This is a genomic window from Streptomyces sp. NPDC001617, from assembly GCF_053596855.1.
On the sequence record NZ_JBSFHA010000070.1, the window covers coordinates 1 to 55,886 of the forward strand.

Annotated in this window: 50 protein-coding genes and 3 pseudogenes; 18 read left to right on the plus strand and 35 right to left on the minus strand. The window is 70.2% G+C overall.

The genetic code is table 11. The annotated features are described in order from the left end of the window. Both ACWC09_RS37990 and ACWC09_RS37995 read left to right on the plus strand, forming a co-directional pair. Positions 1–693, plus strand: a 693-nt coding sequence (locus tag ACWC09_RS37990) for a hypothetical protein (protein WP_450855599.1), incomplete at its 5' end; no start/stop codon positions are given. A gap of 160 nt (positions 694–853) precedes the next feature. Continuing rightward, the gene (locus tag ACWC09_RS37995) at positions 854–1,564 is read left to right on the plus strand and encodes a L,D-transpeptidase family protein (protein ID WP_450855600.1); all 711 of its coding nucleotides are present in this window, start codon (positions 854–856) and stop codon (positions 1,562–1,564) included. Here ACWC09_RS37995 and ACWC09_RS38000 read toward each other — a convergent pair. Both ACWC09_RS38000 and ACWC09_RS38005 read right to left on the minus strand, forming a co-directional pair. After that, the gene (locus tag ACWC09_RS38000) at positions 1,551–3,008 is read right to left on the minus strand and encodes a sensor histidine kinase (RefSeq protein WP_450855601.1); all 1,458 of its coding nucleotides are present in this window, start codon (positions 3,006–3,008) and stop codon (positions 1,551–1,553) included. The genes ACWC09_RS37995 and ACWC09_RS38000 overlap by 14 nt on opposite strands. Next, positions 3,005–3,745 (minus strand): response regulator transcription factor, encoded by a 741-nt coding sequence (locus ACWC09_RS38005; protein WP_450855602.1) that lies wholly within the window; start codon positions 3,743–3,745, stop codon positions 3,005–3,007. The genes ACWC09_RS38000 and ACWC09_RS38005 overlap by 4 nt, the downstream gene beginning before the upstream one ends. Positions 3,746–3,894: 149 nt before the next feature. On the opposite strand from ACWC09_RS38005, the gene ACWC09_RS38010 reads away from it, so the two are divergent. From ACWC09_RS38010 to ACWC09_RS38030, 5 genes are all read left to right on the plus strand, one after another. Continuing rightward, positions 3,895–5,247 (plus strand): ferredoxin reductase family protein, encoded by a 1,353-nt coding sequence (locus ACWC09_RS38010; protein WP_450855603.1) that lies wholly within the window; start codon positions 3,895–3,897, stop codon positions 5,245–5,247. Between the two features lie 13 nt (positions 5,248–5,260). Further along, a complete protein-coding gene (locus ACWC09_RS38015; RefSeq protein WP_450855645.1) occupies positions 5,261–5,734 on the plus strand; it encodes an FMN-binding protein in 474 nt (157 codons plus the stop codon). A gap of 75 nt (positions 5,735–5,809) precedes the next feature. After that, a complete protein-coding gene (locus ACWC09_RS38020; RefSeq protein WP_450855604.1) occupies positions 5,810–7,192 on the plus strand; it encodes a ferredoxin reductase family protein in 1,383 nt (460 codons plus the stop codon). Between the two features lie 29 nt (positions 7,193–7,221). After that, positions 7,222–8,022 (plus strand): FMN-binding protein, encoded by an 801-nt coding sequence (locus ACWC09_RS38025; RefSeq protein ID WP_450855605.1) that lies wholly within the window; start codon positions 7,222–7,224, stop codon positions 8,020–8,022. 58 nt (positions 8,023–8,080) lie between these two features. Further along, the gene (locus ACWC09_RS38030; RefSeq protein WP_450855646.1) at positions 8,081–8,818 is read left to right on the plus strand and encodes an FAD:protein FMN transferase; all 738 of its coding nucleotides are present in this window, start codon (positions 8,081–8,083) and stop codon (positions 8,816–8,818) included. 7 nt (positions 8,819–8,825) lie between these two features. Here the strand turns inward: ACWC09_RS38030 and ACWC09_RS38035 are convergent, their stop codons facing one another. From ACWC09_RS38035 to solA, 13 genes are all read right to left on the minus strand, one after another. Beyond that, the gene (locus tag ACWC09_RS38035) at positions 8,826–9,365 is read right to left on the minus strand and encodes an arginine repressor (protein ID WP_450855606.1); all 540 of its coding nucleotides are present in this window, start codon (positions 9,363–9,365) and stop codon (positions 8,826–8,828) included. A gap of 20 nt (positions 9,366–9,385) precedes the next feature. After that, positions 9,386–10,573: an acetylornithine transaminase gene (locus ACWC09_RS38040; RefSeq protein ID WP_450855607.1), complete on the minus strand. Its 1,188-nt coding sequence runs from the start codon at positions 10,571–10,573 to the stop codon at positions 9,386–9,388. Further along, complete coding sequence (gene argB / locus ACWC09_RS38045; protein WP_450855608.1) at positions 10,570–11,478, minus strand: acetylglutamate kinase; 909 nt, start codon at positions 11,476–11,478, stop codon at positions 10,570–10,572. The genes ACWC09_RS38040 and argB overlap by 4 nt, the downstream gene beginning before the upstream one ends. Beyond that, the gene (gene argJ, locus ACWC09_RS38050) at positions 11,475–12,626 is read right to left on the minus strand and encodes a bifunctional glutamate N-acetyltransferase/amino-acid acetyltransferase ArgJ (RefSeq protein ID WP_450855609.1); all 1,152 of its coding nucleotides are present in this window, start codon (positions 12,624–12,626) and stop codon (positions 11,475–11,477) included. Before argJ ends, argB begins: the two co-directional genes overlap by 4 nt. After that, a complete protein-coding gene (gene argC / locus ACWC09_RS38055) occupies positions 12,623–13,663 on the minus strand; it encodes an N-acetyl-gamma-glutamyl-phosphate reductase (RefSeq protein ID WP_450855610.1) in 1,041 nt (346 codons plus the stop codon). Before argC ends, argJ begins: the two co-directional genes overlap by 4 nt. A 440-nt stretch (positions 13,664–14,103) precedes the next feature. Next, positions 14,104–15,087, minus strand: coding sequence for a D-2-hydroxyacid dehydrogenase (locus tag ACWC09_RS38060; RefSeq protein WP_450855611.1), 984 nt, complete (start codon positions 15,085–15,087; stop codon positions 14,104–14,106). A 1-nt stretch (position 15,088) separates the two neighbouring features. Continuing rightward, positions 15,089–16,540, minus strand: a complete 1,452-nt coding sequence (locus ACWC09_RS38065) for an NAD-dependent succinate-semialdehyde dehydrogenase (protein ID WP_450855612.1) — start codon at positions 16,538–16,540, stop codon at positions 15,089–15,091. A 41-nt stretch (positions 16,541–16,581) separates the two neighbouring features. Then, on the minus strand, positions 16,582–17,862 hold the full coding sequence (locus tag ACWC09_RS38070) for an NAD(P)/FAD-dependent oxidoreductase (protein ID WP_450855613.1): 1,281 nt from the start codon (positions 17,860–17,862) through the stop codon (positions 16,582–16,584). Positions 17,863–18,131: 269 nt separating this feature from the next. Further along, positions 18,132–18,899 (minus strand): amino acid ABC transporter ATP-binding protein, encoded by a 768-nt coding sequence (locus ACWC09_RS38075; RefSeq protein WP_450855614.1) that lies wholly within the window; start codon positions 18,897–18,899, stop codon positions 18,132–18,134. Beyond that, positions 18,896–19,852 (minus strand): amino acid ABC transporter permease, encoded by a 957-nt coding sequence (locus tag ACWC09_RS38080; protein WP_450855615.1) that lies wholly within the window; start codon positions 19,850–19,852, stop codon positions 18,896–18,898. Before ACWC09_RS38080 ends, ACWC09_RS38075 begins: the two co-directional genes overlap by 4 nt. A 7-nt stretch (positions 19,853–19,859) precedes the next feature. Then, positions 19,860–20,879, minus strand: a complete 1,020-nt coding sequence (locus tag ACWC09_RS38085; RefSeq protein ID WP_450855616.1) for an ABC transporter substrate-binding protein — start codon at positions 20,877–20,879, stop codon at positions 19,860–19,862. Between the two features lie 100 nt (positions 20,880–20,979). Continuing rightward, entirely contained in the window at positions 20,980–21,660 is a 681-nt protein-coding gene (locus ACWC09_RS38090; RefSeq protein WP_450855617.1) for a haloacid dehalogenase type II, read from the minus strand. 118 nt (positions 21,661–21,778) lie between these two features. Next, positions 21,779–22,915, minus strand: a complete 1,137-nt coding sequence (gene solA / locus ACWC09_RS38095; RefSeq protein ID WP_450855618.1) for an N-methyl-L-tryptophan oxidase — start codon at positions 22,913–22,915, stop codon at positions 21,779–21,781. Between the two features lie 278 nt (positions 22,916–23,193). Between solA and ACWC09_RS38100 the strand changes: the two genes are divergently transcribed. Beyond that, positions 23,194–24,795, plus strand: a complete 1,602-nt coding sequence (locus ACWC09_RS38100; protein WP_450855619.1) for a PucR family transcriptional regulator — start codon at positions 23,194–23,196, stop codon at positions 24,793–24,795. Positions 24,796–25,076: 281 nt separating this feature from the next. Here ACWC09_RS38100 and ACWC09_RS38105 read toward each other — a convergent pair whose 3' ends face one another. Beyond that, the gene (locus tag ACWC09_RS38105) at positions 25,077–26,135 is read right to left on the minus strand and encodes a tartrate dehydrogenase (protein ID WP_450855620.1); all 1,059 of its coding nucleotides are present in this window, start codon (positions 26,133–26,135) and stop codon (positions 25,077–25,079) included. Between the two features lie 112 nt (positions 26,136–26,247). Further along, positions 26,248–27,132 carry a LysR family transcriptional regulator gene (locus tag ACWC09_RS38110; protein ID WP_450855621.1) on the minus strand — a complete coding sequence of 295 codons (885 nt, stop codon included), beginning with the start codon at positions 27,130–27,132 and terminating at the stop codon, positions 26,248–26,250. A gap of 190 nt (positions 27,133–27,322) precedes the next feature. Here ACWC09_RS38110 and ACWC09_RS38115 point away from each other — a divergent pair. After that, positions 27,323–28,111 (plus strand): annotated as a pseudogene (locus tag ACWC09_RS38115) (PucR family transcriptional regulator ligand-binding domain-containing protein); the annotation flags it as partial. Between the two features lie 37 nt (positions 28,112–28,148). Next, the gene (locus ACWC09_RS38120; protein ID WP_450855622.1) at positions 28,149–28,889 is read left to right on the plus strand and encodes a VOC family protein; all 741 of its coding nucleotides are present in this window, start codon (positions 28,149–28,151) and stop codon (positions 28,887–28,889) included. Positions 28,890–28,981: 92 nt separating this feature from the next. On the opposite strand, the gene ACWC09_RS38125 is transcribed toward ACWC09_RS38120, so the two are convergent. The 4 genes from ACWC09_RS38125 to ACWC09_RS38140 all read right to left on the minus strand — a co-directional run bounded on the left by ACWC09_RS38125 (position 28,982) and on the right by ACWC09_RS38140 (position 33,727). Continuing rightward, positions 28,982–29,419: a glutaredoxin domain-containing protein gene (locus ACWC09_RS38125; RefSeq protein WP_450855623.1), complete on the minus strand. Its 438-nt coding sequence runs from the start codon at positions 29,417–29,419 to the stop codon at positions 28,982–28,984. 298 nt (positions 29,420–29,717) lie between these two features. Then, positions 29,718–30,113 carry a GtrA family protein gene (locus ACWC09_RS38130; RefSeq protein ID WP_450855624.1) on the minus strand — a complete coding sequence of 132 codons (396 nt, stop codon included), beginning with the start codon at positions 30,111–30,113 and terminating at the stop codon, positions 29,718–29,720. Positions 30,114–30,142: 29 nt separating this feature from the next. Continuing rightward, positions 30,143–31,093, minus strand: a complete 951-nt coding sequence (locus ACWC09_RS38135; protein ID WP_450855625.1) for a glycosyltransferase family 2 protein — start codon at positions 31,091–31,093, stop codon at positions 30,143–30,145. A gap of 21 nt (positions 31,094–31,114) precedes the next feature. Next, positions 31,115–33,727, minus strand: coding sequence for a YfhO family protein (locus ACWC09_RS38140; RefSeq protein WP_450855626.1), 2,613 nt, complete (start codon positions 33,725–33,727; stop codon positions 31,115–31,117). 245 nt (positions 33,728–33,972) lie between these two features. Between ACWC09_RS38140 and ACWC09_RS38145 the strand changes: the two are divergent. Beyond that, positions 33,973–34,077, plus strand: a pseudogene (locus ACWC09_RS38145) (carboxymuconolactone decarboxylase family protein); the annotation flags it as partial. Here the strand turns inward: ACWC09_RS38145 and ACWC09_RS38150 are convergent. Further along, a complete protein-coding gene (locus tag ACWC09_RS38150) occupies positions 34,064–36,550 on the minus strand; it encodes an alpha-L-arabinofuranosidase C-terminal domain-containing protein (protein WP_450855627.1) in 2,487 nt (828 codons plus the stop codon). The pseudogene ACWC09_RS38145 and the gene ACWC09_RS38150 sit on opposite strands and share 14 nt — an antisense overlap. Before the next feature lie 137 nt (positions 36,551–36,687). On the opposite strand from ACWC09_RS38150, the gene ACWC09_RS38155 reads away from it, so the two are divergent. Continuing rightward, positions 36,688–36,942 carry a hypothetical protein gene (locus ACWC09_RS38155; protein ID WP_450855628.1) on the plus strand — a complete coding sequence of 85 codons (255 nt, stop codon included), beginning with the start codon at positions 36,688–36,690 and terminating at the stop codon, positions 36,940–36,942. Between the two features lie 2 nt (positions 36,943–36,944). Further along, a complete protein-coding gene (locus tag ACWC09_RS38160; protein WP_450855629.1) occupies positions 36,945–37,388 on the plus strand; it encodes a DUF6314 family protein in 444 nt (147 codons plus the stop codon). Here ACWC09_RS38160 and ACWC09_RS38165 read toward each other — a convergent pair. The 3 genes from ACWC09_RS38165 to ACWC09_RS38175 all read right to left on the minus strand — a co-directional run bounded on the left by ACWC09_RS38165 (position 37,370) and on the right by ACWC09_RS38175 (position 40,961). Next, positions 37,370–37,963 (minus strand): histidine phosphatase family protein, encoded by a 594-nt coding sequence (locus ACWC09_RS38165; protein ID WP_450855630.1) that lies wholly within the window; start codon positions 37,961–37,963, stop codon positions 37,370–37,372. The genes ACWC09_RS38160 and ACWC09_RS38165 overlap by 19 nt on opposite strands. Before the next feature lie 118 nt (positions 37,964–38,081). Continuing rightward, positions 38,082–38,525: a GNAT family N-acetyltransferase gene (locus ACWC09_RS38170; RefSeq protein WP_450855631.1), complete on the minus strand. Its 444-nt coding sequence runs from the start codon at positions 38,523–38,525 to the stop codon at positions 38,082–38,084. Between the two features lie 1,002 nt (positions 38,526–39,527). Then, positions 39,528–40,961, minus strand: a complete 1,434-nt coding sequence (locus ACWC09_RS38175) for an aminotransferase-like domain-containing protein (protein WP_450855632.1) — start codon at positions 40,959–40,961, stop codon at positions 39,528–39,530. Between ACWC09_RS38175 and ACWC09_RS38180 the strand changes: the two genes are divergently transcribed. Continuing rightward, on the plus strand, positions 40,960–41,895 hold the full coding sequence (locus ACWC09_RS38180) for a DMT family transporter (protein ID WP_450855633.1): 936 nt from the start codon (positions 40,960–40,962) through the stop codon (positions 41,893–41,895). The two genes, ACWC09_RS38175 and ACWC09_RS38180, sit on opposite strands and share 2 nt — an antisense overlap. Before the next feature lie 91 nt (positions 41,896–41,986). After that, positions 41,987–42,181 carry a DUF1918 domain-containing protein gene (locus ACWC09_RS38185; protein ID WP_450855634.1) on the plus strand — a complete coding sequence of 65 codons (195 nt, stop codon included), beginning with the start codon at positions 41,987–41,989 and terminating at the stop codon, positions 42,179–42,181. 1 nt (position 42,182) lies between these two features. Here the strand turns inward: ACWC09_RS38185 and ACWC09_RS38190 are convergent, their stop codons facing one another. Then, positions 42,183–43,445, minus strand: a complete 1,263-nt coding sequence (locus ACWC09_RS38190) for a glycoside hydrolase family 10 protein (protein ID WP_450855635.1) — start codon at positions 43,443–43,445, stop codon at positions 42,183–42,185. A 184-nt stretch (positions 43,446–43,629) separates the two neighbouring features. Between ACWC09_RS38190 and ACWC09_RS38195 the strand changes: the two genes are divergently transcribed. Together ACWC09_RS38195 and ACWC09_RS38200 are read left to right on the plus strand one after the other, a co-directional pair. Then, entirely contained in the window at positions 43,630–44,505 is an 876-nt protein-coding gene (locus ACWC09_RS38195) for a 3-hydroxybutyryl-CoA dehydrogenase (RefSeq protein WP_450855636.1), read from the plus strand. 209 nt (positions 44,506–44,714) lie between these two features. Beyond that, entirely contained in the window at positions 44,715–44,972 is a 258-nt protein-coding gene (locus ACWC09_RS38200; protein WP_450855637.1) for a hypothetical protein, read from the plus strand. 34 nt (positions 44,973–45,006) lie between these two features. Here ACWC09_RS38200 and ACWC09_RS38205 read toward each other — a convergent pair whose 3' ends face one another. From ACWC09_RS38205 to infC, 9 genes and pseudogenes are all read right to left on the minus strand, one after another. Beyond that, positions 45,007–45,549 (minus strand): NUDIX domain-containing protein, encoded by a 543-nt coding sequence (locus ACWC09_RS38205; RefSeq protein WP_450855638.1) that lies wholly within the window; start codon positions 45,547–45,549, stop codon positions 45,007–45,009. A 74-nt stretch (positions 45,550–45,623) separates the two neighbouring features. After that, on the minus strand, positions 45,624–46,964 hold the full coding sequence (locus ACWC09_RS38210) for a transcriptional regulator (protein WP_450855639.1): 1,341 nt from the start codon (positions 46,962–46,964) through the stop codon (positions 45,624–45,626). A 717-nt stretch (positions 46,965–47,681) separates the two neighbouring features. Then, complete coding sequence (pheT, locus tag ACWC09_RS38215; RefSeq protein ID WP_450855640.1) at positions 47,682–50,192, minus strand: phenylalanine--tRNA ligase subunit beta; 2,511 nt, start codon at positions 50,190–50,192, stop codon at positions 47,682–47,684. Then, positions 50,192–51,313, minus strand: a complete 1,122-nt coding sequence (gene pheS / locus ACWC09_RS38220; RefSeq protein WP_450855641.1) for a phenylalanine--tRNA ligase subunit alpha — start codon at positions 51,311–51,313, stop codon at positions 50,192–50,194. Before pheS ends, pheT begins: the two co-directional genes overlap by 1 nt. 137 nt (positions 51,314–51,450) lie before the next feature. Then, complete coding sequence (locus ACWC09_RS38225; protein WP_450855642.1) at positions 51,451–52,587, minus strand: ATP-binding protein; 1,137 nt, start codon at positions 52,585–52,587, stop codon at positions 51,451–51,453. A gap of 55 nt (positions 52,588–52,642) precedes the next feature. Next, positions 52,643–53,485 (minus strand): TrmH family RNA methyltransferase, encoded by an 843-nt coding sequence (locus ACWC09_RS38230; RefSeq protein WP_450855643.1) that lies wholly within the window; start codon positions 53,483–53,485, stop codon positions 52,643–52,645. A 93-nt stretch (positions 53,486–53,578) separates the two neighbouring features. Beyond that, positions 53,579–53,962, minus strand: a complete 384-nt coding sequence (gene rplT / locus ACWC09_RS38235) for a 50S ribosomal protein L20 (protein WP_004933571.1) — start codon at positions 53,960–53,962, stop codon at positions 53,579–53,581. Between the two features lie 101 nt (positions 53,963–54,063). Next, positions 54,064–54,258: a 50S ribosomal protein L35 gene (gene rpmI / locus ACWC09_RS38240; protein WP_004933563.1), complete on the minus strand. Its 195-nt coding sequence runs from the start codon at positions 54,256–54,258 to the stop codon at positions 54,064–54,066. 110 nt (positions 54,259–54,368) lie between these two features. Beyond that, positions 54,369–55,056: pseudogene (gene infC, locus ACWC09_RS38245) on the minus strand (translation initiation factor IF-3). 339 nt (positions 55,057–55,395) lie between these two features. Between infC and ACWC09_RS38250 the strand changes: the two are divergent. Then, positions 55,396–55,770 carry a DUF1844 domain-containing protein gene (locus ACWC09_RS38250; protein WP_450855644.1) on the plus strand — a complete coding sequence of 125 codons (375 nt, stop codon included), beginning with the start codon at positions 55,396–55,398 and terminating at the stop codon, positions 55,768–55,770. Positions 55,771–55,886: the final 116 nt, after the last annotated feature.

Below are 55,886 nucleotides of genomic sequence, written 5' to 3' on the forward strand. Positions count from 1 at the left end.
ACGACCTGCTGTCCGGCATCCCCTCGCTGGACGACCCCTCGGTGTCGGTGCACCCGGAACCTGACGCTCCTGCAGACCCAGATCGACGAGGCCAACAAGCGCCTGGTCGACACGGTGGGCCAGGGCGGACCGAACTTCGTGAACAACGCCATCCTGGGCCCCCTCAAGGACAAGCGCGTGGCCACGATCAACCGCATCGCCACCGCGATCGGCCGTACGGCGGCCAAGCCGACGGGGCTGGACGCGCTGGCGCCGTGCACGCTCAACGCGGCGGGTGCGGGCTCGGGCAACGCGGGTACGGGCAACACGGGCAACGCCAATTCCGGTGCGGCCGCGACGCCCAGCGCGAGCGCCTCCGCCTCCACCGCGGCGAGCGGGGCGTCCGGCACCGCCGCCGCCGTCGGCACGATCACCTGCCCGGACGTCGCCTCCAGGCTCCCCGCGATCCCCGCCTCCGCGCAGGCCGAGGTCACCCGGAACCTGACGCTCCTGCAGACCCAGATCGACGAGGCCAACAAGCGGCTGCAGACCACGGTCGGCCAGGGCGGACCGAACTTCGTGCAGAACGCGATCCTCGGCCCGCTGGCCGACAAGCGGAAGTCGACCATCGACCGGATCGCCATCGCGATCGGCCGCACCTCGACCAAGCCGACCGGCCTCGACTCCCTGGCCGCCTGCACGCTCACCAAGTGACGTGACAGGCGCTGTGGCCGCCCCGATGATGCGCCGGCCGGGGCGGCCACGGGTCGCCGGCAGCTGAAGCCGCCCCACCGTCGGAGCGGCCGTGGTGCTCGACGAACTGGATGGGCTACCCGGGCTGCCGTTGCCGCTTCCGCCGTCTACGGTCTGAGCCATGCGATCACTTCTGGGCGCCGGTGCGTTGGTGTGTGCTTCCGTGCTTGTACTGGGTGCGGCGTCCGCCGCGCCTGCCGCGAGTCCCCCGCTTCCCGCCCGGATGGCCGACACGGGCGGGGGTACGCAGTTGATCACCGCCGTGGCCTCCAAGGCGAGTGCGACGACCGGGACGGTCACCTGGTGGAGCCTGCGCAACGGGCAGTGGGTGAAGGCCGGTTCGGCGGCGGCGCGGTTCGGGGCGAAGGGACTTGTCGACGGAGCCTCCCGCAAGCAGAACACCTATACGACTCCTACGGGGCTGTACGACCTGCCCTTCGCGTTCGGCATCAAGGCCGCGCCGAGCGGGACGTCGTACAAGTACCGGCCCGTGCACCGGAGTTCGTGGTGGTGCGAGGACAACGGCTCGAAGTCCTACAACCGTTGGACCGAGCCACGGCCGGCCGACTGCCGGGCGTCCGAGTCCGAACACCTGGCCTCGTACGCGACGCAGTACGCGTACGCGGTGGTGATCGGGTTCAACTACCACCGGCGGGTGCGGCAGCGGGGTGCCGGGATCTTCCTGCACGTCAACGGGCGTGGGGCGACGGCCGGTTGTGTGTCGGTGCCCCAATCCGCCATGCAGGCGATCCTCAGGTGGGCGTCTCCCGGGAAGAAGCCGCACATCGCCATCGGCACGACGAGCGGAAGCACCACCATCATCCGGTACTGAGCCTGACGGTGAACGTGGTCGATCCCGGTCGGCTTTCGAGTTCCACCGCTCCCCCGTGTGCCTCCGCCACCGCCGCCACGATCGACAGGCCCAGGCCCGCGCCGCCGCCCACCGAACCGGGACGACGGCGGTGTTCGGCTCTGGTGAAGCGTTCGAAGACGCCCGGCTGGATGTCCTCCGGGATGCCCGGACCGTTGTCGTGGACCTTGAGGATGGCCCAGGTGCCCTCCGTCTCCAGGGACACCGTGACCTTTGTGCCGGCAGGTGTGTGCAGCCGGGCGTTGGCCAGCAGGTTGGCCAGGAGCTGGTGGAGGCGGTGGGCGTCGCCGGGGACGGTGAGGGGTTCCTCCGGGAGGTCCAGGGTCCAGCGGTGGTCGGGGCCCGCGGCGCGGGCGTCGGTGACGGCGTCCAGGACCAGCATCGTGAGGTCCACGGGTTCGCGTTCGAGCGGGCGCCCCGCGTCCAGGCGGGCCAGCAGCAGCATTTCGTCGACCATCTCGCCCATGCGGGACGATTCGGCCGCGATGCGTTCGAGGGCTCGGGTGATCTCCGGGGGTACCGGGCCCGGGTGGAGCAGCGCCAGTTCCGCGTGGCCCCGGACCGACGCCACCGGCGTGCGCAGCTCATGGCTCGCGTCGGCCGCGAAGCTGCGCAGACGCTCCTCGCTCGCGTGCCGCTTGGTGAGCGCGTCCTCGACGTGACCCAGCATCCGGTTGAACGCCCCGGCCACCTGGCCCACCTCGCTGCGCGGGTCGGACTCCGGGGCCCGGGGCGGCAGCGCCACCTCGCCGCTGGCCAGCGGGAGTTCGCTGACCCGGGTGGCCGTGGCCGCGACACGGCTCAGTGGGCGGAGCGACCAGCGGACCCACACGGCGCCCGCCACTCCGGTGAGGGTGAGGGCCGCGCCGAAGACGATCCCGGCGACCAGTTCGAGGCGGTGGACGGTGGCCTCCACCGGTTCCAGGGGCAGACCGGTGATCAGGATGTCGCCGTCGAGGCCCCGGGAGGCCATGACCCGGTAGGCGTCCAGGGTGGAGAGGTGGACGGTGTGTCCCCTGCCGTCCTTCGGGACCACACGGAGCTGCTTCTTGTCCCCGGAGGTCAGGGGCACGTCGGTGACTGTGCCGGGCTTCACCACCGCCGCGTTGGTGACCGTGCTCCCGACCAGGCGTGCGCCGAACGTGCCCGTGGCCTGCCTGCGGGTGTCGCCGTGCTCGTCGCCGTCGTGGTCGTCCGGCAGCTTGCCGCCGTGTTCCAGGCTCTCCGGGAAGCGGTTCCCCGCCTGGCCGATCTGCTGGTCGAGGCGGCTGGTCAGGAAGCCGTTCAGCTCGATCACGGCGGCCACGCCGACCGCGGCACAGCTGATCGCCAGCAGCACCACCAGGCCGACGGTGAGCCGGGCCCGGAGGGTGCGGGGCCATGGCAGGCGTCGCAGGAGCGTCATGACGCGACCGGCTTGAGGACGTATCCGGCGCCCCGGACCGTGTGGATCATCGGCTCCCGGCCCGCGTCCACCTTCTTGCGGAGGTACGAGATGTACAGCTCGACGACATGGGCGCGGCCTCCGAAGTCGTAGGACCAGACGCGGTCGAGGATCTGGGCCTTGCTGAGGACGCGGCGGGGGTTGCGCATCAGGAAGCGGAGCAGCTCGAACTCGGTGGGTGACAGCTCGATCAGCTCGCCCGCGCGGGTGACCTCGCGGGAGTCCTCGTCCATGATCAGGTCGCCCACGGTGAGGCGTGGGCCCTCCTCCAGCTGGCGGGCCATGCCCGCGCGGCGGAGCAGGCCGCGGATCCGGGCGACGACCTCCTCCAGGCTGAAGGGCTTGGTGACGTAGTCGTCGCCACCCGCGGTGATGCCGGCGATACGGTCCTCGACCGCGTCGCGGGCGGTGAGGAAGAGGACACAGACGTCCGGCTTCACGGTGTGCAGGGAGCGCAGGACCGCGAAGCCGTCGGTGTCCGGGAGCATCACGTCCAGGACGACCGCGTCCGGCATCAGCTCACGGGCCTCGGTGAGGGCGGAGGCGCCGTCGGCGGCGGAGCGGACCTGCCAGCCCTCGTAGCGCAGGGCGCCGGAGAGCACCTCGGCGAGGTCCGGGTCGTCGTCGACGACGAGGACGCGCAGCGGGGTGCCGTCGGGGCGCGTCAGGGCGGGGCGGCCGGAGCGGGTGGTGTTCATCGCCCTACCAGGATGGCCCCTCGCGGGGGCCATGGGCGGCGGGCGATGCTCTGAGTTTCCTCTGAGCCGGCTCGGAAGGGGCCCGTTCAGAGGGGCTTGAGAAGTTACGGCGGCACAGTTGCGTCCCATAGAGGCGAAAGGACCCACATATGACCACCGTGTACGACCGACGGACGGCACCGGCCGTGGCGCCGGCCGGGCCGCGCTCCCCCGCGGGAGCCGTGCTGGCGCTGCTGTGGGCGGGGGCCGCGGCCGTGGTCGCCCTGTGGTGGGCGGACACCGGGTCGGTGGTCGGCGCGGCGGGCTGGCTGACCGGGGCCGGACGGATCGCCGGACTGCTGTGCGGGTACGCCTGCGCGGTGCTCGTCGGCCTGATGGCGCGGGTGCCGCTGCTGGAGCGGCGGATCGGGTCCGACCGGGTGGCGCGCTGGCACGCGATGGCCGGGCGGTACACCGTCTGCCTGCTGGTCGCACATGTCGTGCTGATCCTCCTCGGGTACGCGGCCCAGGACCGCGCCTCGGTCTGGCACGAGACGGTCACCGTGGTCCTGGACTATCCGGACATGCTGAAGGCCACGGCCGGGACGATCATCCTCTTCGCCGTCGGCATCACCTCGGCCCGCGCGGCCCGCCGGCGGCTGAGCTACGAGTTCTGGTACTACGTCCACCTGCTCACCTACCTCGCCGTGTTCCTGGCCTTCTTCCACCAGCTGACGCTGGGCAACGAGTTCAACGGGCACGCGGGGGCCACGGCCGCCTGGTACACGCTGTACCTGGGTGTCGCGGCCCTGGTGCTGTGGTTCCGGATCCTCGCGCCGGTCCGGCTGAACCTGCGGCACCGGCTGCGGGTCGAGTCCGTGCACCGGGAGGCGCCGGGCGTGTACTCGGTCGTCGTGCGCGGCCGGCACCTGCACGAACTGGACGCACGGCCGGGGCAGTTCTTCCGCTGGCGGTTCTTCGGCGAGGGCATGGGCTGGACGTCGACGCCGTACTCGCTGTCGGCGCCGCCGCGCCAGGACCTGATGCGGATCACGGTCAAGGCGCTCGGCGACCACAGTGCGGCCGTGTCCCTGCTGCGGCCCGGCACACGGGTGTGGGCGGAGGGCCCGTACGGCTCCCTGACCGCGGACCGGCAGACCTCGCCGAAGTCCCTGCTCATCGCGGGCGGCGTCGGCATCACTCCGCTGCGGGCGCTGTTCGAGACGCTGCCCGGCGAGGTCACCCTGCTCTACCGCGCCCGCACGGCCGAGGACCTCGCCCTGGGCGGGGAGCTGGAGGCCATCGCGAACTGGCGCGGCGCGAAGCTGCTGTACGCGCTCAACGGACCGGACGGCCGGCGCCCCGACCTGAGCGCCCGCTCCCTGCGCGCGACGATCCCCGACATCGCCGGCCACGACGTATACATATGCGGCCCGCACGGCTTCGCCCGGGAGTTGTACGAGGAGTTGTGCGCGGCCGGTGTGCCGGACCGTCGTATCCACCACGAGTCGTTCGAGCTGTGAGGCGGTGGCCCAAGTGCACGCGTTGAAGAAGAATCGCCCGCTGCGCCGGATCGTGCTGGCGAGTGCCGCCACCGTTTCCGGGATGGTGCTGCTGCTCTCGATGAAGCCGCACTCGACGCCGACGACCGCCCTGGCGGTGCCCGCGCCCTCCAGCAGCTCCAGCGGCTCCAGCAGCTCCGGTGCGGGCACGTCCGGCGGCTCCACCTCCGGCACGAAGACCGTCACCGGCGACACGATCCAGACCCGCTGGGGCCCGGTCCAGGTCAAGATCACCCTCAAGAGCGGCAAGCTCACCGAAGTGACGGCGGTGCAGTACCCGACGGACAACCCGCGCGACCAGGAGATCAACAGCTACGCGCTGCCCCGGCTGCGCACCGAGGCGCTGCAGGCCCAGAGCGCGAACATCGACACCGTCTCGGGGGCCACGTACACGAGTGACGGTTACCGCCAGTCACTCCAGTCCGCGCTGGACTCGGCAGGCAGCTGAACGCACGGGCGGCGCGGCACGTATCTCAGTGCCAAGGGACCACGCCAACCCCCTTGCCCCCGCCCCGGAGGAACAGTGACCACCACGCTCGCAGGCGGCCGCGCCGCCCGCCGCCAGACGATGCGCCGCATCCGCCCGCGCCGCTCCCCGGCGACCGTCCTGCTGCTCGCGGTATTCGCGGGCGCGGTCGGCGTGCTGTGGCTGTGGTGGCACAACACACCGTCCATCGCCGACCAGAACGGCAAGATCCTCAACGCGGGCCGGATCACCGGCCTGTTGGCCGGCTATCTGATGGCGCTCGTGGTGCTGCAGATGGCCCGCGTGCCCGCCCTCGAACGGCGCGTCGGCTCCGACCGGGTGGCCCGCTGGCACGCGATGAGCGGCCGCTACACGCTCTGCCTGGTCTTCGCGCACGTCTTCCTCATCATGTGGGGCTACGCGCTGCAGGCCGGCAAGACGCTGGGCGACATCGTCCAGCAGACCATCGACTCCATCAACCAGCTGCCGGACATGGGCAAGGCGGCCATCGGCACCGGGCTGTTCGTGCTCATCGGCCTGACGTCGATCGGTCCGGTGCGGCGCAGGCTGCCGTACGACACCTGGTACCACGTCCATCTGCTGACGTACGGGGCCGTGTTCCTGACCTTCTGGCACCAGATCACCACCGGCAACGACTTCGCCATCGAGCCGGCCGCGAAGACCTTCTGGTACGTGCTGTACGGGTCGGTCACCGGGCTGGTGATCTGGTACCGCATCCTCACCCCGATCCGGCTCAACATGCGGCACCGCATGCGCGTCGAGGCGGTCATCGAGGAGGCCCCGGGCATCGTGTCCGTCCTCATCGGCGGGCGGAAGCTGCACCGGATGGGCGCGCAGGCGGGGCAGTTCTTCCGGTGGCGGTTCCTCGCGCCGGGCATGCGGTTCAGCTCGCACCCGTACTCGCTGTCGGCGGCGCCCCGCCCGGACATGCTGCGGATCACGGTGAAGGCGATCGGCGACCACAGCGAGCGGCTGCGGGAGCTGACGCCCGGCACCCGGGTGTGGGCCGAGGGGCCGTACGGCGCCATGACCGCCCAGCGCCGCAGCCGCGGCAAGGTGCTGCTGGTCGCGGGCGGTGTCGGCATCACGCCGATGCGGGCGCTGTTCGAGACGCTGCCCGGCGCGGCCGGTGACATCACTCTCCTCTACCGGGCCAACACCACTCAGGATCTGGCGCTCTGGGACGAGCTCGCGGCCATCGCCGACGACCGCGGTGCCCGGCTGATGTACGCCGTCAACAGCCCGGACGGGGAGCGCCCCGACATCTCGGCGGACCGGCTGCGGCAGAAGCTGCCGGACATCGACAAGCACGACGTGTTCATGTGCGGCCCGGCCGGGTTCGCGCAGTCCGTGTACGAAGCACTGCGCGGCGCGGGAGTGCCCGCCCGCCGCATCCATCACGAGTCGTTCGAGATGTGAGCGACGGGACTTCAGGAGCTTAGGTAGCAATGAAGAAGAGTCACCCCATCCGGCGTGTTGTGCTGGCCACCGCCGCCACCGTCTCGGGTGTCGTGCTGATGCTGTCGCTGAAGCCTGCGTCGGACCCGAACGCCCAGGCGGCCGGCGCGGCCCCGCAGCAGACGGCCGCGGCCCAGCAGTCGCCGCAGGGCGGCGCCTCGGCGGCCGGTTCCGCGAACGGCACGATCGACGGCAACGTGGCCCAGACGCAGTACGGCAACGTCCAGGTCCGACTGACCGTCGCCAACGGCAAGATCACCAAGGCCGAGGCGATCCAGGCGCCCAAGGGCGGCACCAGCGACCAGAAGACGGCCCTGTCCATCCCCAAGCTCACCCAGGAGACGGTCACCGCGCAGAGCGCGCAGATCGACTCGGTCTCCGGGGCGACGTACACGAGCAACGGCTACAAGCAGTCGCTGCAGTCGGCGCTGGACAAGATGAAGGCGAGCGCCGGTTCCTCGAAGCCCTCGGCGAGTGCCTCCCAGGGCTCCGGTTCCGGCTCCGGCGGCGCCGCTCAGGCCAAGACGGTGACCGGCAGCGTGGCGCAGACCCAGTACGGCCCGGTCCAGGTCCGTATCACCGTGGCCAACGGCAAGATCACCAAGGCGGAGGCGGTGCAGGCGCCCAAGGGCGGTCTGAGCGACCAGAAGACGGCGCTGGCCATCCCCAAGCTCAACCAGGAAGCGGTGGCGGCGGGCACCGCGCAGATCGACTCGGTCTCGGGTGCCACCTACACCAGCGGCGGCTACAAGCAGTCGCTCCAGTCGGCGCTGGACCAGGCCGGTGGCTGACGCAGTGGCCGAGTCGGCAGAGACTCCCGTCGCGGTGCGTCGGCACGCGGAGGAGGTCATGGGGACCGTCTTCTCCTTCGACGTCCGCGGCGGGGAGCCCGGTGCGGTGCAGGCGGCGCTCGGAGAAGCGATCGCCGAGCTGCACCGGGTGAACGAGGTGTTCAGCACCTACCGCGAGAACAGCCAGGTCTCCCGGCTGGCACGGGGTGAGCTGACGGTTCAGGAGTGCGACCCCGAGGTCGCCGAGGTGCTCGAACTGGGCGCCGAGGCCGAGCGGGTGAGCGACGGCTGGTTCAGCATGCACTACGAGAAGCGGCTGGACCCGACAGGCATCGTCAAGGGCTGGGCCGCGGAGCGCGCGGCACGGCGGATCCGGGCGGCCGGCGCGAGCGGGGTGAGCGTCAACGGGGGTGGGGACGTTCAGCTGTTGGGCACCCCGGAGGCCCACCGGCCGTGGCGCGTGGGAGTCTCCGACCCCCTCCGCCCGGGCGGCCTCGCGGCGGTCGTCTCGGCGGCCGGCGCGGACGAGTTGGCCGTGGCGACCTCGGGCACGGCCGAGCGCGGCACCCACATCGTCGACCCGAGGACCGGCCGTTCAGCGGTCACCGACCTCGTGGCGGTGACCGTGGTGGCCCCCAAGCTGACCTGGGCGGACTGCTGGGCGACAGCGGCCTTCGCGATGGGGTCGCGGGAGGGCCTGCGCTGGCTGGAGTCGCTACCCGATGTGGAGGCCCTGCTCATCACGGCGGGCGACGAGGTGAGATGCACAGGGGGCCTGGCATCTCGGCTCGGCTGATCCTCGTTCAGTGCCCGTTCTGGGCCAGCCTCAGCAGATGGTCGGCCAGCGCGTGTCCCCCCGTAGGATCGCGGCTGATCAACAACAACGTGTCGTCACCGGCGATCGTCCCCAGGATGTCGTGGAGTTCCGCCTGATCGATGGCCGACGCCAGGAACTGCGCAGCCCCCGGAGGCGTCCGTAGAACCACCAGGTTCGCGGACGCCTCGGCGGAGATCAGCAACTCCTGGGACAGCCGCCGCATCCGCTCTTCCTTGGCGGACTCCCCCAACGGAGCACGAGGGGTCCGGAAACCCCCCTCGCTCGGCACCGCGTAGATCAGGTCGCCGTCGGTGTTGCGGATCTTCACCGCGTTCAGCTCGTCGAGATCCCGACTCAGCGTGGCCTGCGTGACGTTCAAACCGTCGTCGGCCAGAAGCTTCGCCAACTGACTTTGGGAGCGCACCGGTTGCCGGTTGAGGATGTCCACGATCCGGCGGTGCCGCGCGGTCCGCGTCTGCGGCACGGCAGGTCCGGCGTGCTGTGCGTCGTCCTGCGCCTGACTCATCGACGTCTCATTTCTCCGGATCATCCATCCCCGTTGGCCGCGTCCAGGATTCCGGGCAGCGCCCCGAGGAACGCCTCCACCTCGTCATCGCCCAGATTCAGCGGCGGCATCAGCCGTACGACGTCCGCGGCGGGCGCGTTCACCAGGAACCCGGCCTCCTGAGCCGCCTGGCGCGCCTGGGGCGCCTTCGGCTCGGTGAGCACGATACCCAGGAGAAGACCCGCACCCCGGACATGGCCGATCAGCGGGTGGCCCAGCGACTCGATCCCGTCCCGCAACTTCTCGCTCTGCCGCTTGACGTTCTCCAGCAACCCGTCGTTCGCGATCGTGTCGAGAACGGCGAGTCCGGCGGCGCAGGCGACCGGGTTGCCGCCGAAGGTCGAGCCGTGATGGCCCGGCTGCAGCAGCTCGGCGGCCCGTCCGAAGGCGACGGTCGCGCCCAGCGGCAGCCCGCCGCCCAGGCCCTTCGCCAGGGTGACGACGTCCGGCAGGACGCCCTCGTGGGCCTGGTACTCGAACCAGTGCCCGGTACGGCCGACACCGGTCTGCACCTCGTCGAGAACCAGCAGCGCACCGTTCGCGGCGGTGATCGCGCGGGCCGCCTTGAGGTAGCCGGGCGGCGGGGTGACGACGCCGATCTCGCCCTGGATCGGCTCCAGGACGACCAGCGCGGTCTCCTCGGTGACGGCGGCGGCCAGCGCCTGGGCGTCGCCGAACGGCACATGCGTGACGTCACCCGGCAGCGGCAGGAACGGCGTCCGCTTGCCCTCCTGGCCGGTCATCGCGAGGGCACCCATGGTACGGCCGTGGAAGCCGCCCTCGGTGGCGACCACATGGGTCCGCCCGGTCAGCCGGCCGATCTTGAACGCGGCCTCGTTGGCCTCGGCGCCGGAGTTGCAGAAGAAGACCCTGCCGTCCCGGCCGAAGTGCTGGAGCAGCCGCTCGGCGAGGGTGATCGTCGGGTCGGCCATGAAGAAGTTGGAGATGTGGCCGAGCGAGCCGATCTGCCGGCTGACCGCCTCCACGATCGCCGGGTGGGCGTGGCCGAGCGCGTTCACCGCGATACCGCCGACGAAGTCGAGGTACTGCTTGCCGTCGGCGTCCCACACCTTGGCGCCCTCACCGCGCACGAGGGGCAGCAGCGGGGTGCCGTAGTTGTTCATCAGCGAGCCCTGCCACCGCTGGGTGAGCTCTTCGTTGGCGGTCATTCGGCGTCCCCCTCCACGGCGTCCGGCACGACCATCGTGCCGATGCCCTCATCGGTGAAGATCTCCAGCAGGATCGAGTGCTGGACCCGGCCGTCGATGACCCGGGCGGTGGTGACGCCGCCTCGTACGGCGTGCAGACAGCCCTCCATCTTCGGCACCATGCCGGAGCTCAACTCCGGCAGCAGCTTCTCCAGTTGGGAAGCCGTGAGGCGGCTGATCACCTCGTCGCTGTGCGGCCAGTCCTCGTAGAGACCCTCGACGTCCGTGAGGACCATGAGAGTCTCCGCTCCAAGAGCAGCAGCGAGTGCCGCAGCCGCCGTGTCAGCATTGACGTTGTAGACATGTCCGTCGTCCTGGCTCCGGGCGATCGACGAGACGACCGGGATCCGGCCGTCGGCGAGCAGTGCCTCGATCGCGCCCGTTTCGATCGCGGTGATCTCGCCCACCCGCCCGATGTCGATCAACTCCCCGTCGATCTCGGGCTGGTGCTTGGTGGCGGTGATGGTGTGCGCGTCCTCGCCGGTCAACCCGACGGCCAGCGGCCCGTGTTGGTTGAGCAGGTTGACCAGCTCGCGCTGCACCTGCCCGGCCAGCACCATCCGTACGACGTCCATGGCGTCCTCGGTGGTGACGCGGAGCCCGGCCTTGAACTCGCTGACGATGCCGTGCCTGTCGAGGGCGGCGCTGATCTGCGGGCCGCCGCCGTGCACGACGACGGGCTTCAGGCCGGCGTGGTGCAGGAACACGACGTCCTGCGCGAACGCGGCCTTCAGGTCCTCGTCGATCATGGCGTTGCCGCCGAACTTGATGACGACCGTCTTGCCGTTGTGCTTGACCAGCCAGGGCAGCGCCTCGATGAGGATCTGGGCCTTGGGCAGGGCGGTGTGTTTACGCGTAGTGCTCATGAGGAGTAGGCGCTGTTCTCGTGGACGTAGTCGGCGGTGAGGTCGTTGGTCCAGATCGTGGCGGTCTCGGACCCGGCGGCGAGGTCGGCGACGATGTGCACCTCGCGGTAGCGCATGTCGACCTTCTCACGGTCCTCGCCGACGCCGCCGTTCTTGCAGACCCAGACACCGTTGATGGCGACGTTGAGCTGGTCCGGCTCGAAGGCGGCCTTGGTGGTGCCGATCGCGGAGAGCACACGGCCCCAGTTGGGGTCCTCGCCGTGGATCGCGCACTTGAGGAGGTTGTTGCGGGCGATGGAGCGGCCGACCTCGACGGCGTCGTCCTCGCTCGCCGCGTTGACCACCTCGACCTTGATGTCCTTGCTGGCGCCCTCGGCGTCGCGGATCAGCTGCTGGCCGAGGTCGTCGCAGACCTGGCGTACGGCCTCCGCGAACTCGTCGTATTCCGGGGTGACTTCGGCAGCACCGGACGCGAGCAGCAGCACGGTGTCGTTGGTCGACATGCAGCCGTCGGAGTCGACGCGGTCGAAGGTGGTGCGGGTGGCGGCCCGGAGCGCCTTGTCCAGTACGTCGTTGTCGAGCACGGCGTCGGTGGTGAGGACGACCAGCATGGTGGCCAGACCCGGGGCGAGCATGCCCGCGCCCTTCGCCATGCCGCCGACGGTCCAGCCGTCCTTGGTGACGACGGACGTCTTGTGGACGCTGTCGGTGGTCTTGATGGCGATGGCGGCCTTCTCACCGCCGTGCTCGGAGAGTTGGGCGGCCGCGGTCTCGACTCCCGCGAGCAGCTTGTCCATCGGGAGCAGGACGCCGATGAGGCCGGTGGAGCACACGGCCACCTCGATGGCACCGCGACCCAGCACCTCGGCGACCTTCTCGGCGGTCGCGTGCGTGTCCTGGAAGCCCTTGGGACCGGTACAGGCGTTGGCGCCACCGGAGTTGAGGACGACGGCGGAGACCTCACCGCTCTTCAGCACCTGCTCGGACCACAGCACCGGCGCGGCCTTCACACGGTTGGAGGTGAAGACACCGGCGGCGGCGCGGCGCGGACCGCTGTTGACCACGAGGGCCAGGTCCGGGTTGCCGTTCTCCTTGATCCCGGCGGCGATGCCGGCCGCCGTGAATCCCTTGGCTGCCGTGACGCTCACGGTGCGACTCCGATCGTGGAAAGCCCGGTGGTCTCGTCGAGACCGAGGGCGAGGTTCATGCTCTGTACGGCACCGCCCGCGGTGCCCTTGGTCAGGTTGTCGATGGCGCTGATCGCGATGATGCGGCCCGCGGACTCGTCGTACGCGACCTGCACCTGAACGGCGTTCGAACCGTAGACGGACGCCGTGGCGGGCCACCGGCCCTCGGGGAGCAGGTGGACGAAGGGCTCGTCGGCGAAGGCCTTCTCGTAGGCGGCGCGGACCGACTCGGCGGTGACGCCGGGCTTGGCCTTCGCACTGCAGGTGGCGAGGATGCCGCGGGGCATGGGCGCGAGCGTCGGGGTGAAGGAGACGGTCACGCTCTCGCCGGCCGCCCCGCTGAGGTTCTGGATCATCTCGGGGGTGTGCCGGTGGCCACCGCCGACGCCGTACGGCGACATGGAACCCATGACCTCGGAGCCCAGCAGATGAGGCTTGGCCGCCTTGCCCGCGCCGGACGTCCCGGAGGCGGCGACGATCACGGCCTCGTTCTCGGCGAGGCCTGCGGCGTAGGCCGGGAAGAGGGCCAGCGTGGCGGCGGTCGGGTAGCAGCCGGGCACCGCGATGCGCTTGGACCCCTCCAGCGCGGCGCGGGCACCCGGCAGTTCGGGGAGGCCGTACGGCCAGGTCCCGGCGTGCGGGGAGCCGTAGAACTTCTCCCAGTCGCCGGCATCCTTCAGCCGGAAGTCGGCGCCCATGTCGACCACGAGGACGTCCGGGCCGAGCTGCTCGGCTACGGCGGCGGACTGGCCGTGGGGCAGGGCGAGGAAGACCACGTCATGCCGACGGCCCTGCCCGGCGAGGACCTCGGCGGTCGTCTCCTGGAGCACGCGGTCGGCCAGGGGCAGCAGGTGGGGCTGGAGCGCGCCGAGCTGCTGGCCGGCGTTGGAGTTGCCGGTCAGGGCCCCGATCTCGATCTCCGGGTGCGCCAGGAGCAGCCGCAGGACTTCACCGCCCGCGTATCCACTCGCTCCGGCCACTGCCGCGCGTACCACCATGTCATCCTCCTCTGGATGGCATGACTATACGTTTCGCCGCAGTTTTATGCAATCCCATGGATCACTATGCACCGGCGCGCCCGGTGTGACTGAGATTTTTGGTTGGCACATGGAGAACGCTGGTTGGCAAATCTTGGTCCCGTCACGCTGCGTCGCGGGCAGTAACGGCGAAACGCCCCCGTCGCCGGTCGAGTGGTGCTTCTCCGGATGAGTGGGCAAGGCAGCGAGAGCGAAGATCCCATCGGATTCGAGTCAGCTGGACGACCTTGTCACGGCGTACGACGGGGACGCCGGACTGCGGGATCGGCTGCGGCTCGGGGGCGACTGGCCGCGTCGGTGGAGTTCGACGTGGCATGTGGGTGTGGACGAGGTCTGCTGGCGGCGGTACGAGGCGATGGGACCGGGTGGCTACCGCCCGGTCCCATCGGTGCTGCTCGCCTTCAGGCGGGGTGCGTGCCGTCGACCACGTATCCGCGTCGCTTGTCCACCACGTTGCGCAGCGGCCGGCCCTCGAGGTGGCGGGCGAAGTTGTCGAGGAACACCTCGATGAGCGCCTCGCGCTCGTCCGTGGTCTCGCCCGCCGTGTGCGGGGAGATCATCACGCCGGGCAGGTTCCACAGAGGTGATTCGGTCGGCAGGGGTTCCTGGGCGAACACATCCAGGGCTGCGCCGGCGAGCCGTCCGGCGGCGAGGTGGTCGACCAGCGCCTCTTCGTCGACGAGTCCGCCCCGGCCTACATTGATCAGCCGGGCCCCCGGCTTCATGGCCGCCAGCACGGGGGCGTCGACCATTCCCCGGGTGCCCTGGGTGAGGGGAGCGGCCAGGACGACGTAGTCCGCTTCCGTCAGGGCGGAGCGCAGGGTCGCCCCACCGTGGACCGTGCCGAAGTCGGGGTCGTCCGTGCGGGGCGCGCGGCCGGCTCCGCTCACCCGCATCCCGACGGCGCGCAACAGTCTGGCGATGGCCCGGCCGATCGGCCCCGTCCCCCAGACCAGCACGGTGCGTCCGGTGATGCTGTCGCTGGGGCGCGGGCGCCACTCGCGGCGCCGCTGGTGCTCCCACGTGCCGGGGAAGTCCTTGGCGAGGGAGAGGATCAGGCCCAGGACGTACTCGGCGGTCGGCTGCTCGTAGACCCCGCGGGCGTTGGTCAGGACGACCTTCGGATCGTCCACCAGGGCGGGGAACAGGAAGGAGTCCACGCCTGCGGAGGACGCGTGCACCCAGCGGGGCGCCTTGTGCGGATCGTCGGGCCATGCCTCCCGGATGGCCGGGGTGATGTTCACCCAGGCCAGGAGGATGTCGGCGCCGGGCAGGAGGTAGGGCAGCTCCTCCTCGGTGGCGTAGACGGTGTCGGCGAGGCTTTCGAGGCGCGCGGTGGCGGGCGGCCGGTTGCCGCGGTAGAGGACGACGAGTCGGTCGCGCATGTCAGGCTCCGACGGGGATGGCCAGGTACTTGTACTCGAGGAACTCGTCGATGCCGACGCGTCCGCCTTCGCGGCCGAGGCCGGACTGCTTGACGCCGCCGAAAGGCGCGGCGGGGTTGGAGACCAGTCCGGTGTTGATGCCGATCATGCCGCTTTCGAGGCGTTCGGCGACCCGAAGGGCACGGTCGAGGTTCTGGGTGAACAGGTATGCGGCCAGGCCGAATTCGGTGTCGTTGGCGGCGGCGACGGCCTCGTCCTCGGTCTGGAAGGTGCGGATCGCGGCGACCGGGCCGAAGATCTCGGAGTCGATGATCGCCGAGTCCGGGGCAATACCAGTGAGGACGGTGGGCGGGTAGAAGCAGCCGGGGCCCTCGGGGAGTTCGCCGCCGGTCAGGACGGTGGCACCGCGCTTGACGGCGTCCCGCACCAGGTCGTGTGCCTTGCTGCGGCCGACGACATCGATGAGGGGGCCGACATCCGTACCGGGTTCGGTGCCGGGCCCTACGGTGAGGGCGGCCATGCGGTCGGCCAGGCGGGAGGCGAACTCCTCGGCGACGGAGGTGTGGACGAAGATGCGGTTGGCCGCGCAGCAGGACTCGCCCATGTTGCGCATCTTGGCCACCATGGTGCCTTCGACGGCCACGTCGAGGTCGGCGTCGTCGAAGACGAGGAGCGGGGCGTTGCCGCCCAGTTCCATGGAGGTACGGATGACCGTGTCGGCGCACTGGGCCAGCAGGATCCGGCCGACCTGGGTGGAGCCGGTGAAGGACAGCTTGCGGATCTGCCCGCCGCGCAGCAGGGGTTCGACGACGCCGGCTGCGTCGGAGGTGGTGACGACGTTCAGCACACCGGCCGGCAGTCCCGCTTCGGTGAGGATCTGCGCCAGGACGAGGCTGGTCAGGGGCGTCTGGGGGGCGGGTTTGAGGACGATGGTGCAGCCGGCGGCGATGGCGGGGCCGATCTTGCGGGTGCCCATGGCCAGGGGGAAGTTCCACGGAGTGATGAGCAGACAGGGTCCGACGGGCTGACGGGTGACCAGCAGGCGATTCCGGCCGTCGGGGGCGGTCATCATGCCGCCGTCGACACGGACGGCTTCCTCGGAGAACCAGCGGAGAAACTCCGCCCCGTAGGCCACTTCGGCACGCGCCTCGGCCAGGGGCTTGCCCATCTCCAGGGTCATCAGCAGCGCCAGGTCCTCGGTACGCGCGATGATGATGTCGTAGGCGCGACGCAGGATCTCGCTGCGCACGCGCGGCGGAGTGGCGGCCCAGGCGGCCTGCGCGGCGACGGCCGCCTCGAGGGCACGCCGGCCGTCGCCGGGTGAGGCGTCGGCGACCTGGCACAGTTCCTCGCCGGTGGCCGGGTTGTCGACGGACAGGGTCAGGCCGGACTCCGCGTCCTGCCAATCGCCGCCAATGAACAGCTGCTTGGGAACATCACGGACGACAGTCATGGTGGGTGTCTCCTTCTGGGTGCAGAGGGGCTGCCGACCGGTCAGCGGATGCGGTCGAGCGTCTTGTAGTAGGCGCCCGCGAAGGGCAGGAACCAGGCGGTGCCGTTATAGAGGGGGATGCGGGGTGGGGCGATGTCGCGGACGGGGCTGGCCTCGGGGTGGCCGTCCATCACCTCGGCCATGACGTGGCCCATGTGGGTGGCCATCTGCACGCCGTGGCCGGCGTATCCCATGGAGTAGTAGACGCCGTCGTCGGTCTGCCCGGCGTGCACGATGCGGTCCATGGCGAAGCCGACGGAGCCACCCCACACGTACTCGATCTTCGCGCGGGAGAGCTGGGGGAAGATCCCGCACATCTCACGGAACAGGACGGCCCCGCTCTTCTTGTCCGAGGTGGGGTCGGAGGGTGCGAAGCGGGCGCGGCCGCCGAACAACAGCCGGTTGTCCGGGGTGAGCCGGAAGTAGTGGCAGACCTTGTTGGAGTCGACGATGAGGCGGGCCTTGGGGATGATGTCCCGGGCGAGTTCCTCGCCGAGCGGCTCGGTGACGATGATGAAACTGCCCACGCAGACCTGCTGGCGGCGCAGCCACGGGAAGTTCTTGTCGGTGTAGGCGTCGGTGGCCATCATGACCTGCCCGGCACGGATCACACCGCGCTCGGTGCTGACCTCGAACCGTCCGGCGGCGGTACGCCGCACGCCGATGGCCGCGTTGCGCTCGTGGATCTCGACACCGGTGCGCTCGCACGCCTCGGCCATGCCGCGCACGAAGCGGCCGACGTGCAGTGCGGCGCTGAACGGGTCGAGCAGGCCGCCGTGGTAGGCGTCGGAGCCGATCTCGGAACGCAGTTCGCCCTTGCCGATCAGGGTGGTCTCGTGGCCGAAGTACTTGGCCAGGTCGCGCTGTTGGGCTTTCTTGCTGTCGAAGTGGGCGGGGCGGGAGGCGACGCCCAGGCGTCCGACGCGGCGGAACTGGCAGTCGATGGACTCCTCGTTGACGAGCCGTTCGACGGTGTCCACGGCCTCGCCGTAGGAGTTGTAGATCTCGCGGGCCCGTTCGAGTCCGTACCGGCGGATGGCCTGGCCCACGCCGATGGTGAAGCCCAGGTTGGCCATGCCGCCGTTGCGGGCGGAGGCACCGGAGCCGATCTGGCCCTTCTCGACGAGGGTGACGCGGGCGCCTTTGCGGGCGGAGTGCAGGGCCGTGGACAGACCCGTCAGGCCGGCGCCTATGACGACCAGGTCGGTGTCCTCGGTCAGCGGCTTGCCGGATCGGTCGGGAAACGCCCCTGCGGTTTCTATCCAGTAGGGAATCGTCTTCATGTCGGGTCCTTAGCGGGGAGTTTCGAAGTGGGGGGCGGCCCGGCACCACCCCGGGGGCAGGCCGGACGCGCTGTCAGCGCCTGCGCGGCCCGTGCCGGCGGGAAGGCTGGGGTGGGGGTGATGCGGGCAGGACGTGCTGACGGTCCTGTTGCCACCGAGCTTGCGGACGGAGGCGATGAGGGGCAGGGGCGGAAGTTGCATCCCCCGCGGTCGGCCGGCGACTACTCCACGCTTGCCGCGGCAAGGCCGCTTCCGCGTGACAGCCGCTTCTACAGCACCCTTTCGAGGAAGGCCTGCGTGCGCTTCTCGCGGGGATTGGCCAGCACTTCGCGTGCGTCGCCGCGTTCGACTGCGATGCCTTCGTCCATGAAGAGCAATTCGTCGGCCACCTCACGGGCGAAGGCCATCTCGTGGGTGACGAGCAGCATGGTCATTCCGTTACCGGCGAGGTCGCGCATGACGGCGAGTACTTCGCCCACGCGCTCGGGGTCCAGTGCGCTGGTGGGTTCGTCGAACAGCATGATGGTGGGTTCCATCGCCAGCGCGCGGGCGATGGCCACACGCTGCTGCTGGCCGCCGGAGAGCTGGGCGGGGTACTTGTGGCCGCACCCCGCAAGGCCGACCCTGGCCAGCAGTTGCTGTGCCCGCTCCCGGCAGGAGGCGCGGTCCTTCTTCTGCACCAGCACCGGTCCGGACATGACGTTGCTCTCGGCGGTCATGTTGGGGAAGAGGTTGAACTGCTGGAACACCATGCCGATACGGGCGCGCTGTTCGGCCAGCCGCTTGGGGCGCACGGCGTGGTAGGCGTCGTCCTTCTCGACGTAGCCGAAGTCCTCCCCGTTGACCTTGAGGACTCCGCGGTCGACGGTCTCCAGCCCGTTGATGCACCGCAGCAGGGTTGATTTGCCCGAGCCGCTGGGCCCGATGATGCAGGAGATCTCCCCGGCCGCGACGGTCAGGTCGATGTCACGCAGGACCTGGTGACGTCCGAAGCTCTTGCACAGCTTGCGTGCGACGATGGTTCCGTCCGGGTTCACAGCAGGGACTCCCTCGTGGTGGGAACGAGTTGACCGGCCCCGGGCTCGGCCGAGGTGGCGGCCGGGGTCAGCCGTGTCCGGGTGGAGCGGGAGAAACGGCGCTCGATCATGGACTGCGGCACGCTCAGCACCAGCGTCATGATCAGGTACCAGAGGCTGGCCACGATCAGCAGCGGGATCGTCTGGTAGGTGCGGGCGTAGATCGCCTGGGCGCTCTGCAGCAGATCCGCGACGCCGAGCACGCTCACCAGCGAGGTCTCCTTGAGCATGCCGATCACCTGGTTGCCGGTGGCGGGGATGATCGCCGGCATCGTCTGCGGGATGATCACGTGGCGGAGCTTGGTGAAGGCCGACATGCCCAGGGACTCCGCGGCCTCGTGCTGTCCGCGGCTGACCGAGGCGAACCCGCCGCGGATGATCTCGGACATGTAGGCGGCCTGGTTGAGCGTCAGTCCCACGATGGCCGCGGTCATCGGCGTCATGATCGCGTTCACGTTCACCGGTGTGGAGATGTCGGTGAACGGGATGCCGATCGAGAGGTTCGGGTACAGCGCCGCGATGTTGAACCAGAAGACCAGCTGCACGAGCACCGGGGTGCCGCGGAAGAAGGTGATGTAGAGCTGGGCCAGCCCGGAGACGGGCCGCTGCTGCGACATGCGCATCACCGCCAGCACCAGCCCCAGCAGCGTGCCCAGCCCCATGCTCGCCGCGGTCAGGAGCAGCGTGACCAGCAGGCCGTTGAGGATGGTCTGCGTGGTGAAGTAGCTGAACACCACCGGCCAGCGGTAGTTCTCGTTCGTCACCGCGGTCCACACCAGACCGGCGACGATCGCGATGGCGACGGCCCAGGCGACATAATCACGCGGACGCTTTGGCGTGATGCGCTTCTTCTCTTCGGCCCGTAGTGGTGGCACCGGTCCGCGCCTGGTCGTCGTGGTCTCGATCACGTCCATCGGCGTCTCAGTCCTGCGGGACGGCCATGGCCGCGGTCTTGATCCCGAGGTCCTTGAGACCCCAGCGGTCCAGCGCCTGGGTGTACTTGGGGCTGTCGATGATCGACTGGAGGGCAGCCTTCAACGCGGGGGTCAGCGGCGAGTCCTTCTTCAGCGCGACGGTCGCGGGCTTGGTGGCCACCAGGGGCTTGAGGACGTCGAACGTCTTGGGCTGCTGCGCGGCCGCCCACTCCAGCGAGATGAAGTCGTACATCACCGCGTCGATCCGCTTGGAGACCAGCTGGGTCAGAGCGTCGTTCACGCTGGGCAGGCTCACCGACTTGATGGCCGGCTTGCCCTTGCTCGTACAGTCCTGCTTGGACAGCTGGGGCAGCCACTGGAGCTCCGCGGTGCTGCCGGAGGGAACGGCGACGCGGTGCCCGCACAGCGTGTGGGTGCCCAGGTTCTGCGGGTTGCCGTAAGGGACGGACACTCCGGTCCCGGAGTTGACGTAGTCCACCATGTCGAGCACCTTCAGCCGGTCGCTGGTGGCGCCCATGGTGGAGGCGGTGAAGTCGTACCGGTTGGCTTGCAGTCCGGTGATGATGGTGTCGAACTTGACGTTGTTGATCTGGAGTTTGAGGCCGAGCTTGGCGGCGATCAGCCGGGCCATGTCCGGGTTGAACCCGATCGGGGTCTTGTTGTCCGATGCCATGAACGTGGTGGGCGGGTAGGCCAGGTCCATGGCCACCGAGAGTGTGCCCTTGGCCTTCACCGTCGCGGGCAGCAGCTGCACCGCGTTCTGGTCCGGCTTCACGCCCACCGAGATGTCGTCGGTGTGCTCGGCCGACGAGCCGGATCCCCCGCCCTGCGTCGTGCTCTTCGCCGCCGCGTTCTGCGCGGTGCCGGTCGCCCCGCACGCGGCGAGCGCGAGGGCCAGAGCGGTGGTGGCGATCGGGATGCTCAGGTGTCTGTTGACCTGCATCGCGGCGGCCACGGCGCCTGCGGTGCGGAATACGTTTCTGCGGCCTGTCCGGTTGGTTTCCATGGCGGTGCCTCCTGGGGATACGGGGATACGGGGATACGGGGAATCCGTGATGCGGGGACGACGTGCGGATCGGACGGGGGGGGCGGGTGCGCGGCGCGCGTCAGATGCCCAGCATCTGGTTGAGGTCGTCGAGGGACTTGACGGTCACGTAGTCGTAGCCGTGGGTGACCGGGTCGCAGCCGCGGTCCAGGAGGACGAGGTTGCGGAAGCCCATGTCGTGCATCGGCATCAGGTCGTAGCGGGTGTGCGAGGAGACGTGCACGAAGTCCTCGGGGGACGCGTCGAGCTGGTCGAGCATGTACTCGAACGCGGCGTAGCGGGGCTTGTAGTAGCCGGCCTGCTCCGCGGTGAAGACCGCGTGGAAGTCGGCGCCCAGCCGCGGCACGCTCTCCGCGAGGAAGGAGTCGTCGGCGTTGGACAGGATCACCAGCTTGTAGTGCTCCCCCATCTTTTTCAGCGGCTCCGGCACGTCCGCGTGCGGCCCCCAGCTGCGCACCCCGTCGGCGAGCCGCTTGCCCGCGTCCGGGGCCGCCTTGACGCCCCACTTGCGGCAGACCCGCTCGAAGGCGGCCTGCAGCGTCTGCTCGTAGGGGTAGTACTTGTCGAGGACCGCGTCGTAGCGGTAGCCGCGGAACTCCTTGACGAACTGCTCCCACTGCTCGGCGGGGATCTGGTCGCCGACGAGCTCACGCGTGATGGGGGTCATCGGCCACTCGATCAACGTGCCGTAGCAGTCGAACGAGACGTACTTCGGGCGGAACTGGAACGAGGGAAGGGGCATGGAAGTGCTCCGTATTCTTGCGTCGGGGAACTGGTCGGGGCCGGCAGGGACCCTTTTAGGCATGCTCACGACAGGGCGTCAGGAGTGGGGGGGTGATGACGTCGGCAACCGCCGGGGATCAGACGGCGCCGACTCCTGCCGGAGCAAGGAAGTCGACAGGGTGCTGCGTGGTGCCGTCGAGCGCCAGGTCGGCGGCGATCTCGCCCATCGCGGGCGAGAACTTGAAACCGCTGCCGGAGAACCCGGCCATGACGATGATGTCGTCCTCGCCGGGGAGATGGCCGACGATCGGGTTTCCGGACTCCGTGTAGCCCTCCATGTAGGCCGACATCCTGATGGGATCGGGGTTCAGGTCGGGCATGAGTTCACCGATGAGCTCGCGGAAGACACCGAGCTCTTCGGGGCGGACGGTGCGGTCGAGCTGATCGGGCTCGGGCACCGGCGCGTGGTACTTGAAGGAGAGACCGAGCTTGACGGAGATGCCGTCGGGCGACGGGATTCCGAAGCAGTCGTGCGGTACGGCGCGGACGAACGGTGGAGCACCGCCCGCGAACCAGTCGTGGCGGGTGGGCAGGTGCCAGGAGCAGACCACCCGGCGGATGTCGATGGCTTGCGGGAGGTCCGGAAGCAGGGTGTTGATCCAGGGGCCCACGGTCACCACGGCGACGTCCACGTGGTCGGTGCCCTGGTCGGTGACGACGTTCACCCCGCCGCCCGCCACGGGGACGACCTCGCGCACCGTGGTGTAGCGGTGCAGCCGGGCGCCCAGGTGCTCGGCACGGCCGGCGGCGGCCTGGATGGACGCCTCCGGCCTGATGACGGCGCCCAACCGGTCCAGGACGGCGACGTGTCCCTCCGGAAGCCGGTGCTGCGGGTAGCGGCGGGCAAGTTCCTCCCTCTCCAGGACCTCGTGATCCAGTCCCTGGGCGGTGCTGGTGGAGAGGAGGAGGCTCATGGACGGTGAGGAGGCCTCCCCCATCACCAGGCTGCCGCTGCGGCGTCGCAGCGACCGGCCGGTCTCCGCCTGGAGCTGCTCCCACATCCGGTCCGCCAGCCGCAGCAGAGGAATGTACGCGGGCTCCCCGAGGTGGGCGGCCCGGTAGATGCGGCTCTCGCCCCCGGCCGCGCCGCGGTCGTGACCCGGTGCGTAGCGGTCGTAGCCGATGACCTCGGCTCCACGTGCGGCCAGTCGCCACATGGCCTGGCTGCCCATGCTGCCGGCACCGATCACGGCGACGCGCTTCGGGATGCGCATGAGGTCGCTCCTCTCGATGGTGTGGTCTGGGTGGCAGTCGGGCCCCAGCACGCTGCGGATACCGTGCGGACCTTTGCGGTTCGGCTCCTGCTGGGGATGGCGTTCACTTTCCGCCCGGCGGAACCCGCAGGTCAACCCACACTGTGTTCCGCCTCGGGGCCTTCTTGAGACGGTCTGTCACGGCGGACGACCGGACTGCCCGAATGACGGGCCGCCTCTTGTCACGATGAGTGGCCGGTGCCAAGGTGACCCCGATTCCTTCAGAAGAAAGACCCCCTATGCCGCCCAGACACACCGCAACCGGGCACTTCCCCACCCTCAGGGAGGTACTGCTCCTGCCCGTGCTCGCCGAAGGGATGCCGCGCGTGCTGGCCGGAGAGTCACGGCTGGACAGCCCGGTGCGCTGGGTGCACGTCACCGAGCTCCTCAACCCCGCGGACTTCCTGGAGGGCGGCGAACTGGTACTGACGACCGGCGTGCCGCATCCCGAGGACCCCTCCGAGCTGCGCGGCTACGTCGACCAGCTCGCGGACGTCGGCGCGGCCGGCCTGGTCGTGGAGCTCGGTTACCGGTACCAGAAGGTGCCCCACGAGCTGGTGACGGCGTGCCGCGCTCGCGACATGCCGCTGGTCGAGCTGGCCCGTGGCGTCCGGTTCGTCGACGTCACGCAGACGGTGCACGCGCTCATCCTCGACGCCCAGGGGGCCCTGCTGCGCCGGGGCAGGGACATCCAGAACATCTTCACCGCCCTGACGCTGCGGGGCGCGGACCCCGAGGAACTGGTGCACACGACCGCGGAGCTCACCGGAGCCCCCGTGGTACTGGAGGACCTCACCCACCGGGTCCTCATGTGCGAGCTGCTCGGCCGGCCGTACGAACCGGTGGTCTCGGCCTGGTCGCGGCGCTCACGAGCCGCACCGACACCGGAGACGATCACGCCGAGCGGCCCGGAGGGGTGGCTGATCGCACCGGTGCAGGACCACCACGGGCCGTGGGGGCGGCTGGTCCTGCTGGAGGGCCGGCTCAACGCAGAGCCCGACCCCGAACACATCCTCGTGCTGGAAAGCGCGGCGGTCGCGCTGACCATGGCGCGCCTTGCAGGGCAGGCCTGGTGGGAGCGCCGGGCCCACCGCACCGTGCTGCGAGACCTGTACGAACGGCGTTTCCGCTCCCCCGCCGACGCGCGTGCCCGCACCGAGGCACTGGGGCTGCCCACCTCCGGACACCGGCTCTTCGCCCTGGTCATCCGCCACCCGTGCTCCAGCACCGAGGACGAGCACGTCGACGAACGGATCGCGAAGGCGCTGACGCACGCGGGCGTGCGCGCCCTGGTCGGCGAGACGGCCCCGGGCCGGATCGGCGTCCTCATGGCACTGGCACAGGCGAGCGCCTGGCAGCCGGTCGCCGAGCGGATCGGCCGGCTGACCCGGGAAGAACTCGGACCGCGGGCGGTCGTCGCCGTCGGCCCCGGCGTGACCGACCTCGGCGGGATAGCCCGGTCGTGGCAGGAGGCGGAGCAGACCGCCGAGGCCATCACCGCGGCCTCCCCGGAGCGGTGGTTCTACGTACCCGCCGACGTCCAGTTGCCGGACCTGCTGGGCGTCCTGCGCGCGGACACGCGCCTTCAGCGGTACGCGGAACGGCAACTGACCCGCCTCATAGAGCACGACGACCGCAACAACGGCGACCTGCTCCCGGCGCTGCGCGCCTATCTCGCGGCGGCCGGGAACAAGTCGGTCGCGGCGAAACACTCCGGTATGTCCCGGCAGGCGTACTACCAGCGCCTGCACACCATCGAACGTCTCCTTGGCTGCGACCTGGAATCCGGACTGCAGCGCACGTCCCTGCATGTCGCGGTACTGGTCCTGGACGCGGGCTAGGCGCCTGCGGGGCGGCGAGGGCAGGTACGCACACCCGGCGCCGCTCTGAAGAGCGTCGACGACGGTCCGGCCCCGTGGTGGGCTCCGACTGGAAGCAGGCGGGGCCCCACCACAGGGCCGGGCAGTCGGCATCGCCGATACCGCAGAGCGCCCTGCACCGTTCGAACGACCCCTGCCACGGGTGCCGGTAGGGCGCGGATCGGAAAGAGGCGCAGCGCGCCGGAGTGGCCCGGCGAGCGGCGGGTGGCGCGGTCCCCGCCGCGCACCGCGGAAGGGACGGCTCAGAGGAGCTCGATCAGCTTGTCGGTGAACTCGGCGGTGGTCGCGGTGCCGCCCAGGTCACGGGTGCGGGTATCGCTCTTGGCCAGAATCGCCGCGATCGCATCCGTGATGTCCTTGGCCGCGGCTCCATGGCCGAGGTGGTCGAGCATCATGGCCGCGGACCAGATCGCGCCCACCGGGTTAGCGATGCCCTGGCCCGCGATGTCGGGCGCGGAACCGTGCACCGGCTCGAACATCGAGGGAAAGTCCCGCTCGGGGTTGAGGTTGGCCGACGGGGCGATGCCGATGGATCCGGCGACCGCGGCCGCGAGGTCGCTCAGGATGTCGCCGAAGAGGTTGGAGGCGACGACGACGTCGAAGCGGGCGGGGTCGAGGACGAACTTGGCCGCCAGCGCGTCGATGTGTTCCTGGTCCCAGGTGACGTCGGGGTGCCCGGCGGCCCGTTCGGCGATCAGCCCGTCCCAGAACGGCATGGTGTGGATGATGCCGTTGGACTTGGTGGCGGAGGTGAGCCTTCCTCGGCGGCGGGCGGCGAGCGAGAAGGCGTAGTCGGCGATCCGGGTGACCCCGGCGCGGGTGAACACCGCTTCCTGGATGGCCAGTTCCTCGGACGTGCCCTGGTTCAGCCGTCCGCCGATCTCGCTGTACTCGCCCTCGGCGTTCTCCCGGACGACGACGATGTCGACCTCGCCCGGACGTGCGCCGCGCACGGGACTCTCGATGCCTTCGAAGACACGGATGGGCCGGAGGTTGACGTACTGGCGGAAGCTGCGCCGAATCGGGATCAGCAGTCCCCACAGCGAAACGTGGTCGGGCACTCCCGGGTATCCCACGGCGCCCAGCACAATGGCGTCCTTGTCGCGCAGCTGGTCGAGCCCGTCGGCGGGCATCATGGCGCCCTCCCGCAGGTACCGCTCGCACGACCAGTCGTACGACGTGTAGGACAGGCTGAAGCCGTGGCGGCGGCCGAGAACGTCGAGCACCTGCTGTGCTGGGGGCAGTACCTCGGCGCCTATGCCGTCGCCGGGGATCAGGGCAATGCGGTGGTTTGTCGTCATGCCGTCGATTGCAGCAAGGCAGGCCGTGGGGCGTCCAAGACGCAAAGCGGATATCCCTTATAGGCGGCGCTTATCAGCTTCAGCGGTGCCTGTCGGCCGCCGGTGGCGCCTGTCAGCCGCTGGTGGCCGAGGTGGCGGCCGTGACGAACGCGGCGGCTGCCGGTGACAGGCTGCCGCGACGGCTGACGAGAGCGACGTCCAAGCTGGTCTCCGGCTCGATGTCCAGGATGCGGGCGCCCAGCCGCCGAGCGAGGTCCCGCCAGGAATCCATGATCACCGCGAGCCCTACCCCGGCCAATACCAGCGGCATGAGCGACACCCGGTGCTCCGTCTCGGCGGCGATGGTGAACTCAATGCCCTGTTCCCGCAGCGCGTCGACGTAGGCGCGCATCCCGGTACCCGGCTGTCCGACGATCAGCCGCTGTCCGGCAAGCTCGCGGCATTCCACCGTGGTCCGACCGGCGAACGGGCCCTCGGCCGGCACCATCAGCACGAAGCGCTGCCGCTCGAGCGCGTAGGCGACGACCTCCTTGTCGGAGAACGGCCCTGTGGACGCCAGGAGCCCCAGTTCCACGGCACCCGTGCGCACCATGTCGATCACATCACGTGCGGTGAACGCCGCTTTGATGGCCACGGAGACGCCGGGGTAGCGGTGGCTGAAGGTACTCACCAGACTCGTCAGAGGTTCCACCGCCTGCGACGGCACGGATGCCACGTCCAGGCGGCCCTCACGTAGCTCGTGCACCGCCGCGACGCTCGCCCGCGCCGTCTGCAGACTCCGCACGGCCTCCCGGGCCGGCTCGATCAGGGCCCTTCCGGCCTCCGTCAGCACCGCCCTGCGTCCGATGCGATGGAAGAGCTCGGAACCGAGATCACGCTCCAGTGCCCGCACCGCCTGCGACAGCGACGGCTGCGACACGTACAGGGCCGAGGCCGCACGGTTGAACCCACCGCGGTCGACAATTGCCAGGAAGTACTCCAGCTGCCGAACGTCCATACACGCCCTCTGTCCCTGCAAGAAACAAGCCGACGACTCGTCGGTCCCGACCATGGTGGTCCGAGGGACCGCCCCGACGAAGCACGGACCACCGATGCGTCACCGAACGTCGGTCACAGCCGACGGAGGCACTCAGTTGCTGTCGGCCGAGGCAGGAACCCGGCGCCATCGCCACACGGTCGATCAAGACCTGTCGCACCACACCCATTGTGCTCACACCCGTCCACTCACCGTCGCCGATGTCCTGGCCCTTCCTGTTCTGGCTGCCGGACAACCGACGGTCGTCACCGGCGCGCCGCATCTGGACCGTCCGGTCCGGTGGGTGCACATCACCGAGCTGACCGACCCCGCTTCGTTCCTCAAGGGTGGCGAGCTCGTCCTGACCACCGGAATGCCCCTGCCGCAGGACGCGGCCGGCGTGCGCCGGTACGTCGACGAACTCGCCGACATCGGGGCCGCTGCCCTGGTCATCGAACTCGTACGCCGCTACCACCGCCCGCCGGACACCCTCGTCGACGCCTGCCGGCGGCGGGGCCTCCCCCTCGTCACTCTGGCCAAGGACGTCAACTTCCTGGAGGTCACGCAGGTCGTGCACTCCCTGCTGCTCGGCAACCAGATGGAGGCGATGCGCCGCGCTCAACGCATCCACGAGGCGTTCACCGCCCTGACCCTGCGCGGCGCCGGCCCGGAGGACGTGGTGCGTGCGGCTGCGGACATGAGCGGAAGCACGGTGGTGCTGGAGAACCTGGTGCACCAGGCTCTGATCTGCGAACCGTCCGGGCTCACCGTGGAGGAGGAACTCGCCGACTGGGAACAACGCTCCAGGGCGACCGGCCCCGGCGACGCCACCACCACACGCGGCCCGGAAGGCTGGCTCACCGCCCCGGTCGAGTACCAGGGCGAGCGCTGGGGCCGAGTGCTCATGCTCCGGGCGCGCAGCTCAGGAGCAGCGTTCGGGCCGGAGGACATCACTCTGCTGACACTTCATGGGACGCGATCCACATAGGATCGCCGGCATGGCACTGCGACCTGTTCAGGTGAACATCAAGGCTCTCGATGCCTCGGCGGTCGGCCGGTTCTGGGCGGAGGCGCTCGGCTGGAGTGCTCACAGCCCCGGCGTGACCACCTACGTCGGACCCGGCGGCGGCCTCGTCTGGCCGGAGCCGGTCGGCGTCGGCATCGACGTCGTTCCCGTCCCGGAACCCAAGACCACGACGAAGAACCGTGTGCACCTCGATCTCGCCACCACCTCCGCGGCCCATCAGGTGGAACTGGTCGCGCGCCTGGAGGCGCTCGGTGCGACGCCCGTCGACGTGGGCCAGGGCGATGTGCCGTGGACGGTCCTCGCCGACCCGGAGGGCAACGAGTTCTGTGTGCTGGAGCCCCGGGAGATCTACCGGGACACCGGGCCGATCGCCGCGGTGGTGGTCGACTGCGCGGACCCGCGGGCCATGGCCCGGTTCTGGGGTGAGGCGATGGACTGGACCCTGCACGAGGTGACCGACGATCACGCGTCCTTGCGCTCCGCCAAGGGTGTCGGCCCGTATCTCGAGTTCCTCCGCACGGCCGGCGGGAAGACCGTGCCGGACCGCGTCCATCTCGACCTGCTGCCGTATCCCGGTGACGACAAGGCGGCGGAGGTGGCCCGGCTGCGGGCCCTCGGCGCCACCGACCTCGACCTCGGCCAGGGCGACGTCCCGTGGACATGCCTGGCCGACCCGGAGGGCCACGAGCTCTGCGTCCTCGCCCCGTCCTGACGCGGAGCGCCCCCTCACGGTCTCGGCTTGTCTCTTCACCTCTGTCCGCTTGGGTCTGCGGGCGCTCTCTCCGGGCAGGGCGCGGTTTCTGATCACGCGGAACGGGAGAGCTGTTCGCGGACCCATTCGGGATCGGGATTGGTGTGCGGCCGGCCCGCGACGATGACGGTCGGCACCGTCTCGTTGCCGTCGTTGGCCGCCCTCACCGCTGCGGCTCCTGCCGGGTCGCGCCAGATGTTGACCCAGTGCAACTGGCGGGCGGTGCGGCCCAGCCGGATGCGCAGTCGCATGCAGTACGTGCAGCCCGGCCGCCAGAAGACGACCGGCCGGCCGTCGACCGCGCTGCGGCGCTGTGCCTCCCGCGCACCGATCGATCTCGGGAAGATCAGGGGCGAGTTCACGCCGGCGAGCGCCAGGAACGCCGGCAGGACCGCTGCGGCTGTGCCGGGGTTCCCCTTGAAGACCAGCCCGGTCGCGACGGCTGAGCCGCAGAGCACGAGCAGTATCGGCAGGATCCAAGCGCGCATCATGGTGACGCAGGCTATCGATGAGTGACCACGACGAAGGCCGTGAAGGCGAGTTTGCTGCCTGATCATGTTCCGGGGGAAGCGTTCGAGACGGGCCGGTGAGAGCGCCGGTGCACCTGCCACCGGTGGCTGAGCACCGGCGCGGGCACGACGCCATGTACGACGCCGTGTACGACGCCGTGAACAACGGGAACATGCATGTGCCGCACTTCTCCATGATGTCGGCGACGGCGGTCATCTGCTGACGGCGGACGGGGATGTCGCCGAGCTTGGCCCTCGCCGGCTTCTCGGCCATCGGACCTCAGACGTCGTTCGGGTCCAAATTGTACGGAGTGCCCTTGGGAAGCATCACCCAGCGGGAGACGACGAAGGTCGCCGGAATCGCCCAGAGGGAGGCCAGCAGCGGGGCGAAACGGCTGCCCGCGTGCAGGATGTCGACGATGACGTACAGGCCGACGGTCGTGACCACGAAATTGGTGGCGTTGGACAGGGGAAACAGCAGGAATTTCCGCCAGGTGGGCGGTGTCCGATAGGTGAACCGCGCATTGAGGAAAAAGGAACCGACCATACTGAGCGCGGTCGCGACGACATGCGCCACGAGATACGGCATACAGGTGAGGAACAACAGGTAGAGGCAGTAATACGTGCCCGTGTTCAGGACACCGATCACGGCGAACGTGAGCACCTGCCGGGACATCCGGGAACGGGACCTCAGGGAACCGGGCATCAGGGAATGAGGTCCTTCGCTCGGTCCACGTTCGACGCCTTCACCAGGAAGTGCGGGCGTCCCTTGACCTCGTAGTAGATCCGGCCGGTGTACTCCCCGATCACGCCGAGCATGACCATCTGCACGCCGGCGAGTCCGGTGACGGCGGTGATGATCGTGACGTAACCGGGTGTCTGTACGCCGTTGACGAGTGCGGCGCCGACGATCCACGCCGTGTACAGCCCGGCGATGGTCAGCAGGACCATGCCGAGGTGGAGGGCGGCGCGCAGGGGGCGGTTGTTGAAGGAAAGGAGCCCGTCCAGGCCGTAGTTGAGCAGGCTGCGCAGGCTCCAGGAGCTGCGGCCGGCCTCGCGCGCCGCGTTCTCGTACTCGAAGGTCGTACTGGGGAAGCCGACCCAGGCGAACAGCCCTTTGGAGAAGCGGTTGTACTCGGTGAGGTCCACGACCGCGTCCACGACCCGGCGCGAGAGCAGCCTGAAGTCGCCCACGCCGTCGATGAGTTCGACGTCGACGAGGCGGTTGACGAGCCGGTAGTAGAGGCGGGCGGTGAGGGTGCGGGTGAGCTTGTCACCGGTGCGGGTGCGGCGGGCGATGACCTGGTCGTAGCCCTGGCCGCTCAGCTCCACCATGCGTTTGATCAGCTCGGGCGGGTGCTGGAGGTCGGCGTCCATGACGACCACGCAGTCACCGGAGGCGTGCCGCAGACCGGCCAACAGGGCAGCCTCCTTCCCGAAGTTGCGACTGAAGGAAACGTACCGGACCCGTGAGTCGCGGTCGGCCAGCCGTTGCAGGACCAGCAGCGTACGGTCGGAGCTGCCGTCGTCGACGTAAACGAACTCCATGTCGTGGCCGAGCGGCAGCAGTTCGTCCGCGACGTTCTGGACCTGGTCGTGGAAGCGTTCGAGGACGGCTTCCTCGTTGTAGCAGGGTGCGACGATCGATATCAGCACGGGAACTCCCCCTGGAGACGGTCAGAGTGCGCCGGTCACGCGTTCGAGCGGTCGAGTGGTGGTGAGCGGCGGCTCCGTCACCCGCCGTCGGCGGACGGCGACGAGGACGCCGAGCAGGGCCAGGGTCAGCAGCGAGCCGGCCCCGACGGTCAGGCCGAGGCGCAGCCCGGGCGGATGGAAGGTGCAGGTCAGACTGGTCGACGTGTCGTCGAGGGGTACGGCGATCAGACCGTGGTAGCTCTTCGCCGGTACGGCGTCGGCGTCCCCGGCGGCACAGCGCCAGCCGGCGATACGGGGAGCCGCGACGATGGCAACTCCCTTGCTTCCGGCGGGGAGTTGAGCGTGGAGAGTGGCCCCGGAGACGGACACGCGTGTCGCGCCGGTGGCCTTGAGGTGTTCTACGGCGGTGTGGAGTCGGGCGGTGTCCAGACAGCCGACGGCGCCCCGCGGGATGCGGCCGGTGCGGTCGGGGGTCAGTCGGATGCGCAGTCGGCCGGAGGCCGGGGCCGTGCCGAGCGATGCCATGGCGGCGCGGTTGCGCGGGTACGTGGAGCGGAAGAGCACGGCGTGGTCCGCGAGGCGGGCGATGCCGGAGTAGCGCGGCGCCCAGAGGTAGACCTGGCTGCCGGCCGGGCAGTCGGCCGTGATCGACGGCTTGGTGAGGGCTGCCCCGGAGCCGATCCAGTCCTTCTCCCGGAGCGGACTGCCGTTGTCGTCGTACACGTTGATCCGGGGCACGGTGTAGACGCGGCTGCCGAGCAGCAGTTCCTGGTTGCGGTACGGCGACGATCCGAAGGCCGTCCGGTCGGCTGCGGTCCGCGTGGTCACCAGGGGCGGCACATCCTGCCGGGAGACGCTCAACCGGTCGCCGATCTGCGGGAGATATGTCTGGTGCGGGTCGATCGGCGAGTGCACCCGTGCTCCCACCGAGAAGATCGCGTCGGTGACGGGGTTGTCGAGGCTCTGCACACTGCGGCCCCGCGAGGTCCAGCCGCCGCCGAGGGCGGTGAGGGTGCGGCTGAGGACGTCGGAGGTGAGGCTGCTGTAGTACTGGGCGCCCTGGCCGCCGACCATGAGGGGGTCGTTGCCGACGGTCTGCTCGCGGCCCGGGTCGGTGCGGTAGCGGGGCCACCCGTCGACCCGCGCGATCGCCTCCGCCTGCCGTTCCTGCCGGGCTCCCCAGGGGGCGTAATCGTCCATGCGCCCGTAGCGGACCCGGGTGGCGAGGGCGGAGGTGGTGACGGCCTCGCCGAACTGGCCGCCGAAGAGGAGGGCCACGGCGAGCCAGGCGAGAACGGTACGGCGGTGGGCGGGTTCCGCGACCAAGGTCCGGCCGCCCTTCGCCCCCCGCCCGCTCTCGGCGATCCGCAGCAGCGCCAGCCCACCCATCGCGCCGGTCACGGCAAGCACCACCACCGGCCACCCCACGGGCTTCAGCAGCGAACTCCGGCCGGCCACCAGGGCGATGACGGCGAGCAACGCTCCGGCCGCCCCGAGCGCACGCCGGTCCGGGACGCCGTACGCGAGCGTGTGCCAGGCGGCGATCACCAGCAGCGCGCACAGGACGAAGGCCTGGCGGTACGGGCTGCCCTGGGGGGTGGCGAAGGCGTGCCAGAGGAGGTGGGTCGGGGCCCACTGGAGGGAGAGGGTGACGGCGACGACCAGTACGGTCCAGCCGGTGCGCACGCGGCGCGGGACCGCTCGGTGGAAGGGCAGGGCGAGGGCGAGCACCAGCGCGGCTGTGCCGGCGTAGAGGGCCGGGCTGCCGAAGCTGTACGTCGTCGGGAGCAGGCGGGCGAGCAGGTCCTGGCTCGACACCGGGCTGAACCGCACGACCCTGCCCGGGTAGGCGTGCTTGGTGCCGAAGTACACGACGGTCACCAGCGGGGCGGCCAGACCGATACCCAGGGCGACGGTGACCGCGGCACGGCCCGCCGACCTGAGCCGTTGCCCGGTCGGGAGGTCCGTGAGCCAGAGGCGGAGCAGGAGCACGAGACCGGCGGCGAGGGTGGCCATGTACGCGGTGTAGAAGTTGGCGATCCAGACGAGGGCCACGACGAGCACACCGAGCAGCGGGCGCCGTCGCCGGATCGTCCACTCGCCGACCAGGCACAGCAGCGGCAGCGCGACGAGCCCGTCCAGCCACATCGGGTTGTACGCGGCGTCCGCGACGCTCCACCCGCACAGCGCGTACGAGGCCCCGAGCAGCCCCGCCGCCCACCAGCGCCCGCGCCGCAGACTCAGCAGCAGCCAGGCCATGGCGGCCCCCGCGGTCGCCGTCTTCAGCAGGGTGATCACATACACGGCGAGGTCGATCTCATGCCGTGGGAACACCCCGACGAGCAGGGCGAACGGGCTGCTGACATACGTGCCCAGGTCGGGCAGGAAGCTGGAGCCGTACCCGGACTGCCAGTTGACGAACAGACCGCCGTCGGCCCTGCCGTGCAACAGGTCCCAGAGGTGGGCGTGGAAGGGCACGTACTGGTTGCCCAGGTCGTTGACGTCACGGGTGCGGGGACCGAAGGGGTAGCTGCGGGCCAGCACGTCGGCGGCGCAGAACACGACGGCCGTGACGGCGGCCGCGAGCAGCGCGGCGGCCGGCCTCGGCCGGGTCGGGGAGTTCGGCTTTTTCACGTCCTGTTCCTGTCCGGACGTGACGGTGCGTTCCCATTCATTTCTTGCTACTCCCCGCGGGTTATCGATTCGCGGGGTTAGACGGATCGAGTTTCCCATCGGTTGCGCCGCCCGCAGGAAGTGGTAATGCCTGTTCCGAATAACATCCATGCTCTATTTCGGAACGTTGGTGAACTCCCGGGAAACAGAAATCACCCGGCGCGTAATTTGATGGTGAACTCAACACCCTTTGCGTGCCGCGTACGAGGGCGCTCAACGCCACCTTCGGCGCGAAGAAGGTCTTCGCCGAGCGTGGGCTGCTGCCGCTCGGACAGCAGCCCACGGACCCGGCCCCGGCTACTTCTGTCTGATCCTCAGGAACGTGATCGAGTTCGCCGGGAAGGTGTACGAGAACGTGTCGGCGACGCCCGTGAAGGTCGACGTCACCGGCGCGACGGCCGTGCTCGTCTCGGAGTTCACGGCGTCGGCCGCGGCGGAGAGCTGGGTCACCCGGGCCTTGGAGGCGACCTTCGCGCCACCCAGGTCGATCGCCGTACGGGCCGCCGACGCCTGGGCGTTGACGACCTTGACGATCAGGTCACCGGTCTTCTTGTCCTGGGTGACGACCTGGCGGAACGGCTCGGCGGGCTTGTCGTCGGTGAAGCTGCCCCACTCCTGACCGTCGAGGTACAGGGTGACCTTACGGCCCCTCACCTTGATGTCGACGTCGTAGGCACGGCCCGTCTCGACCGACCCGGCCTTGGCGATCAGCGTCGACTTGCCGCCGTCCACGGCCTGTTCGACGGCGGACTGGGTGTTGCCCCAGCCGCCCAGGTTCCACCAGTAGTAGTTGCCGGTGTCCTTGACTCCGAAGGCGACGAGGAAGCCCTCCTTGCCGGACTTCTTGGTGGCCTTCACCTGCAGGTCGTAGTCGTGCCAGGAGGGGTCACCGGCGGAGACCATGGTGTTCTCGCCGGTCTCGGACGTCTGGACGTACTGCCCGTCCTGGATGCTCCAACTGCCGGTCCCCGTATGGGTCCACTGGGAGGCGTCACCGGAGAAGTCGTCGCTCAGCAGCGTCTTCCCGTCGGCGTCCGTCACCTTCACGTCGTCGTACGCGGCACTGGTGTCCCACGTCGACAGGCCGACGGCGCCGCTGATCGGGGCGAGCAGCGAGGGCGTGCCGGTGGCCGTCGAGGGGACGACCCGGTCGCCGACGTTGTTCATGAACAGCTTCTGGACCTCGTAGTTGGCCGAGCCCCAGGAGGCGTGGTTGTTGAACCACACCAGGTCCGGGCGCCACTGGACGTAGTCCTCGTTGGCGAACAGCGGTGCGTAGGAGGCGAGTTTGACGACGTCGGCGTTGCGCTCCAGGCCCGTCATGTACGCCGCCTCGGCGAGACCGTTCTTGAAGGTGTTGCCCCCGGAGGCGTACTCGCCCACGAACACCTTCGGCCCGCTGCGGTCGTAGGAGTCGTAGCGGTCGTTGTTCTGCAGGAACCACTGCGGGCTGTTGTAGTAGTGCTCGTCCACCATGTCGACCCTGGCGTCCTTGTTGAGCTGCCAGGCCGTGTCGAAGGTCGTACCGGAGTCGTCCGGGCCGGAGTTGGAGATCACCTGCACGGACGGGTACTTCGCCTGGATGGCCGCCCGGAACCGCGTGAAGCGGGCGAAGAACTCGGTGGGCAGGTTCTCCTCGTTGCCGACCTCGATGTGGGTGAGGTGGAAGGGCTTCGGGTGGCCCATCCCGGCGCGCTTCCTGCCCCACTCGCTCGTCACCGGGCCGTTGGCGAACTCGATGAGATCGAGGGTGTCCTGGATGTGCCGCTTCAGCAGCGCGTCGTCGTCGACGGCCTTGTTCTGGCCACAGCCGGTCACCAGGGCCGGGACCACCGGCAGCGGCATGGCGCCGATGTCCTCGGCGAGGCGGAAGTACTCGTAGTAGCCGAGGCCGTAACTCTGGTTGTAGCCCCAGAAGTTGGAGTTCGTGGCGCGCGTCTCGACCGGGCCGATGGTGTCCTTCCACTGGTACGAGCGCTTGCGCTGGTAGCCGGAGGCCTCGCTGTAGTCCTCCATGGAACCGGTGTTGACCAGGCAGCCGCCGGGGAAGCGTACGAAGCCCGGGTGCAGGGCGGCGATCTTCTCGGCGAGGTCCTTGCGCAGGCCGTTGGGCTCGTGCTTGTAGGTGTCGCGCGGGAAGAGGGACACCATGTCGAGCGCGGCGGCGGCCGAAGTGCCCACGGTGAGACGGCCGTTGGAACTGGTGCGGGTGGCGGTGAGGGTGGCCCTGTACTGCGCCCAGCCGTTCTTCGTCACGGCGACCTGGCGTGCGGTGGCCAGGCCGCCGCCGGAGTCCTGCAGGCTGACGGTGAGGGCCGTACCGCCCTCCGCCCGGGCCCAGACCGAGAAGTCGTACTTCTTGCCGTCCTCGACGCGGATGCCGGTGTTGTAGCCGGAGTTGGTGACCGACGAACCGGCGCCCAGGGAGAGGTAGTCGCGGTTACGGGCGTTCAGCCGGCCCTCGTCGTTCACGACCTGGGCGCTGCCGGAGACCGTCCAGGCCGTCAGCGGCGTGTACGACTTGTTGTCGTCGGTGGAGTACTCGAAGGATCGGTTCTGCACCAGCTCGGCGTAGAGCCCGCCGTCGGCGGCGCGGTTGATGTCCTCGAAGAAGACGCCGTACATCGTGCGGTCGATCTTCGCGCCCTGGGCGGTGGGGTCGACGGTGATCGAGTAGTCGGTGACGTCCTCGGCGTGGGCGGGCGCCGGGACGAGCCCTGCGGCAAGCAGGAAAGCGCTTGCTCCGAGGCCGAGTCTCAGCCTGTTGCGGGTGGTGCGTGACATGGATACTCCGCGGCTCTGGGAATTATTGCAGTGCGGTGTTCGAAATATCAGACAGCGGTCAGCACTTCGAACGGCAAGATAGGGAAGCGAAATGAGCACGTCAATGGGGCCGACGGGGAGGACGTAAGGTCGAGGGCATGGATGCGCTGCTGCCGTACGTCGTCGTACTCGGCTGCCTGGCCCTGGTCATGGGGTTGTTCACCTGGTGCGCGCGGCTGATCCGCCGTCGCGGTTCGGCGGGCGGCGGACTGGGCGCGGCACTTGCGGCGTACGAGGAGGCCTTCCGCGCCACCAGCCACGCGTCGCACTACGAGATCCGGGCGCAGGCCGACCGGAGGAATCCCCTCGAGTCGCCGGACCGATGGCGCCGGAGGCCGTGGAAGAAGGCGTGAGCATGGGCGAGTTGTGGCCCGTGGGCGATGTGCTGGCGCATCTTGCCGGGTGCTGGCGCGTGGAGCGCGCCGTGCGGGACCTCGCGAGCGGCGACGAGGGACGTTTCGAGGGCGTCACCGAGTTCCGCCCCCTGGCGGCCGGTGGGCTCCTGCACCACGAGTCCGGCACCTTCACCTGGCAGAACGTGCCGCGCCCCGCCGAGCGCACCCTGCGCTTCCTGCCGGGGAGTTCACCGGGCACGGCCGATGTGCGCTTCGCCGACGGCCGCCCCTTCCACGACCTGGATCTGACCTCCGGGCACCACATCGCCGACCACCCGTGCTCGGCCGACCTCTACCGCGGCGAGTTCACCGTCCGGGACGGCGACCACTGGCGGACGGTGTGGCGGGTGCGCGGGCCCGCCAAGGACCTGGTGCTGACGACCGACTACGCGCGCGTACGCTGAGTCGAGGAGCCGTCGAAGCGGAGGTTCCAGCGGCCGGCGTGGCCGGTGACGGTGGTCGTCGAAAGCGGACGTACGTCGATGTTCCAGTAGGTCGAGGGCGGCGCCTTCAGGGCATACACCAGGGCCGCACGGATGACGGACGGCTCGGCCACCGCCACGATCCGGCCCCCGTCCTCCACGGGCCGGGTGTCGAGCCACTCGCCGACACGGGTGATGAAGGCCAGCAGGGACTCGCCGCCGTGCGGGGTGGCGCGCGGGTCGGCGAGCCAGGCGTCCACGGCCTCCGGTTCGCGGGCCATCGCCTCCCCCAGCGTCAGCCCGCGCCAGCGACCCATGTCGCAGTCGCGCAGGGCGAGTTGCACCAGCGGTGCGTAACCGAGGGCATCGCCCGTGGCACGGCTGCGCGGCGTGGGCGAGCAGTAGCGCAGCTCGGCCGCCGCGAGCGGGATCAGCTCGTGGACGACGTGCTGCACCTCGTCCCAGCCGGCCTGGTCCAGCGGACGGTCGTCCTCGAAGCGCTCGGCGAGCAGCGGGGAGCTGCGCGCGGCGGCGAGGAAAGTGACCCTGAGTTGCATGCGGCGATGGTGAGTCGTGAAGGTGGGCAGGTCAAGGGGCGTCACCCACGAGTCACCGAGGGTTGCCGGAAACTCACTTCGGGGTCAGGACCTTGCCGGACAAGCCGCCCGAACCGCCTCACTCGAACGCGAGCACCATCCAGATGTCGGGCTGCGCCAGCGCCTTGAAGCCGACCTTCTCGTACACGCCGTGCGCATCCCGGGTGGCGAGCATGACGCGGCGCATCCCGTACGGCCGCAGGTGCTCGCGCACGGCCGTGACCAGCGCCGTACCGACGCCCTTGCCCCGCACGGACGGATCGACGTACACGTCACAGAGCCAGGCGAAGCTGGCCCGGTCGGTGACGACCCGCGCATACGCCACCTGATCCCCCGAAGCCACCTCATACACCCCGAAGTTGACCGACCCGGCCATCGCCCGCTCCTGCTTCTCCCGTGACCGCCCGATCGCCCAGTACGCGTCGGTGGACAGCCACCGGTGCACACGCTCGACGTCGAGGCGCTCGGGGTCGGTGGAGAGCTCATAGCCGTCGGGAAGGCTCGCGGCACTGGTGTCGGTCATGGCGGGAGGCTGGCAGGTCGAGTGCTGGGGCGTCGAGTGATTTTCGGTGGGTGGGGGCGTGGTCAGTGGCGGGCGTCATCCGGAAGGCGGGTGACCGGCGCGGCGGGCCTGTTCGAGTCGGTCTTCGGCCGCTGGGAGGAGCGCCGGGGGCGCCGCCCTGTCCGTCGGGGTCACGGCCGTCGGCGACTGGCCGCTGACGGCCGGGGTGAACGGGTTCCCGGGCCGTCTTCGGCCACTGGGAGGAGCGCCGGGGCGCCGCCCTGTCCGTCGGGGTCACGGCCGTCGGCGACTGGCCGGTGACAGCCGGGGTGAACGGGTTCCCGGGCCGTCTTCGGCCACTGGGAGGAGCGCCGGGGGCGCCGCCCTGTCCGTCGGGGTCACGGCCGTCGGCGACTGGCCGGTGACAGCCGGGGAGAACGGGTTCCCGGGCCGTCTTCGGCCACTGGGAGGAGCGCCGGGCGCGCCGCCCTGTCCGTCGGGGTCCCGGCGGTCGGCGACTGGCCGGTGACGGCCGGGGTGAACGGGTTCCCGGGCCGTCTTCGGCCACTGGGAGGAGCGCCGGGGCGCCGCCCTGTCCGTCGGGGTCACGACCGTCGGCGACTGGCCGGTGACAGCCGGGGAGAACGGGTTCCCGGGCCGTCTTCGGCCACTGGGAGGAGCGCCGGGGCGCCGCCCTGTCCGTCGGGGTCACGACCGTCGGCGACTGGCCGCTGACGGCCGGGGAGAACGGGTTCCCGGGCTTCGCGTCGAGTGCGATACGCACGCGCGGCGGCCGGGACCGTGGTGTCGCGCCGTCGGGGCGTCGACGCGTTGGACCGTTTCCTCTGGTCGGCGGGCGGCGGACTTGCCCTTCCCGTGGCGCCGGGAGGGCAGCCGCTCGGACCGGTGTCTCACGGAGATGCGGGAGTCCGGGTTCCGGCTGAGCGGATCACCCGGGGGGGTACGTCTGACGGCCGAGCCGCTCGACTCCCTGGAGTTCGCCTGCGGTGAGGCGCCCGCGCCCTAGAGCATCTCGTCGCACGCCGTACGCAACCGCCGTACTCCCTCCGTGATCTCCCCCACCCCCGCCACCGCCGCAAAGCTCAACCGCACGTGGGCGGCCGGGGGTTCGGCGCTGAAGTACGCGCGGCCGGGGGTGATGGCGACGCCCGCGCGCAGGGCGGCGGAGGTGAGGGTGGGCTCGTCGGTGCCGTCCGGGAGGCGGAGCCAGAGGTGGTAGCCGCCGGACGGGATGTGCGGGAGGGCGAGTTCGGGGAGGTTCAGGCGGAGGGCTGTCGTCATCGTGTCGCGGCGGGTCTTCAACTCGGTTGAGATCGCCCGGAGATGGCGCGGCCAGGCCGGGGAGCCGACGAGTTCGAGGGCCGCCTCCTGGAGCGGGCGGGGGACGAAGAAGGTGTCGACGATCTGGATGGCGCGCAGACGTTCCAGGACCGGACCGTGAGCGGCCAGGGCGCCGAGCCGGAAGCTGGGCGAGGTCGCCTTGGTGAGGGAGGAGACATGGACGACCACTCCGTCGGGGTCGTCGGCGGCGAGCGGACTCGGCAGCGGCCCGGCGTCCTCGTGCACGAGCCGTCGTACGAAGTCGTCCTCGACGACGAACGCGCCGGCGTCGCGGGCGATGCGCAGCACCTCCGCGCGCCGGTCGGGGGCGAGCACCGCGCCGGTCGGGTTCTGGAACAGCGGCTGGCAGACGAAGACCCGGGCGCCGGTGGCACGGAACGCGTCGGCGAGGAGCGACGGTCTGACGCCGTCCGCGTCCACCGGGACCGGGACGGGGCGCAGGCCCGCCGCCCGCGCGATCGCCAGCATGCCCGGATACGTGGGCGATTCGACCAGCACCGGCGCGCCGGGCGGGGCTAGGGCGCGCAGCGCCGTGGTCAGCGCGGACTGTCCGCCCGCCGTGATCAGCACCCCGGCGGCCGCGACCCCGCCGCCGATACTGCGCGCGAACCACTCCCGCAGCTCGGGCAGGCCCTCAACCGGCGGCCGACCCCAGGCGCCGGGGCGACGTCCGGCGCGGGAGAGCGCGGCCGCCATCGCCCGCTCCGGCTGCAACGACGGATGCAGATAACCGCCGTTGAACTCGATGACACCGGGCGCCGGGACGGCAAGGGTCACGACGACAGCCGACGCGTCGACCGTGCGCGGTACGAGGTCGCCGGCGCCGTCGGCGGTCAGCGCGACCTCCTGCCAGGAGGTGTCGCCGGCGGGGGCGGTGGCACTGCGCGGCTCGGCGCGGAAGGCGCCGGCTCCCGGCCGGGTCACCACCAGGCCCTCGGCGGCCAGCTGGGCCAGGGCCCGCGAGACGGTCACCGGGCTGACCCGGAAGCGTTCGACCAGGGCACGGCTGGACGGGAGCTTTCCACCAGGAGAGTAGCGGTTCAACTCCCGCCTCAGCTGGTTCGCCAGTTCTCCGACACTGCTACGCTCTTGCATGAGAGCACAGAGTAGCGCTACTACGACGACATCGATAGCGGTCAGCACCGGCACGCACACCACAGCCGCCGCACCCGGCCGCCGCACCGGCACCCTCCAGGCCGCCCTCGGCGTCACCGCCTTCTCGCTCACCTTCCCCTCCACCGCCTGGGGGTTGGAGGGCTTCGGTCCCTGGTCGCTGGTCGCCGTCCGCTGTGTGCTCGCCGCAGTCATCGCGGGCACCTGTCTGCTCGCACTCCGCGTCCCGGTGCCGGAGCGCAGGCACTGGGCGGGCCTCGCGGTCGTCGCCGCCGGAGTCGTGGTCGGTTTCCCGCTTCTCTCCACCCTGGCCCTGCAGACCTCGACCACCGCCCACGCCGCCGTGGTGGTCGGCCTGCTGCCCCTGACGACGGCCCTGCTGTCCGCCCTGCGCATGGGCACCCGTCCCTCCCGCACGTTCTGGACGGCGGCGCTCGCGGGGGCGGCCGCGGTCGTCGGCTTCACCGTGCAGCAGAGCGGCGGGGCGCTGACCTCCGCCGATCTGTACCTGTTCGGCGCCCTGTTGGTGTGCGCGGCCGGCTACACCGAGGGCGGCCGGCTGGCCAGGGTCATGCCGGGCTGGCAGGTCATCGGCTGGGCGCTGGTGCTGTGTCTGCCACTCGCCGTGCCGGCCGCCGCGGTCGCGCTGTCGTACGAACCCGTGCGTCTGACCGCGCACAGCGTGGCCGGGCTGCTGTGGGTCGCGGCGGGCTCGCAGTTCCTGGGGCTGGTGGTCTGGTACCGGGGCATGGCGGCCATCGGTATCCCGAAGGCCAGCCAGTTGCAGTTGGCGCAACCCCTGCTCACACTGGTGTGGTCGGTGCTGCTGCTGGGCGAGCACCTGACGGTGGCCGCCCCGCTGACGGCCGCGGCGGTGCTCGTGTGCATCGCCGTCACCCAGCGGGCGCGGGGGTGAGGGGCCTTGTCCGGCCCACTTCCCACCCCCGCTGAGCGCCGTAGACTCAAGGCCACGGACCGCTGCTCCCGCTTGGTGAGGAGGCCCAAAGATGCGTGCAACCGTGGGCGACCAGCTTGTCCAGCACGGCAGGGTGGTCGGCCAGAACGACAAGGTCGGCGAGATCGTCGAAGTCATGGGCCAGGAGGGCAACCCTCCGTACCGCGTCCGCTTCGAGGACGGGCACACGGGCATCTGTTCCCCCGGCCCCGACACCGAGATCCGCCACAGGGAAATCCGGAAATAGATCAGCGTGGGGGCTTCGCCGGCTGCTGGTAGTGGTCGGCGATCACCCTCGCCAGTGCGCCGATCCTGTCCGTCGCCTCGTCCTCGGCGGCGAAGAACACATGGCCGCGCACCTGCGGGTGGGCCGCGGCCAGGGTGAGGTGTTCGGAGAGTTCGGCGGGGTCCTGCCAGGCGGCGGGCTGCGCCGGGTCGCCGGCCTTGTAGAGGGCCTCGCCGATGTACAGCCTGGTCGCCGTCCCCTTGGCGACCTCCGCCCACCAGGGCACCAGCTTGGCGTAGTCGGCGGCGGCGAAGCCGATGTTCCAGTAGATCTGCGGGCAGATGTAGTCGATCCAGTTCTCCCGCACCCACTTGCGGGTGTCCGCGTTGAGGTCGTCGTACGTCTGCACACCCGCCCGCGTGTCCGAGCCCCGCGCGTCGATGGTGGCGTTGCGCCACACACCGAAGGGGCTGATGCCGAACTGTGTGGTCGGGCGGATCCGCTTGATGCCGGCCGCGGTCTCGCGCACCAGCTTGTCGATGGAGTCGCGGCGCCAGGCGGCCCGGTTCGGGAAGGCCGCGCCGTAGCGGTCGTAGGCCGCGTCGTCGTCGAAGGTCTGGCCGGCCACCGGGTACGGATAGAAGTAGTCGTCGAAGTGGACGGCGTCGACGGGGTACTTGCGCACCGCGTCCAGGATCGCCTTCTCCACGAAGGCGCGGACGGCGGGCAGCCCGGGGTTGTAGTACATCTTCCCGCCGTACGTCACCACCCAGTCCGGGTGCTTGCGCGCGGGATGCGTGGCGACCAGCTTCGTCGGGTCGGTGTGGCCCGCGATGCGATACGGGTTGAACCAGGCGTGCAGTTCGAGGCCGCGGGCGTGGGCCTCCTTGACCGCCGTGCCCAGCGGGTCCCAGCCCGGATCCTTGCCCTGGGTGCCGGTGAGGACCTGCGACCAGGGCTCGTACGGCGAGGGCCACAGCGCGTCGGCGGTCGGACGCACCTGGAAGATCACGGTGTTGAGGCGGTCCTTGACGGCACGGTCGAGGATGGTGATCAGCTCGGCCTTCTGCTGGGCGGCCGTCAGCCCCGGCTTGGAGGGCCAGTCCCGGTTGGTCACGGTCGCCACCCAGACGCCCCGCATCGCCCGTGGAGCCCGTCGGCGCTCGGCGTCGCCGCCGCCCGCCATCGCCGTGCTCGCCGCCACCGCACCGCCCCCCGCCACGAGAGCCGACAGGGCCGTCACCGCGAACGCCCGCCGAGACAGCCGAGACCTCCGGTGCAGCATTCCCCTACCTCCATGAGCCGATGCGTGGGCCCGGGCGATTCTCGACCCGGGCCACCTCCCGCGTCAGCCTGCCACGCGGTACCCGAACGATCGATCAACGATCGCCGGAGGTAACGTGCAGGTTTGGAGCAGGCACCGAACCACGGAGTTCCTGCCGCATTCGTAGATCAGCGAAGGGGACGATGTGACGGACTTCCCAACGGGAGACATCTCGCGCGTCGGAGTGGTCGGCTGCGGCCAGATGGGAGCGGGCATCGCCGAGGTGTGCGCCCGGTCCGGTCTTGACGTCAAGGTCGCCGAGACCACCGGGGAGGCCCTGGAGATCGGCCGGACCCGGCTCCTCAACTCCCTGACCAAGGCTGCCGAGCGCGGCAAGATCAGCGAGGAGGAGCGGGACGCCACGCTGGCGCGCCTGAGCTTCACCACCGACCTGGGCGAGTTCGCCGACCGCGATCTGGTGATCGAGGCCGTCGTCGAGAACGAGCAGGTCAAGACAGAGATCTTCCAGGTCCTCGACCAGGTGGTGACCCGCCCGGACGCGATCCTGGCCTCCAACACCTCCTCCATCCCGTTGGTGAAGCTCGCGGTCGCCACCTCGCGCCCGGACCACATCATCGGCATCCACTTCTTCAACCCGGCCCCGGTGCAGAAGCTGGTCGAGCTGATCCCCGCGCTCACCACCTCCGAGGGCACGATCAGCCGCGCCCAGGCCTTCGCCGAGAAGCTGCTCGGCAAGCACGCGATCCGTGCCCAGGACCGCTCCGGCTTCGTGGTCAACGCGCTGCTGGTGCCGTATCTGCTCTCCGCGATCCGGATGTTCGAGTCGGGCATAGCCGGCCGCGAGGACATCGACAACGGCATGGAGATGGGCTGCGCCCACCCGATGGGCCCGCTGAAGCTGTCCGACCTGATCGGCCTGGACACCATCGTCTCCATCGCCAACTCGATGTACGAGGAGTACAAGGAGCCCCTGTACGCCGCTCCCCCGCTGCTGCAGCGCATGGTCGACGCGGGCCGGCTGGGCCGGAAGTCCGGCTCGGGGTTCTACACCTACGGCTGACCACACCGTGCACCTTCCACGGTGTCGGTTACACAGTGCGACCGCCACGGGCCCGGCGCTCTTCGGAGCTCCGGGCCCGTGGCTTTCACTCCCCGTGTGCGTGCCGGGCACGCATATGCCGCTCGCACACGCTCCCCACGCGTCCACCAGGCGAGTTGACTCTTCATGCGCATGCAAGGGATGTTCCGACTACGGAAAGGAGCGGACCCGTGACCGCCGACCCCGAGCATCCCGTGGTCCATGGAGAACTCGCAGAGTTACGCCGCCGTCTCGATGTCGCGTACGCGCGCGTCGAGGGAGGGCTGGCCCTGCTCAACCATCGTACGGAGGAGACGGACAAGGAGATCGACGACCTGAGCGCACGCATGGTCGCGCTGGAGCACGCCCGTTGGCCACTGCCCGCGATAGCGACACTGACCGCGGTGGGCGCGCTCGTGGCGACGATCTGGCAGGCCCTGGGCCATTAGACAGCAGGACCAGGACGCGGTGGGGGGATCAGGGCTAGGGGGTGTCCTGGCCGAGCCTGAGGTGGTGCAGAAGCAGTAAGGCGGCCGCCATGTTGGCGGCCGGGACCTCGCCGCGGGCGACCATGTCGGGGACGAGTTTGAGGGGGACCCATTCCCTGCGGTCCGACTCGAAGTCGTCCACGGGGTGGCCGACGTACTCCCCCTCGTCCGACCAGTAGATGTGGTGCCGGGCGTCGGTGAGGCCGTTGGACGGCTCCACGCTCATGAGGTGCTGCAGAGGTCCCGGTCGCCAGCCGGTCTCTTCCTCGAGCTCCCTGGCGGCCGCCGCGGCGATGTCCTCGCCGTCCTCGACCACACCCGCGGCGAGTTCCCACCCCCAGCTGTCGGTGATGAAACGGTGGCGCCACAGGAGGAGGACTTCATTGGCCTCGTTCACCACCGTGGCCACGGCGACGGGCCGCAGCCGTATCAGGAAGTGGTCCAGGTGCCGCCCGTCCGGCAGTTCCACATCTGCCAGGTTGACGGTGAACCAGCGGTTTGCGTACACACTTCGTTCGTTCTGTTTCGTCCACTGCACGGTTCTGCCACCTTCCGTCGAGTAAGTGGCAATATCGCAGCAGGGACTGTGGTGCGGCGGTGCCCGGAACCGGTCTACAGCGGTACGCGCAGGGCCCCGTCGATGAGTTCGGCGGCCTCGGCGGTGCCCGCGCAGCCACTGCGCACCAGGTGTTCGCGGACCGCCCGGAGTCTGTCGCGCAGCCGCTGCGACTCCATTCCGCGGGCCTGTTCGGCCATCTGCACCGCGGTGGCCACCGCCTTGTCGGCATTGCCGCGGCGCAGCTCGATCGTGCTGAGCATGGCGAGCCGGTGCACGCGCCCCCGGTCGTGCGCCGGATTGTCCACGGCGGCCGCGGCGTGCTCCCCCGCCGCCACCAGTTCCCCGAGACTCAGCAGCGCCTCCGCCACCTGCACGTTGACCAGCCCCGGCTGGACATAGCCGGTTTCGTCGGGCTCGTACCCGCGCCGGATGCGTTCGGCGGCCTGCTCGGCACGCCGGATGCAGGACAGGGCGGTCGTGCTGTCGCCCAGGTGGGCGTACGCCTTGGCCTGCATCGCGTAGAGATCGCAGGCGAGCGCCGGGGTGATGTGCTTGCCGGCGGCGCGCAGCGCGGCCTCCGCGAAGGCGACGGCCTGCCGGTACTCCCGCATGAACAGGGACTGGTTGACCAGCAGGGCGATCACGTAGGCGCCGAGTCCGCGATCACCGCTGGCCTTTGCGAGCCGCAGGGCCTGGTGGAAGTAGCGCTGGGCGAGCCCGTGCGCGTCGGAGTCGTATGCGCAGATGCCGGCGATCGCCACCAACCCGCCCGTGGCGCGGTGCAGTTGGCGTCCGGTGGCGTCGGTGTAGCTGCCGCGCAGGAGGGGGGCGGCCTCGGCGTTCAGGAACCCCACGATCCGCGTGCGCGTCGCGATCCCGCCCGCCTTCCGGTACATCTGCTCGTAGTGGGTGCGAGCGGCCCGTAGCATCTCCAGGTCGGCCGGGGTGACCCGATGCCGCCCACCACGCGAGACATCGACATCCTCGGGCGGGTTCTCCCACTCCCACACGGGCATGACCGCGGGCGTGCCGGTCACCGCGGGCGCACCCAGGATGTGCGGGCGCTGCTGCTCGTCGGAACGCCACAGGGCGGTGGCCCGCTCGACGAAGCCGGAGAGGGAGGTGCCGTGGGGCGCGGACGGCTCACCCGGCACCCCGAGGCCGATGTCGTCCAGCGTGACCGGCCGATGGAGCCGCCCGGCGAGCACTTCGCAGATCAGGTCGGGCACCTGACCGCGCGGCCGCTGCCCCTTCAACCACCGTGCCACGGCGGTGTGTTCGTACCGCAGCGCGAGACCGCGTGCCCGTCCCGCCTGATTGACGTGTGCCGCCAGCCCCGCATGCGAGATGCCGGCTTCGTCCAGGATCGCGTCGAGCAGAGTGTTGGGCTGCATATATGCCCCCCGGGAGCCTCGGTGCCGTCAGAGTAGTGCGAGCGGCTTCACACGGGGTGTGAACGGAGTACCAGAATCCGCAGCGTACGCGCACTGTCGCGGAGAGTTTCCAGCCGGTTGACTGAAATGCCTCGCAAGAGGCCGGCCGGGCCGCCGGCTCCCCCTCGTACAGTGCGGCGGCCCGCTTCCGCGCCGTCCGCCCAGCTGCCTGCCCGACACTCCGTGGCGGGCGGACGGCCGCCGGTTCGCTGCGCCGGCTTACGCCGGGCGCCCCAGCGTCGTGGAGGAACGGTGAGTTGTCGGCTGCGGGTGCGTGGGGGCTTGTCGCGCAGTTCCCCGCGCCCCTGTCGGGGCGCCTTGTCGTGGGTCCATGCGGGAGCGCCGGGTGCGCCGTGGGGGTTCGTCATGTGCGGCGGTGCGCCCGGTGTCCGACTGGTTCGCCGGGAGGTGGTACGACGTTGCGGCGGTCGTTGCGCAGGATCAGCGCGGTGACGTCGTCGGACGGTCTTTCACCGGTGCCATGGCCCCTCATCAAGGCCCCGAAAGCACAGACGGACCGACCCCGAGAGGCCGGTCCGATTCTGTCGAGCGCATGGCCGGAAAGGACCAGATCACCAGAATATGTGCAACGCCGCTGGGGGCGCGGGGAACTGCGCGACGAGCCACGACGAACCCGCAGCCGCCAACGGACAACAGCTCCCCGCCCTTTAGACGCACCTAGCCCCGAAGCACCGCACCAGTACGCTCGCCCGCAAGGGCCACCGCGGCGTCACGCGCGGCGGAGGCTTCGTCGACGGTGAGAGTGCGGTCGGAAGCCCTGAATCGCAGCGCGTATGCCAGAGACTTCCGGCCCTCACCCAGCTGCTCCGCGTTCTCGTACACGTCGAACAGCCGGATGCCCTCAAGGAGTTCACCCGCACCCTCCCGCAGCGCGGCCTCGACCTCGGCGTGCGGCACGAACGTGTCGACGACCAGCGCGACGTCCTGCGTGGCCACCGGGAACGTGGAGATGCTCGGCGCCTGCGGAGTGTCGTTGCCGACGGACTCCAGCACGTCCAGGTCCAGCTCCACCGCACTGGTCCGCTCGGGCAGCCCCAGCGCCTTCACCACACGCGGGTGCAATTCACCCGCATGCCCGACCACCGTCTCCGTACCGTCGACGACGACCACCAGCTCGGCGCAGCGACCGGGGTGCCAGGGCCCGTACTGCCCCTTGCGCACGATCAGCTCGGCACCGGCCTCCCGCGCCACGGCGCGCCCCGCCTCGACGGCGTCGGCCCAGTCCGCCGGACGGCCCTTGCCCCACCAGCCGGCCTGCTCGCGGGCACCCGCGAGAACGGCGGCGACCTGGCGCGGCTGCTCGGGCAGCGCGGCGTCCAGCTCGGCGATCTCCTCGTCGGTGGGACGGCGGTCGACCGGCAGGGCGACGGCCACGCGCTGCTCCTCGCGCGGGTGGAACACCAGCCCCGTCTCGAAGAGCGCCAGGTCGTGCGAGCCCCGGCCGACGTTGCGCCGCAGCGCACCGAGCAGGCCCGGCAGCAGCGACGTACGGAGCGCGGGCTCCTCGTCGTTGAGCGGGTTGGTCAGCTTCACGACGCGGCGCTTGGGGTCGTCGGCCTCCAGCAGCAGCTGGTCGAAGACCTGCTCGCTGATGAAGGGGTAGTTCGGCGCCTCGACATAGCCGGAGCCGGCCAGCGCCCGCCCGACGCGGCGGTGCAGCCGCTGCCGGTGGGTCAGGCCACGGCCCGACGGGGGCTTGGGCAGGGTGGAGGGCAGGTTCTCGTAGCCCTCCAGGCGGATGACCTCCTCGGCGAGGTCGTTGATCTCCTGGAGGTCGGGGCGCCAGGACGGCACGGTGACGATCAGCTCGTCCTGCCCGTACACGTCGCAGCCGATCTCCTGCAGCCGCCGTACGACGGTCTCGCGACCGTAGTCGACACCGGCCACCTTGTCCGGGTGGTCGGCCGCGACGGCGACGGTGTGCGGCGCGGACGGCGCGCTGACCTCGGTGACGCCGGCCTGGGCGGTGCCGCCCGCGAGCAGCACCAGCAGGTCGACCGTGCGCTGCGCGGCAGCGGCGGCGGCCTGCGGGTCGACGCCGCGCTCGAAGCGACGCGAGGCCTCGGAGGACAGCTTGTGGCGGCGGGCCGTGCGCGCGATGGAGACCGCGTTGAAGTGGGCGGCCTCGATGACCACGTCGGTGGTGCCCTCGCCCTCCGCGTGGTCGGCGATCTCCGTGTTGGCACCGCCCATGACACCGGCGAGCCCGATCGGGCCGCGGTCGTCGGTGATGACCAGGTCCTCGGCGTCCAGCTTGCGCTCGACGCCGTCCAGGGTGACGAGCTTCTCGCCCGCCTCCGCCCGGCGCACGCCGATGGTGCCCTGGACCAGCCCCCGGTCGTAGGCGTGCAGCGGCTGGCCGAGCTCCATCATCACGTAGTTGGTGACGTCGACGGCGAGCGAGATCGGGCGGACGCCGACCTTCTGCAGGCGGCGCTGGAGCCAGATCGGGGACCGCGCCTCGGGGCTGAGCCCGGTCACCGTACGGGCGGTGAAACGGTCGCAGCCGTGCGGGTCGGAGACCTGGACCGGGTAGCCGAAGGCGTTCGGGCCGGGTACGTCGATGAGGGCCGGGTCGCGCAGCGGCAGGCCGTAGGCGATGGCGGTCTCGCGGGCGACGCCGCGGATGGACAGGCAGTCGCCTCGGTTGGCGGTGACGGCGATGTCCAGGACCTCGTCGACCAGTTCGAGCAGCTCGATGGCGTCCTTGCCGACCTCGGTCTCCGGCGGCAGCACGATGATGCCGTGGGTGCCGTCGTCGCCCATGCCCAGCTCGCCGCTGGAGCAGATCATGCCGTGGGACGTCTTGCCGTAGGTCTTGCGTGCGGAGATCGAGAAGCCGCCCGGCAGGGTGGCGCCGGGGAGCACGACCACGACCTTGTCGCCGACGGCGAAGTTGCGGGCGCCGCAGACGATCTCCTGGGGCTCGCCGGTGCCGTTGGCCTGGCCGACGTTGACCGTGCAGAAGCGAATCGGCTTCTTGAAGCCCTCCAGCTCCTCGATGGTCAGCACCTGGCCGACGACGAGGGGGCCCTTGAGGTCCGCACCGAGGTGCTCGACGGTCTCGACCTCGAGGCCTGCGGAAATGAGCTTGGCCTGGACGTCACGCCCGGTCTGAGTCGCCGGCAGGTCGACGTACTCCCGCAGCCAAGAAAGCGGGACCCGCATCAGATCTCCATCCCGAACGGCCGGGTGAACCGGACGTCACCCTCGACCATGTCTCGCATGTCCTCGACGTTGTGGCGGAACATCAGCATCCGCTCGATGCCGAACCCGAAGGCGAAGCCGCTGTACTTCTCCGGGTCGACGCCGCAGGCGGTGAGCACCCGCGGGTTGACCATGCCGCAGCCGCCGAGCTCGATCCAGCCCTCGGAGGAGCAGGTACGGCAGGGGCGGTCGGGGTTTCCGACGGACTCTCCGCGGCAGACGTAGCAGACCATGTCCATCTCGGCGGACGGCTCGGTGAAGGGGAAGAAGTTCGGGCGCAGCCGCGTCTTCATGCCCTCGCCGAACAGCGACTGGACCATGTGGTCCATCGTGCCCTTGAGGTCGGCCATGGTCAGGCCCTCGTCCACGGCGAGCAGCTCGACCTGGCGGAAGACCGGGGTGTGGGTCGCGTCCAGCTCGTCGGTGCGGTAGACGACGCCGGGGCAGATCACGTAGACCGGCAGCTCACGGTCGAGCAGCGAGCGGATCTGCACGGGCGAGGTGTGCGTGCGCAGGACGACACCGGACTCGGTGCCACCCTCGGGGCCTTGCACGAAGAACGTGTCGTGCTCGCCGCGGGCCGGGTGGTCCGGGCCGATGTTGAGGGCGTCGAAGTTGAACCACTCGGCCTCCACCTGCGGGCCCTCGGCGACCTCGTAGCCCATGGCCACGAAGACGTCCTCGATGCGCTCCGACAGGGTGGTGAGCGGGTGGCGGGCGCCGGCCGGTACGCGGTCGTACGGCAGCGTGACGTCCACCGACTCCTCGACCAGCACGCGCGCGTCCCGCTCGGCCTCGAGCTCGGTCTGACGGGCGCCGAGGGCCTTGTTCACGGCGCCGCGGGCCTGGCCGACGAGCTTGCCGGCGGCGGCCTTGGCGTGCGGGGGCAGGGCGCCGATCTCGCGGTTGGCGAGGGCCAGCGGGGAGGTGCCCCCGGTGTGGGCGACCTTGGCCTCCTGGAGCGCGTCGAGGGAGTCCGCGGCGGCGAAGGCGGCGAGCGCCTCGTCCCGCATGCGCTCGATCTCTTCCGGTTTCAACGCCTCGACCTCTACAGGGTCGTACGACTTATTCGGTGCCGACATCTCTTCCCGTGCTTCCGGTTGGCTGGCTGGCGGTCCCCGTCACCGACTCATGGACTTGACGTCACGGTTTTTGGGACACAAAGGTGCCAAAGGCCGAGTCTAACGGGGTGGAGGTATACGAATGCGCCCGTGGGCCGCTAGGCGAGATACGCCGGGGCTGCCACGGGCAACGTAAATCGGAACTCGGCGCCGCCCTGGGGGGCGCGGCCGACCGTGATGGTGCCGCCGTGGGCCTCGACGATGCCCTTGACGATGTAGAGCCCGAGGCCGGTGCCGCCGCGCTTGCTGCCCCGCCAGAAGCGGGTGAAGACGCGGTTCATGGACTCCTCCGGGATGCCGGGCCCCTCGTCGCTCACCGTGACCGACGTGCCGGTGTCCTCGTCCTCGCGGGGGGACGCCGTGGCCGTGATGTCAATCGTGACCGTTCCCTCGCCGTGGCGCACGGCATTTTCCAGCAGGTTGCTGAGCACCTGGTCGATCTTGTCGGGGTCGGCCCACAGGGTGGGCAGCGGCTGCTCGAGCCGGAGCAGGAACCGGTCGGCGGGCTGCCCGGCGGCGACGTACGCCTGGATGTGCCGCCCGACGGCCGCGCCGATGTCGACGGGCTGGCGGCGCACCTCCAGCCGCCCGCTGTCGATCCGCGAGATGTCGAGCAGCTCGGCGATGAGCCGGGTGACCCGGTCGGCGTCGGCGTCGACGGTCTCCAGCATCAGCCGCTTCTGGTCGTCGGTGAACCGTTCCCACTTGGCCAGCAGGGTGGCCGTGAAGCCCTTCACCGAGGTCAGCGGCGAGCGCAGCTCATGAGCGACCGTGGCTATCAGCTCGGCGTGGCTGCGCTCGGTACGGCGGCGGGCCTCGGTGTCCCGCAGGGAGACGACGACGCGGTGGACGGGCCCGGTGGGCTCGCCGCGGACGTACCGCGCGGAGACCAGCACCTCACGGCCGCCGGGGAGAAGGAGATTGCGCTCGGGCTGCCGCTGCCGGATGGCGAGGCCGCCGTACGGGTCGGTCAGCTGCCACCAGCGCCGGCCCTCCAGGTCCTCTAACGGCAGCGCCTTCTCCAGCCGCTGTCCGAGGGCCTCCTCGGCGGACACGGAGGTGATGCGCTCGGCGGCGGCGTTGAAGCAGATGACGTGCCCGTGCTCGTCGGCGACGACGAGGCCGTCGGGCAGGTCGTCGGGGTCGATGCCGAGCCCGGTGGGATCACCGTGCCGGGGCGCGGGCACGCGCGGCACGTCCTGTGCTCCCCGTGCCCTGCTCGTGCCGACGCTCATAACCCCGTACCCCACCTCTCAGACGGCGCAGGTGGCCCCCGAGCTGGTCACCCTACTAGCTCTCGGTGACGGAGCGGCACCCTCCGGAGCCGCGCTGTGCACGGGCCGACGCATAGAGACATACGGCGGCCGCGGTGGCGAGGTTCAGGCTCTCGGCCTTCCCGTGGATCGGGACGCGCACCACGGCGTCCGCGAGCGCGCGGGTCTCCTCCGGAAGCCCCCACGCCTCGTTCCCGAACACCCATGCGGTCGGCCCGCCCATGGTGCCCTTGTCGAGCTCGTCGTCGAGGTCGTCGGTGCCGGCCCCGTCGGCGGCGAGGATACGGACCCCGGCCCTCCTGAGTCCCTCGACCGCGTCCTCGACCGGCACGCCGACGGCGACCGGCAGATGGAACAGCGAGCCCACGGAGGCCCGTACGGCCTTGGGGTTGTAGAGATCGACGGACGCGTCGGTCAGTACGACGGCCTCGGCACCGGCGGCGTCGGCGCACCGCAGGACGGTCCCGGCGTTCCCGGGGTCGCGCACGTTGGCGAGCACGGCGACCAGCTTGGGTTCGGCGGCGAGGATCTCCTCGAAGGGCGTGTCGACGAACCGGCAGATCCCGACCAGCCCCTGCGGGGTGACGGTGGTCGAGATGTCGGCGATGACGTCCTCGGAGGCGAGGTGCACCCGGGCCGCGACGGCTCGGGCCTCCCCCACGATGTCGGCGTAACGCTCGGCGGCCTCGACGGTGGCGAACAGCTCGACCAGCCCGTGCCCGGCGGCCTCCCGCACGGCCTGCGGTCCCTCGGCCAGGAACAGCCGCTCCTTGCCCCGGAAGTTCCGCCTGGCGAGCCGGCGCGCGGCCGACACTCGGGGAGAACGGGGGGAGATCAGCTCGGGGCTGGCAGCAGGCATGGGGTTGGGGCTCACTTTCGGAAACTACACAACAGGACCCGCAAGCCCGAAAGCCTGCGGGTCCCTCATGTCACGTCGGCTCTGAGCCAGACGTCAGGCTGCCTTGGGGGCGTTGACGTCCGCCGGCAGGGCCTTCTGCGCGACCTCGACCAGCGCGGCGAACGCGGTGGCGTCGTTGACGGCCAGCTCGGCGAGGATCTTGCGGTCGACCTCGACGTTCGCGGCCTTCAGACCCTGGATGAAGCGGTTGTACGTGATGCCGTTGGCGCGGGCAGCGGCGTTGATGCGCTGGATCCACAGCTGGCGGAAGTCACCCTTGCGCTTCTTGCGGTCGTTGTAGTTGTAGACCAGCGAGTGGGTGACCTGCTCCTTGGCCTTGCGGTACAGGCGCGAACGCTGACCGCGGTAGCCGGAGGCCTGCTCGAGGATCGCCCGGCGCTTCTTGTGGGCGTTGACTGCCCGCTTGACGCGTGCCACTTGTTAACTCCTTGTAGCGGGGCCGTGGTTGGACTCACACGGCCCGGAATCGATTGGGTCCCGGTCCAGACGTACGGCGCTCAGTGGGGGCGCCGCTCACGTCACTTGCCGAGAAGCTTCTTGATCTTCGCGGCGTCGCCCGGGGCCATCTCGGCGTTGCCGGTGAGGCGACGCGTCACGCGGGACGACTTGTGCTCGAGCAGGTGGCGCTTGCCGGCGCGCTCACGGAGCACCTTGCCGGAGCCGGTGACCTTGAAGCGCTTGCTGGCACCGCTGTGCGACTTGTTCTTCGGCATAGCGCCGTTCTCTCCTCGTCGGTGGCGTTCCGGTGCCCGGTCGTGAAACCGGGCACGGTGGAACGTCGCTGTTGTATCGGTTACGTCCTGGGGACTCGCGTCCCCCGGGATCACGCCTCGGCGGACGCCTCGGCAGGAGCCTCGGCGTCGTCCACGACCTCGTGGTCGACCTCCGCGGCGTTCTGCGACTTGCCGGGGTTGGCCTTCGCTTCTGCCTTGCGGGCTTCCTGCGCCTGGCGGGCCTCGGCCATCGCCTCGGTCTTCTTCTTGTGCGGACCGAGAACCATGATCATGTTCCGGCCGTCCTGCTTCGGGTTCGACTCCACGAAACCGAGGTCCTGGACGTCCTCCGCGAGACGCTGCAGCAGTCGGTAGCCCAGCTCGGGCCGGGACTGCTCGCGACCACGGAACATGATCGTGATCTTGACCTTGTCGCCCTGCTTGAGGAACCGGACGACGTGACCCTTCTTGGTGTCATAGTCGTGCGGGTCGATCTTCGGCCGGAGCTTCATCTCCTTGATGACCGTGTGCGCCTGGTTCTTGCGCGCCTCACGGGCCTTCATGGCCGACTCGTACTTGAACTTCCCGTAGTCCATGAGCTTGCACACGGGCGGACGGGCGTTCGCCGCGACCTCGACCAGGTCCAGGTCGTACTCCTGCGCAAGCTCCAGTGCCTTGGCCAGCGGGACAATGCCCACCTGCTCGCCACTGGGACCGACAAGTCGCACCTCGGGAACGCGAATCCGGTCGTTGATGCGGGGCTCGGCGCTGATGGATCCTCCTCGGTTAGCACCACACGGCCATCTGGCGGACGGCCGCGTTTGTCTCTGTTCGACAGACCTAACCGCGCCGAAGCATGAAAAATGCCCCGGACGATCACAGGCGGGGCTCCAAAGCACTACCGGAGCACCGCCGCGGTGATACGCGGGGCGCGCTTTCGGGCGACTCCATCGTCCGTACGGAACGATGGTGGCCGCCTGACCGGGGTGACCCGCCGTCCCGGAGGGCGGTCGGGTGGGAGATCGGAGCCTCCACTTGAGGGCCGGGCACGCGAGTGTCCAGCCGGTCGTCACACAAGGTTAGCAGCTGTCCGGGGGTGGTGCGAACCGATGTGCACCGGGGCCTATCGTGTGGGGCATGAGTGACACCCCTCCCGCAGCAGCCGACTCCCCCGGCTCTCCCGACTTCGACGAGATGACCCGCGACATCGCCGAGGTCCCCGCCGTCGAGGTGATCGTGACGGTCGCCGTCAACCTGATGAGCGCCGCCGCCGTGAAGCTCGGCCTGACCGAGGAGGGCGACAAGTACAAGGACCTGGACGAGGCCCGCAAGCTGGTCACGGCCCTCGCCGGTCTGCTGGACGCGTCCGCGACCGAGATCAGCTCCTTCCACGCGGCCCCGCTGCGCGACGGCCTGAAGTCGCTCCAGCTGGCCTTCCGCGAGGCGTCGCTCGTCCCCGACGAGCCGGGCCAGGGCCCGGGCGAGAAGTACACGGGCCCGGTCTACGGCTAGGGGTGTCCGGCGGATCAGGTCGGCCGTGCGGCACGGCACCTCCTGGCCAAGCCGAGCGGGGCCATGGGGGTCCCCCCGCTCGAGCGAAGCCGAGAGTGGGGGAGCGTGCAGCTGCA

Bases quoted from the DNA above. Each gene is read 5' to 3' on its own strand.
- ACWC09_RS38085 (WP_450855616.1), bottom strand. From the start codon at position 20,879: ATGGAAACCAACCGGACAGGCCGCAGAAACGTATTCCGCACCGCAGGC.
- ACWC09_RS38130 (WP_450855624.1), bottom strand. From the start codon at position 30,113: ATGTCCCGGCAGGTGCTCACGTTCGCCGTGATCGGTGTCCTGAACACG.
- ACWC09_RS38040 (WP_450855607.1), bottom strand. From the start codon at position 10,573: ATGACCGCCAACGAAGAGCTCACCCAGCGGTGGCAGGGCTCGCTGATG.
- ACWC09_RS38110 (WP_450855621.1), bottom strand. From the start codon at position 27,132: ATGGACGTTCGGCAGCTGGAGTACTTCCTGGCAATTGTCGACCGCGGT.
- argC (WP_450855610.1), bottom strand. From the start codon at position 13,663: ATGGTGGTACGCGCGGCAGTGGCCGGAGCGAGTGGATACGCGGGCGGT.
- ACWC09_RS38025 (WP_450855605.1), top strand. From the start codon at position 7,222: ATGAAGAAGAGTCACCCCATCCGGCGTGTTGTGCTGGCCACCGCCGCC.
- ACWC09_RS38165 (WP_450855630.1), bottom strand. From the start codon at position 37,963: ATGCAACTCAGGGTCACTTTCCTCGCCGCCGCGCGCAGCTCCCCGCTG.
- ACWC09_RS38080 (WP_450855615.1), bottom strand. From the start codon at position 19,852: ATGGACGTGATCGAGACCACGACGACCAGGCGCGGACCGGTGCCACCA.
- pheS (WP_450855641.1), bottom strand. From the start codon at position 51,313: ATGTCGGCACCGAATAAGTCGTACGACCCTGTAGAGGTCGAGGCGTTG.
- ACWC09_RS38035 (WP_450855606.1), bottom strand. From the start codon at position 9,365: ATGAGTCAGGCGCAGGACGACGCACAGCACGCCGGACCTGCCGTGCCG.
- ACWC09_RS38225 (WP_450855642.1), bottom strand. From the start codon at position 52,587: ATGAGCGTCGGCACGAGCAGGGCACGGGGAGCACAGGACGTGCCGCGC.
- ACWC09_RS38100 (WP_450855619.1), top strand. From the start codon at position 23,194: ATGCCGCCCAGACACACCGCAACCGGGCACTTCCCCACCCTCAGGGAG.
- ACWC09_RS38125 (WP_450855623.1), bottom strand. From the start codon at position 29,419: ATGATGCGCGCTTGGATCCTGCCGATACTGCTCGTGCTCTGCGGCTCA.
- argB (WP_450855608.1), bottom strand. From the start codon at position 11,478: ATGAGCACTACGCGTAAACACACCGCCCTGCCCAAGGCCCAGATCCTC.
- ACWC09_RS38250 (WP_450855644.1), top strand. From the start codon at position 55,396: ATGAGTGACACCCCTCCCGCAGCAGCCGACTCCCCCGGCTCTCCCGAC.
- ACWC09_RS38030 (WP_450855646.1), top strand. From the start codon at position 8,081: ATGGGGACCGTCTTCTCCTTCGACGTCCGCGGCGGGGAGCCCGGTGCG.
- ACWC09_RS38150 (WP_450855627.1), bottom strand. From the start codon at position 36,550: ATGTCACGCACCACCCGCAACAGGCTGAGACTCGGCCTCGGAGCAAGC.
- ACWC09_RS38185 (WP_450855634.1), top strand. From the start codon at position 41,987: ATGCGTGCAACCGTGGGCGACCAGCTTGTCCAGCACGGCAGGGTGGTC.
- ACWC09_RS38065 (WP_450855612.1), bottom strand. From the start codon at position 16,540: ATGACTGTCGTCCGTGATGTTCCCAAGCAGCTGTTCATTGGCGGCGAT.
- ACWC09_RS38190 (WP_450855635.1), bottom strand. From the start codon at position 43,445: ATGCTGCACCGGAGGTCTCGGCTGTCTCGGCGGGCGTTCGCGGTGACG.
- ACWC09_RS38060 (WP_450855611.1), bottom strand. From the start codon at position 15,087: ATGCGCGACCGACTCGTCGTCCTCTACCGCGGCAACCGGCCGCCCGCC.
- ACWC09_RS38000 (WP_450855601.1), bottom strand. From the start codon at position 3,008: ATGACGCTCCTGCGACGCCTGCCATGGCCCCGCACCCTCCGGGCCCGG.
- solA (WP_450855618.1), bottom strand. From the start codon at position 22,915: ATGCGCATCCCGAAGCGCGTCGCCGTGATCGGTGCCGGCAGCATGGGC.
- ACWC09_RS38160 (WP_450855629.1), top strand. From the start codon at position 36,945: ATGGGCGAGTTGTGGCCCGTGGGCGATGTGCTGGCGCATCTTGCCGGG.
- ACWC09_RS38010 (WP_450855603.1), top strand. From the start codon at position 3,895: ATGACCACCGTGTACGACCGACGGACGGCACCGGCCGTGGCGCCGGCC.
- ACWC09_RS38090 (WP_450855617.1), bottom strand. From the start codon at position 21,660: ATGCCCCTTCCCTCGTTCCAGTTCCGCCCGAAGTACGTCTCGTTCGAC.
- ACWC09_RS38120 (WP_450855622.1), top strand. From the start codon at position 28,149: ATGGCACTGCGACCTGTTCAGGTGAACATCAAGGCTCTCGATGCCTCG.
- ACWC09_RS38105 (WP_450855620.1), bottom strand. From the start codon at position 26,135: ATGACGACAAACCACCGCATTGCCCTGATCCCCGGCGACGGCATAGGC.
- rpmI (WP_004933563.1), bottom strand. From the start codon at position 54,258: ATGCCGAAGAACAAGTCGCACAGCGGTGCCAGCAAGCGCTTCAAGGTC.
- ACWC09_RS38230 (WP_450855643.1), bottom strand. From the start codon at position 53,485: ATGCCTGCTGCCAGCCCCGAGCTGATCTCCCCCCGTTCTCCCCGAGTG.
- pheT (WP_450855640.1), bottom strand. From the start codon at position 50,192: ATGCGGGTCCCGCTTTCTTGGCTGCGGGAGTACGTCGACCTGCCGGCG.
- ACWC09_RS38170 (WP_450855631.1), bottom strand. From the start codon at position 38,525: ATGACCGACACCAGTGCCGCGAGCCTTCCCGACGGCTATGAGCTCTCC.
- ACWC09_RS38155 (WP_450855628.1), top strand. From the start codon at position 36,688: ATGGATGCGCTGCTGCCGTACGTCGTCGTACTCGGCTGCCTGGCCCTG.
- ACWC09_RS37995 (WP_450855600.1), top strand. From the start codon at position 854: ATGCGATCACTTCTGGGCGCCGGTGCGTTGGTGTGTGCTTCCGTGCTT.
- ACWC09_RS38175 (WP_450855632.1), bottom strand. From the start codon at position 40,961: ATGCAAGAGCGTAGCAGTGTCGGAGAACTGGCGAACCAGCTGAGGCGG.
- ACWC09_RS38210 (WP_450855639.1), bottom strand. From the start codon at position 46,964: ATGCAGCCCAACACTCTGCTCGACGCGATCCTGGACGAAGCCGGCATC.
- ACWC09_RS38070 (WP_450855613.1), bottom strand. From the start codon at position 17,862: ATGAAGACGATTCCCTACTGGATAGAAACCGCAGGGGCGTTTCCCGAC.
- ACWC09_RS38005 (WP_450855602.1), bottom strand. From the start codon at position 3,745: ATGAACACCACCCGCTCCGGCCGCCCCGCCCTGACGCGCCCCGACGGC.
- ACWC09_RS38180 (WP_450855633.1), top strand. From the start codon at position 40,960: ATGAGAGCACAGAGTAGCGCTACTACGACGACATCGATAGCGGTCAGC.